At 70.7% G+C, this 55,859-nt stretch carries 56 protein-coding genes, 1 tRNA gene and 1 pseudogene (1 of these 58 running past the window's edge); 39 read left to right on the plus strand and 19 right to left on the minus strand.

Annotated features, from left to right (window positions below):
* Positions 1-478 (plus strand): integrase core domain-containing protein (locus ABD652_RS06495; RefSeq protein ID WP_344719455.1); only part of this gene is annotated, 478 nt, incomplete at its 5' end.
* Between the two features lie 446 nt (positions 479-924).
* Here ABD652_RS06495 and ABD652_RS06500 read toward each other — a convergent pair.
* Both ABD652_RS06500 and ABD652_RS06505 read right to left on the minus strand, forming a co-directional pair.
* Positions 925-2,248: pseudogene (locus ABD652_RS06500) on the minus strand (ISL3-like element ISPfr2 family transposase).
* Positions 2,249-2,842: 594 nt separating this feature from the next.
* The gene (locus tag ABD652_RS06505) at positions 2,843-3,154 is read right to left on the minus strand and encodes a putative quinol monooxygenase (protein ID WP_033107114.1); all 312 of its coding nucleotides are present in this window, start codon (positions 3,152-3,154) and stop codon (positions 2,843-2,845) included.
* A gap of 107 nt (positions 3,155-3,261) precedes the next feature.
* Between ABD652_RS06505 and ABD652_RS06510 the strand changes: the two genes are divergently transcribed.
* Both ABD652_RS06510 and rraA read left to right on the plus strand, forming a co-directional pair.
* The gene (locus ABD652_RS06510; RefSeq protein WP_344719458.1) at positions 3,262-4,203 is read left to right on the plus strand and encodes a GlxA family transcriptional regulator; all 942 of its coding nucleotides are present in this window, start codon (positions 3,262-3,264) and stop codon (positions 4,201-4,203) included.
* A gap of 469 nt (positions 4,204-4,672) precedes the next feature.
* Complete coding sequence (gene rraA / locus ABD652_RS06515; RefSeq protein WP_344719460.1) at positions 4,673-5,137, plus strand: ribonuclease E activity regulator RraA; 465 nt, start codon at positions 4,673-4,675, stop codon at positions 5,135-5,137.
* 11 nt (positions 5,138-5,148) lie between these two features.
* Here rraA and ABD652_RS06520 read toward each other — a convergent pair whose 3' ends face one another.
* A complete protein-coding gene (locus tag ABD652_RS06520; RefSeq protein ID WP_344719463.1) occupies positions 5,149-5,622 on the minus strand; it encodes a MarR family winged helix-turn-helix transcriptional regulator in 474 nt (157 codons plus the stop codon).
* Between the two features lie 87 nt (positions 5,623-5,709).
* On the opposite strand from ABD652_RS06520, the gene ABD652_RS06525 reads away from it, so the two are divergent.
* The 9 genes from ABD652_RS06525 to ABD652_RS06565 all read left to right on the plus strand — a co-directional run bounded on the left by ABD652_RS06525 (position 5,710) and on the right by ABD652_RS06565 (position 12,770).
* The gene (locus ABD652_RS06525; protein WP_344719465.1) at positions 5,710-6,588 is read left to right on the plus strand and encodes an NmrA/HSCARG family protein; all 879 of its coding nucleotides are present in this window, start codon (positions 5,710-5,712) and stop codon (positions 6,586-6,588) included.
* A 138-nt stretch (positions 6,589-6,726) separates the two neighbouring features.
* Entirely contained in the window at positions 6,727-7,491 is a 765-nt protein-coding gene (locus ABD652_RS06530) for a sirohydrochlorin chelatase (RefSeq protein ID WP_344719468.1), read from the plus strand.
* A 105-nt stretch (positions 7,492-7,596) separates the two neighbouring features.
* Positions 7,597-7,890, plus strand: coding sequence for a hypothetical protein (locus tag ABD652_RS06535; RefSeq protein ID WP_344719470.1), 294 nt, complete (start codon positions 7,597-7,599; stop codon positions 7,888-7,890).
* Positions 7,887-8,348: an FAS1-like dehydratase domain-containing protein gene (locus tag ABD652_RS06540; protein ID WP_344719472.1), complete on the plus strand. Its 462-nt coding sequence runs from the start codon at positions 7,887-7,889 to the stop codon at positions 8,346-8,348. The genes ABD652_RS06535 and ABD652_RS06540 overlap by 4 nt, the downstream gene beginning before the upstream one ends.
* Positions 8,345-8,797 (plus strand): MaoC family dehydratase, encoded by a 453-nt coding sequence (locus tag ABD652_RS06545; protein WP_344719475.1) that lies wholly within the window; start codon positions 8,345-8,347, stop codon positions 8,795-8,797. Before ABD652_RS06540 ends, ABD652_RS06545 begins: the two co-directional genes overlap by 4 nt.
* 169 nt (positions 8,798-8,966) lie before the next feature.
* The gene (locus tag ABD652_RS06550; protein WP_344719477.1) at positions 8,967-9,932 is read left to right on the plus strand and encodes an ABC transporter substrate-binding protein; all 966 of its coding nucleotides are present in this window, start codon (positions 8,967-8,969) and stop codon (positions 9,930-9,932) included.
* Between the two features lie 5 nt (positions 9,933-9,937).
* The gene (locus ABD652_RS06555; protein WP_344719480.1) at positions 9,938-10,726 is read left to right on the plus strand and encodes an amino acid ABC transporter permease; all 789 of its coding nucleotides are present in this window, start codon (positions 9,938-9,940) and stop codon (positions 10,724-10,726) included.
* A 10-nt stretch (positions 10,727-10,736) separates the two neighbouring features.
* Complete coding sequence (locus ABD652_RS06560; RefSeq protein WP_344719483.1) at positions 10,737-11,567, plus strand: amino acid ABC transporter ATP-binding protein; 831 nt, start codon at positions 10,737-10,739, stop codon at positions 11,565-11,567.
* A 24-nt stretch (positions 11,568-11,591) separates the two neighbouring features.
* Positions 11,592-12,770: a UDP-N-acetylmuramate dehydrogenase gene (locus ABD652_RS06565; RefSeq protein WP_344719485.1), complete on the plus strand. Its 1,179-nt coding sequence runs from the start codon at positions 11,592-11,594 to the stop codon at positions 12,768-12,770.
* Positions 12,771-12,871: 101 nt separating this feature from the next.
* Here the strand turns inward: ABD652_RS06565 and ABD652_RS06570 are convergent, their stop codons facing one another.
* The 9 genes from ABD652_RS06570 to ABD652_RS06610 all read right to left on the minus strand — a co-directional run bounded on the left by ABD652_RS06570 (position 12,872) and on the right by ABD652_RS06610 (position 21,758).
* Entirely contained in the window at positions 12,872-13,000 is a 129-nt protein-coding gene (locus ABD652_RS06570; RefSeq protein WP_010525303.1) for a putative transporter small subunit, read from the minus strand.
* Between the two features lie 2 nt (positions 13,001-13,002).
* A complete protein-coding gene (locus ABD652_RS06575) occupies positions 13,003-14,778 on the minus strand; it encodes a sodium:solute symporter family protein (RefSeq protein WP_344719489.1) in 1,776 nt (591 codons plus the stop codon).
* A 474-nt stretch (positions 14,779-15,252) separates the two neighbouring features.
* Positions 15,253-16,452 (minus strand): aspartate-semialdehyde dehydrogenase, encoded by a 1,200-nt coding sequence (gene asd, locus ABD652_RS06580; protein ID WP_425574554.1) that lies wholly within the window; start codon positions 16,450-16,452, stop codon positions 15,253-15,255.
* 127 nt (positions 16,453-16,579) lie between these two features.
* Positions 16,580-17,221, minus strand: a complete 642-nt coding sequence (locus tag ABD652_RS06585; RefSeq protein ID WP_344719492.1) for a dihydrofolate reductase — start codon at positions 17,219-17,221, stop codon at positions 16,580-16,582.
* Positions 17,218-18,027, minus strand: a complete 810-nt coding sequence (locus ABD652_RS06590) for a thymidylate synthase (protein ID WP_344719494.1) — start codon at positions 18,025-18,027, stop codon at positions 17,218-17,220. The genes ABD652_RS06585 and ABD652_RS06590 overlap by 4 nt, the downstream gene beginning before the upstream one ends.
* A gap of 100 nt (positions 18,028-18,127) precedes the next feature.
* Entirely contained in the window at positions 18,128-18,463 is a 336-nt protein-coding gene (locus tag ABD652_RS06595; RefSeq protein WP_153142818.1) for a GNAT family N-acetyltransferase, read from the minus strand.
* 76 nt (positions 18,464-18,539) lie between these two features.
* The gene (locus ABD652_RS06600) at positions 18,540-19,526 is read right to left on the minus strand and encodes an NUDIX hydrolase (protein ID WP_344720439.1); all 987 of its coding nucleotides are present in this window, start codon (positions 19,524-19,526) and stop codon (positions 18,540-18,542) included.
* Positions 19,527-19,802: 276 nt separating this feature from the next.
* Positions 19,803-20,921: a mycothiol synthase gene (gene mshD, locus ABD652_RS06605; protein WP_344719500.1), complete on the minus strand. Its 1,119-nt coding sequence runs from the start codon at positions 20,919-20,921 to the stop codon at positions 19,803-19,805.
* A gap of 126 nt (positions 20,922-21,047) precedes the next feature.
* Positions 21,048-21,758, minus strand: coding sequence for a response regulator transcription factor (locus ABD652_RS06610; protein ID WP_344719502.1), 711 nt, complete (start codon positions 21,756-21,758; stop codon positions 21,048-21,050).
* 155 nt (positions 21,759-21,913) lie between these two features.
* Between ABD652_RS06610 and ABD652_RS06615 the strand changes: the two genes are divergently transcribed.
* The 4 genes from ABD652_RS06615 to ygfZ all read left to right on the plus strand — a co-directional run bounded on the left by ABD652_RS06615 (position 21,914) and on the right by ygfZ (position 24,949).
* Entirely contained in the window at positions 21,914-22,753 is an 840-nt protein-coding gene (locus tag ABD652_RS06615; protein ID WP_344719504.1) for a hypothetical protein, read from the plus strand.
* A gap of 44 nt (positions 22,754-22,797) precedes the next feature.
* Entirely contained in the window at positions 22,798-22,932 is a 135-nt protein-coding gene (locus ABD652_RS06620) for a hypothetical protein (protein WP_255348835.1), read from the plus strand.
* A gap of 12 nt (positions 22,933-22,944) precedes the next feature.
* On the plus strand, positions 22,945-23,562 hold the full coding sequence (locus tag ABD652_RS06625) for a nitrobindin family protein (RefSeq protein ID WP_344719509.1): 618 nt from the start codon (positions 22,945-22,947) through the stop codon (positions 23,560-23,562).
* An 82-nt stretch (positions 23,563-23,644) separates the two neighbouring features.
* The gene (gene ygfZ / locus ABD652_RS06630) at positions 23,645-24,949 is read left to right on the plus strand and encodes a CAF17-like 4Fe-4S cluster assembly/insertion protein YgfZ (protein ID WP_486348161.1); all 1,305 of its coding nucleotides are present in this window, start codon (positions 23,645-23,647) and stop codon (positions 24,947-24,949) included.
* 142 nt (positions 24,950-25,091) lie between these two features.
* On the opposite strand, the gene ABD652_RS06635 is transcribed toward ygfZ, so the two are convergent.
* The 3 genes from ABD652_RS06635 to ABD652_RS06645 all read right to left on the minus strand — a co-directional run bounded on the left by ABD652_RS06635 (position 25,092) and on the right by ABD652_RS06645 (position 28,316).
* Entirely contained in the window at positions 25,092-25,811 is a 720-nt protein-coding gene (locus tag ABD652_RS06635; protein WP_344719511.1) for a GNAT family N-acetyltransferase, read from the minus strand.
* 109 nt (positions 25,812-25,920) lie between these two features.
* Positions 25,921-26,952: a 6-phosphofructokinase gene (locus ABD652_RS06640; RefSeq protein WP_344720443.1), complete on the minus strand. Its 1,032-nt coding sequence runs from the start codon at positions 26,950-26,952 to the stop codon at positions 25,921-25,923.
* A gap of 158 nt (positions 26,953-27,110) precedes the next feature.
* A complete protein-coding gene (locus ABD652_RS06645; RefSeq protein ID WP_344719514.1) occupies positions 27,111-28,316 on the minus strand; it encodes a pyridoxal phosphate-dependent aminotransferase in 1,206 nt (401 codons plus the stop codon).
* Between the two features lie 308 nt (positions 28,317-28,624).
* Between ABD652_RS06645 and ABD652_RS06650 the strand changes: the two genes are divergently transcribed.
* The 7 genes from ABD652_RS06650 (at position 28,625) to rplL (ending at position 32,979) form a co-directional block, all read left to right on the plus strand.
* A tRNA-Trp gene (locus ABD652_RS06650) sits at positions 28,625-28,697 on the plus strand.
* A gap of 71 nt (positions 28,698-28,768) precedes the next feature.
* The gene (secE, locus tag ABD652_RS06655; RefSeq protein ID WP_153142829.1) at positions 28,769-29,065 is read left to right on the plus strand and encodes a preprotein translocase subunit SecE; all 297 of its coding nucleotides are present in this window, start codon (positions 28,769-28,771) and stop codon (positions 29,063-29,065) included.
* A gap of 119 nt (positions 29,066-29,184) precedes the next feature.
* The gene (locus ABD652_RS06660; RefSeq protein ID WP_344719518.1) at positions 29,185-30,063 is read left to right on the plus strand and encodes a transcription termination/antitermination protein NusG; all 879 of its coding nucleotides are present in this window, start codon (positions 29,185-29,187) and stop codon (positions 30,061-30,063) included.
* A 173-nt stretch (positions 30,064-30,236) separates the two neighbouring features.
* Positions 30,237-30,668, plus strand: coding sequence for a 50S ribosomal protein L11 (rplK, locus tag ABD652_RS06665; RefSeq protein WP_153142832.1), 432 nt, complete (start codon positions 30,237-30,239; stop codon positions 30,666-30,668).
* Between the two features lie 81 nt (positions 30,669-30,749).
* On the plus strand, positions 30,750-31,457 hold the full coding sequence (rplA, locus tag ABD652_RS06670; protein ID WP_153142833.1) for a 50S ribosomal protein L1: 708 nt from the start codon (positions 30,750-30,752) through the stop codon (positions 31,455-31,457).
* A gap of 476 nt (positions 31,458-31,933) precedes the next feature.
* Complete coding sequence (rplJ, locus tag ABD652_RS06675; RefSeq protein WP_010524233.1) at positions 31,934-32,452, plus strand: 50S ribosomal protein L10; 519 nt, start codon at positions 31,934-31,936, stop codon at positions 32,450-32,452.
* A gap of 140 nt (positions 32,453-32,592) precedes the next feature.
* Entirely contained in the window at positions 32,593-32,979 is a 387-nt protein-coding gene (gene rplL, locus ABD652_RS06680) for a 50S ribosomal protein L7/L12 (protein WP_344719526.1), read from the plus strand.
* Between the two features lie 122 nt (positions 32,980-33,101).
* Here the strand turns inward: rplL and ABD652_RS06685 are convergent, their stop codons facing one another.
* From ABD652_RS06685 to ABD652_RS06700, 4 genes are all read right to left on the minus strand, one after another.
* Positions 33,102-33,623, minus strand: a complete 522-nt coding sequence (locus ABD652_RS06685) for an SRPBCC family protein (protein WP_344719529.1) — start codon at positions 33,621-33,623, stop codon at positions 33,102-33,104.
* A complete protein-coding gene (locus ABD652_RS06690; protein WP_344719533.1) occupies positions 33,620-34,306 on the minus strand; it encodes a DUF899 family protein in 687 nt (228 codons plus the stop codon). The genes ABD652_RS06685 and ABD652_RS06690 overlap by 4 nt, the downstream gene beginning before the upstream one ends.
* A gap of 184 nt (positions 34,307-34,490) precedes the next feature.
* Positions 34,491-34,997 carry a hypothetical protein gene (locus tag ABD652_RS06695; RefSeq protein WP_344719536.1) on the minus strand — a complete coding sequence of 169 codons (507 nt, stop codon included), beginning with the start codon at positions 34,995-34,997 and terminating at the stop codon, positions 34,491-34,493.
* A complete protein-coding gene (locus tag ABD652_RS06700) occupies positions 34,997-36,457 on the minus strand; it encodes a PspC domain-containing protein (protein ID WP_344719538.1) in 1,461 nt (486 codons plus the stop codon). The genes ABD652_RS06695 and ABD652_RS06700 overlap by 1 nt, the downstream gene beginning before the upstream one ends.
* Positions 36,458-36,591: 134 nt before the next feature.
* Between ABD652_RS06700 and ABD652_RS06705 the strand changes: the two genes are divergently transcribed.
* From ABD652_RS06705 to rpsC, 16 genes are all read left to right on the plus strand, one after another.
* Positions 36,592-38,004 carry an ATP-binding protein gene (locus ABD652_RS06705; RefSeq protein WP_344719540.1) on the plus strand — a complete coding sequence of 471 codons (1,413 nt, stop codon included), beginning with the start codon at positions 36,592-36,594 and terminating at the stop codon, positions 38,002-38,004.
* The gene (locus ABD652_RS06710) at positions 38,001-38,693 is read left to right on the plus strand and encodes a LuxR C-terminal-related transcriptional regulator (RefSeq protein ID WP_344719541.1); all 693 of its coding nucleotides are present in this window, start codon (positions 38,001-38,003) and stop codon (positions 38,691-38,693) included. The genes ABD652_RS06705 and ABD652_RS06710 overlap by 4 nt, the downstream gene beginning before the upstream one ends.
* A gap of 503 nt (positions 38,694-39,196) precedes the next feature.
* Positions 39,197-42,703: a DNA-directed RNA polymerase subunit beta gene (gene rpoB / locus ABD652_RS06715; protein ID WP_344719543.1), complete on the plus strand. Its 3,507-nt coding sequence runs from the start codon at positions 39,197-39,199 to the stop codon at positions 42,701-42,703.
* Positions 42,704-42,814: 111 nt separating this feature from the next.
* Positions 42,815-46,702, plus strand: a complete 3,888-nt coding sequence (locus ABD652_RS06720) for a DNA-directed RNA polymerase subunit beta' (protein WP_344719545.1) — start codon at positions 42,815-42,817, stop codon at positions 46,700-46,702.
* Between the two features lie 371 nt (positions 46,703-47,073).
* Positions 47,074-47,448 carry a 30S ribosomal protein S12 gene (rpsL, locus tag ABD652_RS06725; RefSeq protein WP_153142843.1) on the plus strand — a complete coding sequence of 125 codons (375 nt, stop codon included), beginning with the start codon at positions 47,074-47,076 and terminating at the stop codon, positions 47,446-47,448.
* Complete coding sequence (gene rpsG, locus ABD652_RS06730; RefSeq protein WP_153142844.1) at positions 47,448-47,918, plus strand: 30S ribosomal protein S7; 471 nt, start codon at positions 47,448-47,450, stop codon at positions 47,916-47,918. Before rpsL ends, rpsG begins: the two co-directional genes overlap by 1 nt.
* A 140-nt stretch (positions 47,919-48,058) precedes the next feature.
* Complete coding sequence (fusA, locus tag ABD652_RS06735; RefSeq protein WP_344719550.1) at positions 48,059-50,173, plus strand: elongation factor G; 2,115 nt, start codon at positions 48,059-48,061, stop codon at positions 50,171-50,173.
* Positions 50,174-50,439: 266 nt separating this feature from the next.
* The gene (tuf, locus tag ABD652_RS06740) at positions 50,440-51,630 is read left to right on the plus strand and encodes an elongation factor Tu (protein WP_344719551.1); all 1,191 of its coding nucleotides are present in this window, start codon (positions 50,440-50,442) and stop codon (positions 51,628-51,630) included.
* Between the two features lie 586 nt (positions 51,631-52,216).
* Positions 52,217-52,525 (plus strand): 30S ribosomal protein S10, encoded by a 309-nt coding sequence (gene rpsJ / locus ABD652_RS06745; protein WP_010524603.1) that lies wholly within the window; start codon positions 52,217-52,219, stop codon positions 52,523-52,525.
* A 23-nt stretch (positions 52,526-52,548) separates the two neighbouring features.
* A complete protein-coding gene (rplC, locus tag ABD652_RS06750; protein ID WP_344719554.1) occupies positions 52,549-53,211 on the plus strand; it encodes a 50S ribosomal protein L3 in 663 nt (220 codons plus the stop codon).
* A 5-nt stretch (positions 53,212-53,216) separates the two neighbouring features.
* Complete coding sequence (rplD, locus tag ABD652_RS06755; protein ID WP_344719556.1) at positions 53,217-53,834, plus strand: 50S ribosomal protein L4; 618 nt, start codon at positions 53,217-53,219, stop codon at positions 53,832-53,834.
* On the plus strand, positions 53,831-54,136 hold the full coding sequence (rplW, locus tag ABD652_RS06760; protein WP_010524600.1) for a 50S ribosomal protein L23: 306 nt from the start codon (positions 53,831-53,833) through the stop codon (positions 54,134-54,136). Before rplD ends, rplW begins: the two co-directional genes overlap by 4 nt.
* Positions 54,137-54,175: 39 nt before the next feature.
* Entirely contained in the window at positions 54,176-55,015 is an 840-nt protein-coding gene (rplB, locus tag ABD652_RS06765; protein ID WP_344719560.1) for a 50S ribosomal protein L2, read from the plus strand.
* 12 nt (positions 55,016-55,027) lie between these two features.
* Complete coding sequence (rpsS, locus tag ABD652_RS06770; RefSeq protein ID WP_153142850.1) at positions 55,028-55,309, plus strand: 30S ribosomal protein S19; 282 nt, start codon at positions 55,028-55,030, stop codon at positions 55,307-55,309.
* A gap of 56 nt (positions 55,310-55,365) precedes the next feature.
* On the plus strand, positions 55,366-55,731 hold the full coding sequence (rplV, locus tag ABD652_RS06775) for a 50S ribosomal protein L22 (RefSeq protein WP_010524597.1): 366 nt from the start codon (positions 55,366-55,368) through the stop codon (positions 55,729-55,731).
* On the plus strand, positions 55,731-55,859 hold the 5' end (the start) of the coding sequence (rpsC, locus tag ABD652_RS06780; RefSeq protein WP_344719565.1) for a 30S ribosomal protein S3. 699 nt of this gene lie beyond the right edge of the window; 129 of the gene's 828 nt are visible here — the first part of the coding sequence; the start codon lies at positions 55,731-55,733; its stop codon lies off the right edge, out of view. The genes rplV and rpsC overlap by 1 nt, the downstream gene beginning before the upstream one ends.

Here is a 55,859-nt window from a genome sequence, read left to right on the forward strand (position 1 = left end):
CGCATTCGTCACTGATGCCTGCAGCAGGCGGATCGTCGGCTGGGCGACACGGTCGTCGATGACGACCGAGGCGCTCTCGCTCGAGGCGCTGGAGCATGCGCTGAACACCGCCAGGGATCATGCCGGCCAAAACGTTGGTCATAGACTGGTTCATCACTCGGACCGTGGCTCTCAATATGTGGCCATCGCCTATACCGAGAAGCTTGCCGAACACGGGATCAGACCCTCCGTCGGCACAGTCGGCGATTCCTACGACAATGCGCTGGCCGAGGCGGTCAACGGGCTCTACAAGGCCGAGCTGATCTACTCCCAGCCGGCATGGGCCGGACTGGCCGAGGTGGAGTTCGCGACGATGAACTGGGTCCACTGGTGGAACACGCGCCGGCTTCATGAGCATCTCGGCTATCGCACTCCTGCCGAGGTCGAGGCCGAGTACTATGACCACCACCAGCGAGAGGCTGCTCTCGCTGCCGTCTGACGGAACGAAACCCAGGACGGTTCATACGCCCTCGGCGACGGGCTGCAACCTGGGGATGTGGTGCTCGCACACTTCACCCCGGGGCTGTCCGACGACCTGGAGGCCGTCCGGGAAGCCGCCGACGACGCCGGGTTGGAGATCGCCCGACTGGAGGACCACCTGCCGTCGGGCTGACGCCGCCGCACGCGCCGATCCGCCCGCGGGCAGAAGAGGACCCCCGGGCCGGGCGGCGTGAGGGGGACGCATCAGAATGCCCGACCCGAGGGTCCTCGGATCACTCGCACCTCGATGAGGTGTCTCCGACACTACGGACCACCTCTGGTGATGGGCCTGACAGGGGCTGGACATCTGCTGTGGATTTCGGCGCGCTCTGCCGACGCCCCTCGGACGCCCCTGTGGGCGGCGACGACATGCGCCGCGCACGACCGGCTGCGCCGGATAGTGGCTCATCCCAATCGGGGGTGTAGGAGTTGGGGTCTGAAGCCGCCGGTCTCGAGCAGGCTTCGGGCGATGTAGTTGGTCAGGTTGCGGAACCCGAGTGCGGAGCCGCGCAGGTGTTCGAGCCGTCCGTTGAGCGCCTCGGTCGGCCCGTTGCTGGTGCCGGGTCGTTCGAAGTAGGCGAGCACGTCAGCGGCTCGCTTCTTCAGGGTCCGGCCCAGGGTGGTGAGCTCGGTGAGCACCTTGGGGACGCCGGCGCTGAGGTCGGTGATCAGCTTCTCCATGAGCTCGCGGCCACGTTGCCGGTCCTCGTGGCGATAGGCGGCGATCATGCGCTGGTAGACACCCCAGGTCGCCTCGACCTCGATGTGAGCGTCATCAACGAACAGTGCGCGTAGCCTGTCGCTCTGCTTGTCGGTGAGCAGGTCCGCGCCGGTGTGCAGCGTGCGCCGCGACTTGTAGAGCGGGTCGTCCCTGAACCCACGGTGCCCGTGGATCGCGAGTTGGACCCGGCGCCGGCACCTGTCGAGGGCGTCACCGGCCAAGCGCACGACGTGGAAGGGATCCATCACCGTGACCGCGTCCGGGATCTCCTCTGCAGCGGCGGTCTTGAACCCGGTGAAGCCGTCCATCGCGACCACCTCGACCGCGTCACGGAAGGCGTCGTCGCGGTCGGCGAGCCAGGTCTTGAACGCCGCCTTCGACCGGCCCTCGACCATGTCCAGCAGCCTTGCTGGGCCGGCGCCATCGCGGACCGGGGTGAGGTCGATGATCACGGTGACGTACTTGTCGCCACGCCTGGTGTGGCGCCAGACGTGCTCATCGACGCCAATGACCTACACGCCCTCGAACCGCGTGGGGTCGTTGATCAGCAGCCGCTTGCCTTCGGCCAGGACCGCGTTGTTGGCGGTGTCCCACGCGACCCCGAGTCCCTCGGCGACACGGGCGACGGTGAGGTGTGCGACCACGATCCCTTCCAGCGCCCACCGCAGCCCGGCGCGAGAGCTTCGCGCGTGGCTCCGCCGCGGCGCTGGTGTCTTGGCGCCACACGTGTCCGCAGTCGGCACAGCGGTAGCGGCGCACTACAACTTCCAGCACGGTCGGTCGCCAGCCCAGCGGCTCGTGGGCCAACCGCCGGATCACGGTGTCACGAGCAGCGCCTTCGCTGCCGCACCGTCGGCACCACTGATCTGGTTCCACCACGCGGCACGCGAGGACCGCACGATCCGGTTCAAGTCGTTGCCCGGTCACGCTCAGACCGAGGCCGTCGAGTCGAGCGAAGGCGGTCAGGTCAGGGCGGCCGAAGCCGGCCGGCGGGGTAGCGTCGGTCACGTCGAGGTCTTTCGGATGGATGGCGTAGGAACCTCCGTCGTCGGGAGACCTCGACGTCTATCTGCGGACCGACGCGCCCGGCCGACCTACACCGTCATCTGAGAAGACCCCTGAAACGTCTTCGCCGACGACGGGACCGGCGAGGAGGAGGGCGCGGTGAGCTAAAAGAATGGAGCTTGCTCGGCTTCGACGCCGCCGCAAGCTCCGGTGAAACGGTCGGTACTGGTCGGTCGTCGTCGGTCACCACCGGATGGCGGCGCCCCCCACGCTCGGCGTTTGCGCAGGTCAGCGGCTCGTTCGCCCAGTGGGCGCATCAAGCGATAGACGCAAAGCCGACGTGATTAGGTCGTCCGTTCGATTCCGACAGGCGGCTCCGGCGAACCGTTCTGGTGGTCGCGCGATGCGCTGGCCTCACGGCTCTGCCCGACACCGACGTCGCTCTCCTCTGCGACGGACCCCTCGCCGGCTGAGCGCTCGCGGCCGGCATCCTGTCCGTGTGCCGATAGGCCTCGCACCGCTCGGCAACGCAGCGTGGCGTTGCGTCGCGACCTGGCGACGGCTCGGCGGGGCGCGATCGTCTCGTGCGTTGGCGGACTACGGGAGCTTGGACGCGAGGACGTCGGCCGCCAGGATCTCGGGTGCTGCGCCGAGGAGGTGCTGGTTGGCCATCAGGGCTGCGACGATGGCGCCGTTGGCGTGGGCGTCGCGAGCGGCCTCGTCGGGGAATGCATCGAAGATCCAAAAGGTGTCGGCGTGGGTCCTGACCGCGAACCAGACAATCGTTCCTACTTCTTCGTTGGCGAGTGCGACAGCGCCGGCGAGCAGATCGGCGACCGCGTCGTGCTGTCCATCGGCCGCGACGATCTTGGCGACGAAGGCATACGGAAGTGATGCGGGTGTGGACATGAGGGACTCTCCTTGACGTCGGGGTTCTTCGTGGGACGAGTTCAGCGTATGACGAGCGAGGGCCGATGGGGAGTGGCGTATACGACAGTATTGCTATTGTTTACGTCATGCGTATCGGACTGATCGCGATCGACGGCTGCTTCGGTTCGGCTATCGCGTCGATCATCGACATCGTGCGGGTGGCCGACGGAGCCCGCGGCGATATCGACCCGCGGATCGACCCGATCGAACTCGCCATCCTCGGACCGAAACGGCGAGTGACCACGACGGCATCGATGACCCTGTCGGTGGACCACCCGCTGTCGGAGTCCGGAGAGTTCGACGTGGTCGTCGTCCCTGCGCTTGGAACCCTCACGGCCGCCGCTACCAACGACGCCCTCCAGAGCCGAGATGCTCGTTCGGTCATCGCCTCGCTCGGGCGCCTCGACGAGGCGACCACCCGGATCGCCGCGGCGTGCACCGGCGTGTTCGCCGTCGCCGAGACCGGACGGATGCATCATCGGAGGGCGACGACCAGCTGGTTCCTGGGGCCGGAGTTCCTGAAGCGCTATCCGACCGTCGCCCTCGATCTCGACACCATGGTCGTGGTCGACGGGAACCTCGTCACCGCCGGCGCCGCGTTCGCCCACATCGACCTCGCGCTCTCACTCGTGCGATCGATCAGCCCCGACCTGGCCCAACATGTCGCCAAGCTCCTCATCATCGACGAGCGTCCGTCGCAGGCGGCCTTCGTCGCCTACGAACATCTCCGGCACGAGGACCCGATCGTCGTCGAGTTCGAACGCTTCGTGCGCGCCCGCCTGGACGAACCGTTCAACGTCGCCTTCGTCGCGCAGTCGCTCGGCACCAGCCGGCGCACCCTCGAACGACGAGTCCGTGCGGCGCTCAACCTCACTCCGCTCGGCTTCGTCCAACGGCTTCGCATCGAACAAGCTCGGCACCTCTCAGCAACCACGGACCTCACCTCCGCCGAGATCGCGCTACGGGTCGGCTACGCGAACGCCGAGACTCTGCGCTCCCTCCTGCGCAGGGAGCGACGCCGTTCCTGACCTATCGCCATGCCTGTAGCCGGTGTCCTAGCGCCCGGTTGGAACCACCTCTCAGCACGTCGCGTCGACGCTCCTGCGTCGCCCCTGGACGACCCACTCGACACGCCCGCAACACAGGTCATGTGACGTGTCCCGGCTTCCCGGACGGTCGGGGTTGGGTGGCTGTGATGTCGCTGCGTTCTCGTCGAGGGGGTCAGCAGACCCGATCAGGGTCGACTGGGATGAGACGCGAAGGCGGTCAGGTCAGGGCGGCCGAAGCCGGCCGGCGGGGTAGCGTCGGTCACGTCGAGGTCTTTCGGACGGATGGCGTAGGAACCTCCATCGTCGGGAGACCTCGACGTCTATCTGCGGACCGACGCTCCCGGCCGACCTACACCCTCATCTGGGAAGAGCCCGGATAGTCTGCGACGCGGGGGCCCGCCGAGCTCATGGCGGGCCCTGGTCCGCTGGCCGACCCTGAGGAGGGACGATGACGTCCACTGCTGATCTCTACGACGAGCACGGAGAGGCCCTGCAGTCGCTGGCCCTGCCGCTGCGCGACTACGGCGGCGCGGCGGCGTTCGCCGGGCCGATCCGCACGGTGAAGTGCTATGAGGACAACGCTCTGCTCAAGCAGGTGCTCTCCGAGCCGGGCGAGGGCGCGGTCCTCGTCGTCGACGCGGCCGGTTCCCTCGACCGCGCGGTGCTGGGCGACATGATCGCGGCGATGGCCGCTGAGAACGACTGGTCCGGGGTAGTCGTCCACGGCGCAGTCCGCGACGTCGCCGTGCTCCGGACGGTGGACCTGGGGATCAAGGCCCTGGGGTCGAATCCGCGCAAGTCCACCAAGACCGCCCAGGGCGTCGTCGACGACGTCGTCGACTTCGGGGGCGTGACCTTCCGCCCCGGCCGGCGCCTCGTCGCCGACGAGGACGGCGTCCTCGTGGAGCGCTGAGGTCCGGCGTCTCAGGACGGCCGGCGGTCCTCGTCGAGGCCGTCCCGGACGCGACTCAGCAGCCGGGCGAGCTCCTGCTGCTCGGCATCGCTCAGCGCCTCCACAGTCCGTCGCTCCAGCTCGGCCCAGGCCGCGCCGACCTGGTCCTCGAGTGCTCGCCCCTTCGCCGTGAGGGCGACCAGCACCTGCCGACGATCTTCGGCGGAGCGTTCGCGCGTCACCATGCCGGCGGCCTCGAGCCGCGCCAGCGTCTTGGCCATCGTGGGCGGCTCGACGGCGAGCTCCCGCGTCAGCTCGGCCTGGCTGCGTGGTTCGTGGTGCCACAGCTGCATCAGCACGAGCTCCTGCCCCGGGGCGAGGTCCAGGTCGCGGAGCAGGCGGGCGGCCTCGGCCCGATGGATCCTCGCGACGGCGGGGATGAGAGCGCTGACTGGCCCGCGATCTGCGGGGTGCGCCTCCGCGGCGCCGTGTTCCTGCGGGTCCATCCGCACCTCCCGGAATAATCGTTAGCCGGCTAATGTTCTTGGTGGCGGTCGCAGCACGTGACCGACATCGACACGGGGGATTCAACCATGAGCACCAGCACTCAGCGCACCATCGCCGTCTTCGGCGCCACCGGGACCCAGGGCGGTGCCGTCGTCGACGCGCTCCTGGCCCGCGACGTCCGCGTCCGAGCTCTGGTCCGCAGCCCAGAGTCCGACCGCTCCCGCGCGCTCGCCGACCGCGGCGTCGAGCTGGCGCGGTCCGACGTCGACGCGCCCGGGACTCTCGTCGAGGCCCTGTCCGGCGTCGACGGGCTGTTCTTCATGACCACCCCGCCCGGCGGCGTCCAGACCGGCGACGTCGAGGGGGAGACCCGCCAGGGCATCGCCCTCGGCGACGCCGCGGCGGCCGCCGAGGTGCCGCAGGTGGTCTTCAGCTCGGTCGGCGGCGCCGAGCGGCGCAGCGGGGTCCCGCACTTCGAGTCCAAGCGCCGCGTCGAGGAACACCTGCAGGGCACGGGGCGGCCGGTGACGATCATCCGCCCGGCCTTCTTCATGGAGAACTTCCTCGGCATGCGCCCGACCGTCGAGGGAGGCGAGCTCGTGGTCCGCCTGCCGCTGCCCGACGACGTGCCGCTGCAGATGGTGGCCGTCCGGGACATCGGCGTCGTCGCCGCGCGGGCGCTGCTGGAGACCGACGCGGTGCCCGCAGAGATGGAGATCGCCGGGGACGAGCGGACCGGCGGTGAGATGGCCGCGGCCTTCGCGGCGCACACCGGTCTGCCGGGGCGGTACGAGCCGCTGCCGCTGCAGGTCCTGGACGGCAGCGACGACCTGCAGGCGATGTTCCGCTGGTTCGCCGAGACGCCGGCCTACCGGGCCGACATCGACCAGGTCCGCTCGATCGTCGGCGACCTCCGGGACCTGCCCGCCTGGCTGCAGGACGCGGACTTCCGCACCGAGGGCTGAGGAGTCGAGCGTCGTCGCGCCGCGGGCGGGGCCGGTGCGCCCGCCCGGGCGCCGCCGGCGTTCACACCGCCGTGACCTCTCAGGTCTAGGCTGGAGGGCAGCACCGTCCCCGGCATCCGGCGAGAGAGGACCCACCCGATGAGCCGAGCAGCGCTGGCCGCGATCTCCCACGGCACCTCGGACCCGGCCGGCCAGGCCGTCGTCGCCCGCCTGGCCGCCGACGTCGCCGCCGAGGCCGCCCGCCGCGGCCACCCCGAGGAGGTCCGCCTCGGCCACGTCGATGTGCAGGATCCCGACGTCGCCGCCACGCTCGCCGCGCTGCCCGAGGGGACCCCCGCCGTCGTCGTGCCGGTGCTGCTCTCCGCCGGCTACCACGTCAACGTCGACCTCGCCCGGGAGACCGCCGACGTCGGCCGCGAGGTCACGATCAGCGGCGCCCTGGGGCCCGACGACCGGCTCGTCGAGCTGCTGGTCGAGCGGCTGGAGGCCGCCGGCGCCGATCCGCGGACCGACACCATCCTCCTCGGCGCCGCCGGCTCCTCCGACCCCGCCGCCGTCGACGACTGCCGCGACATGGGCCGCCGGCTCGCCGCGCGGCTGGACGCCGACGTCGAGATCGGCTTCCTCTCGGCCGCCGAGCCGCGGGTGCGCGACGCCGTCGCCGCCGCCCGTCGGGAGCGGCCGCAGCGCCGCGTCGTCGTCGCCAGCTACCTGCTCGCGCCGGGCTACTTCCAGGACCTGCTCGTCGCCGCCGGCGCCGATGTCACCGCCGCGCCGCTGCTTCCCGCGCCCGAGGGCCCGGGCGGAGCCCCGGACTCGCCGCGGCAGCTGATCGAAGTCATGCTCGACCGCTTCGCCGCGGGGGAGCGGGCGCTCACCGCCCGCGCCGACGACTGCGTCTGAGCGGCGTCCGAGCGGCACGCGCGCCGCGGCCTGCGGTACCGTGGACTCCGGTCGCGCCGCCGCCGGCGCCCCGCCCGTCCGCACCGACGACATCCAGGAGCGCCCATGAGCAGCCCCTCGCGCCCGCCGGGCTCCGCCCCGGATCCCTGGGCCGGCGGGTCCACCGCCTACCGGGCGACGCTGGTGGCCGGGATGCTGCTGCTCGCCGCCGGCGTGGTCGCCGCGATCCTGACGGCCTCCGGCGCGGCGGACGCCGTCGCCCCGGCGACGGTGCTGCTGGGGCTGGGCATCCTGCTGCACCTGATCAGCATCGGCGTGCGGATGCGCGACGTCCGCGTCGCGCTCGCCGCCGAGCGCACCCCATCGTCGACGCAGAACGCGAAGGACACCGACACGTGAGCATCAACCCCGCCCTCGAGGGTCGCGAGTACCCGCCCGCCGAGCCCTTCCAGGTCAGCCGCGAGGCGGTCCGCGAGTTCGCGACCGCCGTGCAGGCCTCCCACCCCGCCCACCACGACGTCGACGCCGCCCGTGCGCTGGGCCGCGGCGACCTCGTCGCCCCGCCGACCTTCGCGGTGATCGTCGCCCAGCGCGCCGAGGCCGCCGTCGTCTCCGACGACGAGGTCGGCATCGACTTCTCCCGGGTGGTGCACGCCGACGAGCGCTTCACCCACCACAGCCCCATCCTGGCCGGCGACACGCTGCACGCGACCGTCCGGCTGGAGCGCATCCGCGTGATGGGCGCCGGCGCGATGGTCACCACTGTCGTCGAGGTCGCCGCCGAGGACGGGACCGCGCGCAGCACGGTGGCCTCCTCGCTGCTGGTCCGCGCCGACGACGCCGAGGAGGACGCATGAGTACTGCACAGACCCCCGACATCGCGACCGTGGAGAAGGGCCAGGAGATCGGCCGCCGCACTGTCGCGCTCTCCCGGGCTGATCTGATCCGCTATGCCGCCGCCTCCGGCGACCACAATCCGATCCACTGGAACGAGCGCTTCGCCCGCGAGGTCGGACTCGACGGCGTCATCGCCCACGGCATGCTCACCATGGGTGCGGCGGTGGACCTGATCACCGAGTGGGTCGGCGACCCCGGCCGGGTCGTCGACTACCAGGCCCGCTTCACCAAGCCGGTGCCGGTGCCCGACGTCGCCTCCGGCGCCCCGGACGCGCCGACGGCGGAACTGCGCATCGTCGGCACCGTCGGGACGGTCGACGCCGAGGCGGCCACCGTCCGCGTGGACCTGGCCGTCACCCTCGACGAGGCCAAGGTCCTGGCGAAGTCCCAGGTCATCGTCCAGCTCTGAGCCGTCGTCGGCCTCCGGCGGCCCGCCTGCGGACTGTCTGCGGGTGCGATCCCGGGGCCGGATCCACGGACGACGCCGCCGCCACACCCCGCTCGCCGGGCGGGGTGTGGCGGCCGTCGCCGTATAATCGCCTGCACACGGATCACCGCCCATCGTCAGAGGAAGCATCATGCCCAGCACCACGATCGAGACCTTCCGGGAGCCCCGCTTCCGCATCCCGCGCCGTGCCGCCGCCCTCGGCACGCTGACCGTCGCCGCACTGGCGCTGTCGGCCTGCGGCGACGACGGCTCCTCGGAGTCCGGCGGCTCCGGCGGGGACACCGCGGCGAGCACCGACATCCAGACCGAGCTGGACATCAGCATCGACGACGTCGAGCTCGCCTCCGAGGGGACGCTCTCGGTCTGCTCCGACGTGCCCTACCCGCCCTTCGAGTACCACGACGACGCGGGGAACGTGGTCGGCTTCGACATGGACATCGCCCAGGGCCTCGCCGACGCCTTCGGCGCGGAGCTGGAGGTCGTGCAGACCGGCTTCGAGGGCATCCAGTCCGGCGTCGCGCTCAACGCCGACAGCTGCGACCTGGCGATCTCGGGGATGAGCATCACTGAGGAGCGGGCCGGCAACATGCTCTTCTCCGAGCCCTACCTGAACGACAACCTGGGCCTGCTGGCCTCCGAGGAGAGCGGCGTCGAGTCCGTCGACGACCTCGACGACTCGATCACCGTGGGCGTGCAGGCCGACACCACCGGCGCGACCTACGCGACCGACCAGGGGTACTCCACTCGCGACTACCCGGACTCCGGGCTGCTCATCCAGGGGCTGGAGTCCGGCCAGGTCGAGGCGGCGATGGGCAACATCTCCATCCTCGGCTACCAGGCCGGCGAGGACTCCAGCGTGACCTTCGTCGAGGAGATCGACACCGGCGAGCAGCTGGGCATCGCCGCCCAGGAGGGTGACCAGCAGCTCATCGACGCCGTGGACGAGGTGCTGGCCGAGATGGAGTCCTCCGGCTACATGGACGAGGTGAAGACCAAGTGGTTCGAGAGCGGCGAGACGCCCGAGGAGGGCTCCGAGGGGTCCGCGGACGAGTCGGAGGAGTCGACGGAGGACTCCTCGACCGAGGGTGACGGCTGAACCGCATGGCGATGACCACTCGTGAGCGCGCCCGGCTGAGCCTGGGGATCCAGGCCGGCCTGTTCGTCGTCGTCGCCGCCGTGCTCGTCGTCGTCATGGACTGGCAGGCGATCGCCACCAGCTTCTTCGACGTCGAGCGGATCGGCCCGATGTTCCCGGACATCCTCCTCGTCGGGCTGAAGAACACCCTGGCCTATACCGCCGTGGGCTTCCTGCTCGGCCTGCTCGGCGGGCTGGTGCTGGCGCTGATGAAGCTCTCCAGCTTCCCGGTCTACCGCTGGCTGGCCACCGGCTACATCGAGTTCTTCCGCGGCATCCCGGCGATCCTGGTCTTCCTGGCGCTGGGCTTCGGCGTCTCCATCGCCTTCGGCTGGAACCTCGACTCGCTGCAGATCGCCGGCGTCTCGCTGGGGCTCGTCGGCGCGGCCTACATCGCCGAGACGCTGCGCGCCGGGCTGCAGGCGGTGCCCAAGGGCCAGATCGAGGCCGCCCGCGCGCTGGGCATGCCGGCCTGGCGGGCGATGGTCTCGATCCAGATCCCGCAGGCGGTGCGCATCGTGATGCCCCCGCTGACCAACGAGGCGATCCTGCTGACCAAGGACTCCTCGCTGATCTTCGTGGTCGGACTGACCGCCGGCGCGGCGGAGCTGACCAAGTTCGGCCGCGACGGCATCAACATCTACCAGGCGGGACTGACCCCGCTGGTCGCCGCCGGCGTCTGCTATCTGCTGATCACCGTGCCGCTGTCCATCCTCGCCCGCCGCATGGAGCGGCGGACGTCGACGAAGAAGTAGGAGGCCCGGCATGGCCGAGTCCACCCCCGCATCCGACGCCGCACCCGATGCCGCACCCGACGCCGCCGTCGTCGGCGAGCAGGCGCCGGCCGGCGTCGCGATCTCCGCGCTGCACAAGGCCTACGGCAGCAACGAGGTGCTCAAGGGCATCTCGATGACCGTCGATCCCGGCGAGGTGGTCTGCCTGGTCGGCGCCTCCGGCTCCGGCAAGTCGACGCTGCTGCGCTGCGTGAACCGCCTGGAGGAGCCCAACGCCGGCACGATCACCGTCGCCGACCACGTCGCCTCGGACCCCGACGTCGACCTCGACGCGATGCGTCGCGAGATCGGCATGGTCTTCCAGCAGTTCAACCTCTTCCCCCATCTGAGCGTGCTGGAGAACTGCACGATCACCCCGCGCCGGGTGCTCAAGCAGTCCAAGGCCGACGCCGACGGCGAGGCGATGGCCCAGCTGCGGCGCGTCGGCCTCGAGGAGCTCGCCGACCGCCGCCCCGACCAGCTCTCCGGCGGCCAGCAGCAGCGCGTGGCGATCGCCCGGGCGCTGACCATGCGCCCGCGGCTGATGCTCTTCGACGAGCCGACCTCGGCGCTGGATCCGGAGACCGTCGGCGACGTGCTGGCGATCATGCGTCAGCTGGCCGAGGCCGGGATGACGATGATCGTGGTCACCCATGAGATGACCTTCGCCCGCGAAGTCGCCGACCGCGTGGTCTTCATGGACCAGGGCCATGTGGTCGAGGCCGGTCCGGCCGCGCAGGTCATCGGGAACCCGCAGCAGCCGCGCACCCAGGACTTCCTGCGCCGGGTGCTCGACCCGACCCATGTCGACCTCGACGTCTGAGCCGCGCCGGGTAGGGTGAGCCGCGTGAACTCTCTGCAGACCTCCTCCGCACCGTCCGTCGCCGTCTCCGACGGGCCCCGTCATCTGGCCGAGCACACCACCGCCCGGGTCGGCGGCCCGGCCGGGGACTGGATCGTCGCCGAGACCGAGGGCCAGGCGCTGGAGGTGCTCGCCGCGCATCCGCTGCCCGACGACGAGACCCGCGCCGCGGGCGAGGACAGCCTGCTGGTGCTCGGCGGGGGATCGAACCTGCTGGTCGCCGACGCCGGCTTCGGCGGCACGGTGCTGCAGCTCGCCTTCGAGGGCATCGCCGAGGAGACCGACGGGACGAGCAGCGACGACGCCGGCTCGCGCCTCGTCCGGATCGCCGCCGGCCACCGCTGGGACGACGTCGTCGCCTGGACCGTCCGGCACCGGCTGGCAGGTCTGGAGGCGCTCTCCGGGATCCCCGGCGCGGCCGGGGCGACGCCGGTGCAGAACGTCGGGGCCTACGGCGCGGAGATCGCCCAGACGCTGGTGGACCTGCGCGCCTGGGACCGGGAGGCCGGCGAGCTCGTCACCCTCGACGCGGAGGCGCTGGCCTTCGGCTACCGGGAGTCGGTGCTCAAGCGCACCACGCTGCACGGATCGCCGCGCTACGTGGTGCTCTCGCTGCGTCTGCGGCTCGCCCACGACGGCGAGGACACCCTCTCCGCACCGATCCGCTATGCCGAGCTGGCTCGCACGCTGGGGCTGGACCCCGCGCTGGAGGAGGAGCGGCGGCGCGCGCCGCTGGACCAGGTGCGCGAGCAGGTGCTGGCGCTGCGCGCGGGCAAGGGCATGGTGCTCGACGCCGACGACCACGACACCTGGTCCACCGGGTCCTTCTTCACCAACCCGATCGTGCCGGCGGACATGGCCGCCGGCCTGCCGGAGGAGGCCCCGCGCTTCCCCCTGGACGACTGGCGGGTCAAGCTCTCGGCGGCCTGGCTGATCGACCACGCCGGCTGCGGCCGCGGCTTCGGGGCCGAGCTGACCGACGGCCGAGCCTCGCTGTCGACGAAGCACACGCTGGCGATCACCAACCGCGGGCCGGCCGGCACCGGCGACCTGCTCGCCGTCGCCGGCGCCGTCCGCGAGAAGGTCCACGCGCGCTTCGGCCTCGACCTGCATCCCGAACCGGTGATCATCGGCGCCGAGGTGGCCGCTCCCGGCTCGCGCTGAGCGACTCGGGCCGGCGACGCCGCCTGCGGCAGAGGACGAGCCCTGCGGATCCGTCGGGTGATGGATCGGCAGGGCTCGTCCGTCGTCGCAGGGGCCGGGCGTCAGATCATCGGACGACCCTCGTCGCGGGCACGGCGCGCGTCGCGGGCGAAGCCGCCGGCGATGACCACCAGCACGCCCAGCACGAGGGCGGGCCACATCAGGACGTAGACGCTGAGCAGCAGGTCCATGATCACTCCTTCGGTCCGGTGGGGGCGGTCTCGGCGGGGCGCGAGCCGGCGTCGTCGGGACGGGCCGCGTCGGTCGAGTCGGCCGGCGCGTCCGGACCGCCCGACGCGCGGCCGGCGTCGTCCGTGGTCTCGGCGCTGTCGAAGTTGCCGACGCGGGCATGGATGGTGCTGAAGTCGAACTCCTGTCCGCTGCGCATCGACATCAGCACGCAGACCAGGGTGCTGACCGAGTAGGCGACCAGGGACCCCGAGAGCACCGTGTAGTCGTGGAGCGTGCCCAGAGCCCAGGGGGAGGCGCCGACGACGGCCAGCACGGCGGCGACGCAGCCGACGCGGAGGCCGAAGAATCCGAAGGCCATCAGCCCGATGATCACACCGATCCCCAGCACGCCGAGCACGTCGACGGCCACGCCCAGCAGGGCCCCGAGGGCCCCGTCGACGGGCAGCCACTCGAAGCGCACCGGCAGGAAGACCGCCAGGGCGGCGAGCACGGCGGTGACGAAGGCCCGATTGGTGACCCGGCCCCAGTAGAAGCTGGAGATCACCGGGAAGACGAGGGCGCCCCAGAGCGCGCCGACGAAGACGAGCATGTCCAGGATGTCCAGTCGGAAGCTCGCGATGAGCACGCCGGCGGTCGTCGCCAGGACCATCGTCACCCGGCCGACCAGGAGCATGCGCTTCGGGTCGACGGTGCCGCGGCGCGCGACGTTCTGGCCGTAGATGTCGGCCATCATGATCGAGGACAGCGCCGAGAGGTCGGAGTCGGCGGTCGAGGAGAGCGCGCCGACGATGACCACCAGGAAGAGCCCCAGCGCCACGGTGGGCAGGTGCTCGGCGGCCATCTGCGGGACGATGTTGTTGGCGTCGCCCTCATAGGGCGTGAGGCCGAGGTACAGCGCCAGCACGCCGAGCATCCCGATGCCGATGACCATGGCCCCGTAGCCGATCGTGGCGGTCACGAAGGTGCGCTTGATGAGGTCCTCGCGCACGGCGAAGAGGCGCTGGGCGATGGTCTGGTTGCCGATGGCGTAGGCGAGCACGGCCGCGATGTAGGGCGCGCCCTGGCTGAGGAAGGCCTCCGAGGAGAAGAAGTTCGACTGCTCGGCGGACAGGTTCTCCGCGCCCGTCTGGAAGCTGGAGGGGAAGTCGGCGGCGAAGAAGATGATCGGGATGATCACGCCGATCAGGGCGAACATCGCCACCAGCTGCATGAAGTCGGTCAGCGACGAGGCGCGGAATCCCGACCACAGGGTGTAGATCAGCACGCCGCCTGCGACGAAGAGCACGCCCTGGGCGAAGGTGAAGGGGGAGAACAGCGAGATGATCGCCCCGCCGGCGACGAAGTTCGTCGTCAGGCTGATGATGCTGCCGATCACATTGGAGCTCGCCAGCAGCAGCTGGCTGGAGCTGCCGTGGCGTGCCCGCATGATCTCGGCGAGCGTGTGGGCATTCGGGGCGATGCTGCGGATGCGCCGTCCGAACGGGTAGATGAACAGGATCATCAGGGCGCCCCAGAGTCCGTAATGGATCGGCCCGGAGATCCCGTAGGTGTATCCGGACGTGGCGGAGGCGTAGAGCGAGGAGGCCCAGATCCAGGTGGAGGTCATGCTGGCCGCCGCGATGCCGAAGCCGACGTTGTTGCCGGCCGTCATGTACGCGTCGGCGTTCTCCTTCTTCCGGCGGATCTTCAGGGCCATGTAGAGCGTGGCCCCGTAGAACGCGGCGAGGATCACCAGCACGGTGGTCGAGCTGAGGAATGTCGATCCCGGTTCCCCCATAGGGTCCTTCCTGTCGGCGGCAGAGGGTCGGCGCACAGCGCGCGGACCTCCCTCGCGGACGAAGGACGGCGTGCGGCGCGGCTGCGCGCATACCGGATCAGGCTACAGAGGTTCCGGAGGGGCGATTCCGCGGGGCCCCGCCGTCGCGGGCTCCGGATCGATGCCTCGCAGGGCGCGGCGGCGGCGGTCGGCGACCGGACGCGCGCAGGACGCTGCTTCGGCCTGACGAGCGCGGTCGGGCGTGCGGCGTGCGCCGTCGGCGAGGGCTTCCGAGCCGGTATGGAGAGGGCGTCCAGCCGGCCGTCAGTCGGCATCGGGAAGCTCCGGACGGAGTGATGATGATCACGCCGATCTGTGAGGAGGATCACCGGATCGTCGTCGGGCCTGCCGCGCACGACGAGGCCCCGACGTCGATCCTGCGACGTCGGGGCCTCGTCGGAGAGCCGGCGGACCGGCCGGGATGCGGCGGTCGGCTCAGAGCTTGCCGACGGCGATGAGCAGCATGCGGCGCAGCGGCTCGGCCGCGCCCCAGAGCAGCTGGTCGCCGACGGTGAAGGCCGAGATGTACTCGCCTCCCATGGCCATCGGGCGGATGCGGCCCACCGGGATCGTGAGGTCGCCGGTGGCGGCCACCGGGGTCAGCTCCCGCATGGTGGCGTCCTTCTCGTTCGGGACGACCTTCGCCCAGTCGGTGCCGGAGGCGATGATCGACTCGATCTCGGAGACCGGCAGCTCCTCGCGGAGCTTCAGCGTCAGCGCCTGCGAGTGCGAGCGCAGCGCGCCGACGCGCACGCACAGCGAGTCGAAGGGGATCGCCTCGCCGCGCCGCTCGACGCCGGGGGCCAGGTCGTCGCCGCGGCCGAGGACCTTGTTGGTCTCGGCGCCGGCCTTCCACTCCTCCTTGGAGACGCCGTTCCCGAGGTCGGCGTCGATCCAGGGGATCAGCGAGCCGGCCAGCGGGACGCCGAACTGGGCGGCGTCGAGACCCTCGCGCTGGGTCTCGAGGACCTTGCGGTCGATGTCCAGGATGGCCGAGGCTGGGTCGGCCAGCTCCGTGGAGACGGCGCCGTGGATGTCGCCGAACTGGGTCACCAGCTCGCGCATATGCTTCGCGCCGCCGCCGGAGGCCGCCTGGTAGGTCATGGCAGTGCCCCACTCGACCAGGCCCTCGGTGAAGAGGCCGCCGAGGCCCATCAGCATGCAGGAGACGGTGCAGTTGCCGCCGATGAACTCCTTCACCCCGGCCTCGAGGCCGGCGTCGATGACGTCGCGGTTGATCGGGTCCAGCGCGATGATCGAGCTGTCGGCCATGCGCAGCGTCGACGCCGCGTCGATCCAGATGCCGTCCCAGCCGGCCTCGCGGAGCTTCGGGTAGACCGCCTTGGTGTAGTCGCCGCCCTGGGCGGTGACGATGATCGGCAGCTTCTTCAGCGTCTCGATGTCGTGGGCGTCCTGCAGCGTGGGCTCGGACGGGGAGACGCCGTCGAAGGACGGGGCGTCGCCGCCGGCGTTGGAGGTGGAGAAGAACACCGGATCGAGGTGCTCGAAGTCCCCCTCGTCGAGCATGCGACGGACCAGCACGGAGCCGACCATGCCGCGCCAGCCGACGAGACCGATCGACGGGGTCTCGGCGGTGGAGAGGGCGGAGACTGCGGACGATGTCATAGAAGCCATATGTCCCAGGATAACGAACTGCCGTGTGCCGGGACATGCCGCACGTCACGGAGGCCGCCGTCGCCGCGGGGCGTCGGGCGGCGTCCCGCGGGGCTCGGCCGCCGTCAGAGCGGGGACTCAGCGGGGCTCAGCGGCGGCGCGCATGCCTCTCGAAGCGGTGCCGCAGACCGTTCTCCGCGACATGCCAGCCGCCGTCGGCCGGATCCGAGGACTCCAGCCGCCAGTCCTCCTCCGACAGCCGCGGGGCCCGGGTGTCGCCGTCGACGTCGAGGTCGATGACGGTGACCACGGCGGCGTCGGCCAGGCCGCGCTCGACCGCCTCGGCGTAGATCGCCCCGCCGCCGAGGATCCAGATCCGCTCCGGGGCTCCGGAGGAGTCGCGGACGGCGGAGGCCGCCGAGGAGGCGTCCGACGCCGACGACGGCGCCGCGGCGACCTGCAGCCCGGTCGCCAGCGAGTCGACCGCCTCGGCGCCGGCTCCCTCGATCTCCGCGGCGCGGGAGGAATCGCCGGTGACGACGATGTTCCGCCGGCCGGGCAGCGGGCGGGCGGCCTCGGGCAGCGACTCCCAGGTGCGCCGGCCCATCACCACCGGGCAGCCGCGGGTCATCGCCCGGAAATGGGCGAAGTCCTCGGGCAGATGCCAGGGCATGTCGCCGCCGTCGCCGATGACTCGGTCCCGGGCCTGGGCCCAGATCATCCCGACCCACGGGTGCTCGCGCTCAGTGTGCGTCGGCACGGCCTCCGGCTGCTCGCTCCTCGGGCTCATACCGCCACCGGGGCCTTGATGGCCGGATGGTGCTGGTAGTCGACCACCTCGAAGTCCTCGTAGGCGTAGTCGAAGATCGACTCCGGGGTGCGGGCGAACTCCAGCCGCGGGGAGGGCAGCGGGTCGCGGCTGAGCTGCTCGGTCACCTGCTCGAGGTGGTTGTCATAGATGTGGCAGTCGCCGCCGGTCCAGATGAACTCACCGGGCTCCAGGCCGACCTGCTGGGCGACCATCCGGGTGAGCAGCGCGTAGGAGGCGATGTTGAACGGGACGCCGAGGAACAGATCGGCGCTGCGCTGGTAGAGCTGGCAGGAGAGCCGCCCGTCGGCGACGTGGAACTGGAACATCACGTGGCAGGGCGGCAGCGCCATGTCCTCGACGTCGGCCGGGTTCCAGGCGGTGACCAGGTGGCGGCGCGAGTCGGGGTTCGTGCGCAGCGACTCGACGACCTGGGCGATCTGGTCGATCTGGCCGCCGTCGGGCGTGGGCCAGCTGCGCCACTGCACGCCGTAGACCGGGCCGAGCTCGCCGTCGGCGTCGGCCCACTCGTTCCAGATGCGCACGCCGTGCTCCTGCAGCCAGCGCACGTTGGAGTCGCCGCGGAGGAACCACAGCAGCTCGTGCGCGACGGACTTGAAGTGCACCCGCTTGGTGGTGATCAGCGGGAACGACTCGCTCAGGTCGAAGCGCAGCTGGCGGCCGAAGACGCTGCGCGTGCCGGTGCCGGTGCGGTCGGACTTGGCGGTGCCGTGCTCCAGCACCTCGGCCAGCAGGTCCTCGTACGGGGTGGGGATCGTCTCGCTCACGCCACCAGCGTACCGGTCCGGGAGCCGCAGGCGACGAGGGCGACGGCGGGGACGGCGGCGACGCCGGCCGCGCCGCGTCTGCACGCTCGCGCCCCGCGGCTCAGCTCACCGGCGCCTGGAAGCGTCGGTACTCGGGATGTCGATGCAGGTAGTCGTCGATGTAGCTGCACTCGGAGAGGAAGCGGGCGTCCTGCGCGGCCAGGTGGTCCAGCAGCAGCGTGACCAGGCTGCGCGCGTAGCCCTTCCGGCCGTGGGCGGGGCTGATGATCGTGTGCTGCAGCCGGGTGACCTGCTGGCCGCCGATCGTCTCCTCGGCGAAGCCGACGAACCCGATGAAGGTGTCGACGCCGTCGAGCGTGTCCCAGAGCTCGGCCCGGCCGCGGTCGGCGTCGAGATGCATCCGCGCCGTCGGGTGGACGTTCTTCTTCTGCTCCATGACCAGGAGACTACCGTCACAGTCGGCGGCTGTCAGCGGTCGACGTCGCAGGTCTGCGCGTCGCGGAGGCCGCGGCTCAGTCGTCGAACGGGTCGTGGACCTCGACCGCGACGATCGTGCCCGAGCGGTCCACCGCCTGCTGGGCGACGAGCAGCGCGCCCGGGCGCAGATACGGGTCCTCGGCGGGAAGCGCCTCGAGCAGCTCGGGGTCGCGGATCCAGTCCCGCAGCTCCTCGAGCACCGTCGGCAGCACGGGCCGGTGGGTGCACATCAGCAGCGGCTGCAGCGCCTCCAGCGACTTGCGGGTGCGGTTCCGCGGCTTCTGCGGCTTCTCCTGCGCCCGCTTCTCGGTGAGCGAGTCGCGGTACTTCAGCCGGTGGCGGTGTCGCTTCACGTAGGGGGCGACGGTCTCCACACAGCGCTTCCACGGGCTGGACTCCAGCATCCGGGGCCGCCAGGCGGTCAGCAGCCGCTCGACGGCCTTGGCCTGGCGCTTGCCGGTGGCCGCCAGCGGGCGCTTGCCCTCGGCCTTGGACCAGGAGGCGCGCGGCTTGGCCTTGGCGTGGCGCAGCACGATGAACGGGGAGGTGCGCAGCCGCATCTCCTCGTGGAGCCGCTCCAGCTCGTCCAGCGGCTGGCGGTCGGTGTCGTTGCTCAGCATCTCGCGGGCCTGCGGGACGGCGACCCAGCGGACCTCGTCGGTCTCCTCGGCGTCGGGCTTGGGCTTGCCCTCGGTGACCTGGGCCGCCCAGTACCAGACCTCCTTGGACTTCATCCTGCCGCTCTTGCCGACCTGGTAGCGGGTGATCGGCAGCGGCATGCCCAGGCGCACCTTCAGCCCGATCTCCTCGTGGACCTCGCGCACCGCGCACTCCGGCAGCGTCTCGCCGGGGTCGAGCTTGCCCTTGGGGAAGGACCAGTCGTCGTAGCGCGGCCGGTGGATCAGCAGCACTTCCAGCGCGTCGCGGTTCAGCCGCCAGCACAGGGCCCCGGCGGCGAGCACCGCGGCGTCGTGGCCGTCGTCGGCGCAGGTCGTGGTGCGTCGGCGCGGCACGCGGGTCATCGGCTCTGCCGGCTGGGACGGCTCCGCTGACTCTGTCGAAGCTGTCGACGCTGTCGGCTCGGCCGGCGTCGCCCCGGTGCCGTTCGCCGAGGGGGCGGCGACGGCGGCGTCCGGCACGGAGCGCGCCGAGGCGCCCGCGCGCGCCTCGTCGGCGGTGTCGGGAACGGCGTCGTCGAGGCTGCGGTCTGTGGTGTTCACGTCGGTGATGATCCTCGGGAGCTGCTCGGCGGTGCGGCGTTCAGGCGGGGTCTGGGCCCCTGGGAGACCCGGCGAGGGTCAGGAGGAGACGGCGCCGTCGGCGTCGTCTGCGGGGGCGTACATGGTGTCGACGTCCCAGCGGGCGAAGCCCAGCGCGGTGTAGAGCTGCACCGCCGGGGTGTTGTCGGCGTCGGTGTAGAGCATGATCGCCCCCAGCCCGCGCGAGCGCAGATGCTCGATGCCGGCCAGCGTCAGCACGCGGCCCAGCCCGTGGCCGCGGGCCTCGGGGACCACGCCGACGACGTAGACCTCGCCGACGGGCTCGTGGCGGCCCTCGGAGGGATCGGCGGGGTGGACCTTGGTCCAGTGGAAGCCCAGCAGCCGCCCGTCCTCCTCGGCGAGCAGGAAGCCGGCGGGATCGAACCAGTCCTCGGCCATCCGGGCCTCGAGGTCCTCGCGGGTCAGCCGCCCCTGCTCGGGGTGGTCGGCGAAGGCCGCCGCATTGGCGCGGAGCCAGGCCTCCTCGTCGCGGCCGGGCTCGAAGGGACGGATCTGCACGCCCGCCGGAGCGTCCGGCACGGTGATCTCCTGCGGGGCGGTCAGCCGCATCCGCCACAGTTCGCGCACCGGGCGCCAGGCGAAGCGGGAGGCCAGCCGCACGGCGGCCTCGTGCTCGCCGTGCGCCCAGGCTCGGCGCGTCCGTCCCGCGGCCGGGGCGAGGGCGTCGGCGGCGAGGGTGTCGGCCAGCCGGCCGCCGACGCCGTGCTGGCGGCAGTTCGGCCGGACCACCATCTCCAGCACATCGGGGGACTCCGCGTCGCCGCGGACGACGACGCCGGCGCCGGCGAGCAGCGGCCCCGCGCTCGCGTCCTCGGACCCCTCACCTGTCGCCTCGTCAGCCGTCTGCTCTGCGGTCTCGGGCCCGCCCGCGCCGGCCGGCCAGGCCCAGGCGACGGCGAGGCGCAGCGGGGAGCCGTCCGCGGCGGCCGCGCCGGCCTTCTCCAGCTCGATCAGCGTCTGCTCCGAGAAGGGCGGATTGCCGTCGGCCTCCTCGGCGGTGCGCGCCAGCTCCTCCAGCGCGCGGACCAGGTCGGGGCCCGGGGCGGCGGAGCGGGGCTCCACCGTGATCTCGGCCGGGGCGCTCCCTGCGGGGGATCCCGTCGGGGCGGGGGTGCTCGTCGTGTCCTCGGAGCTCATGGCTCCACTGTATCGGAGCGGAACCGCCCGTGGGGCCCGCCTCCGGCGTGGCCGAGCCCGGAGCATCCCCGGGGACGAGCCGGCGTCGGACCAGGCGTCGGAGCAGGCGCCGGACCAGGCGTCAGGTCAGGCCTGCGGCTCGTCCTCGCTCGCGGCGACCTCACCGTCCTCCGGCTCCTGGTCGGCGCGGGAGACCACCAGGCGGTAGCCGACGTTGCGGACGGTGCCGATCAGCGACTCGTGGTCGGGCCCCAGCTTCGCGCGCAGCCGACGGATGTGGACGTCGACGGTGCGGGTGCCGCCGAAGTAGTCGTAGCCCCAGACCTCGTGCAGCAGCCGGTCCCGGGTGAAGACGTGGCCGGGGTGCAGCGCCAGGTGCTTGAGCAGCTCGAACTCCTTGTAGGTGAGATTGAGCAGTCGGCCGTCGATGGTGGCCATATAGGTGGTCTCGTCGATGGTGATCCCGCCGGCGCGGATCTCGTCGGCGTGGCCCTCCTCGGCGGCCTCGACGGCGCCCATCCGGATGCGCGCGTCGATCTCTCCGGGGCCGGCCTCGGCGAGCACGAAGTCGTCGACCTGCCAGCTCTCGTTCAGCGTGGGGAGCCCCGCTTCGGTGACGACGGCGACCACCGGGGCGGCCGTCGACTGCCGCACCAGCTGGCAGAGCGAGCGGGCGTGGGCGAGCTGGGTGCGCGCGTCGACCAGGGTGATGTCCGCGCGGGGAGCGCGCACGATGCTCGAGGCCTCGGCGGGGAAGACCCGGACCCGGTGGGTGAGCAGCTCCAGCGACGGCAGGGCGTCCTCGGGGGTGTCGGTGAGCAGCAGCACCTGGGCCATCCGTGGTCTCCCCTGTCCTCGCGTCGTCTCCTCGGCCGGAGGGCGGCGACATCACGGGCCGGCGGGCCTGGCGCCGTCGTGCCGCACGGATCGAGTATAGCCGCGCCGTCGCCGGACCGAGCCGCGTCGCGTCGGCTCTGGCAGGATGGTCTGCTGTGAAACACCTCCCCGTGGCCCTCTCCGGCCTGCTCTCCGCGGCGGCGCTGCTGGCCTCCTCCTTCGCCGGCGCGCCGGTGCTCGCGGCGGTGGTCTGCCTGATGTGCCTGGTCGTCTCGCTGGGCTGGCCGCAGCTGATGGGCGTGGCCGCGCGCCGCTCGCTCGCGGCGGTCATCCTGGGCGCCGGCGTCGTCGCCGCGCTCGGCGCGGCCGTCGTCTCGGCGGTCGAGTCGCTGTTCTTCTGGTCCTCGGTGGCGCTGGCCTTCGGGGTGATGGCCATCTTCGTCATCCAGGTCGTCCGCGGCACCGGACGGCCCCACCGGATCGAGTCGACGATCGGCGCCTCCTCCGGCGTGGTGGTGACGACGACGGCGGCCGGCTGGGTGGCCGGGCTGCGGTATCCCGCCGAGCTGGTCGGCGTCGGCGGCGACCGCACCGGACTGGTGCTCATCCGCAGCCCGCTGCCCTACGAGGACTGGGGCGTGCTCGGCGTCACCGGCGCCTCCGGCGAGCTGACCGTCGTCGGCCTGGCCGCGCTGGCGCTCTGCGTCGCGGTGCTGCTGGCCTGCCTGCCGCTGCGCGATCTCCTCGCAGTGCCGCTGATCATCCTGGGCACGCCGGCCGCCGCTCTCGGAGTCGGCCTGGCCTGGGGCGAACTGACCACGCTCTTCTCCGTGGTGCTCGGACTGGCGGCCGGACTGCTGGTCTCGGCGATGCGGCGGCTGCTGCTGCACCGCGGCGCGCCCGCCGGGCGGATGGCCGCGCTCGCCGTCGGCACCGCCCCGGTGGCGGTGATGGGCGCGCTGGTCTTCTTCGCCGAGCGCCTGCTGCTGGTCTGACGCACGTCTGACGACGGCGCAGCCGACCCGGTAGACTCGCGGACATGGACATCGCACTGCAGAACGTCTCGCTGCTGGGACTGGAGATCTTCTTCATCGGCCTGCTCGTGCTGGTGGCTCTGGTCATCGCCGGCATCTCGCTGACCGTGATCACCCGCCTGTACAAGGGACAGCGCTGACCCGTGGCACCGATGGAGCTCCCCACCGACATCACCCCTGAGCTGGCGCCGCTGTACTGGCTGCTCGGACGCTGGGAGGGGCAGGGGCGCCTCGGCGCCGGCGAGGAGTCGGACCCGATCTTCACCCAGCGGGTCACCTTCCGCGACTCCGGGCTGGAGTTCGTCGAGTACCGCGCGCAGAGCTGGCTCTCCGACGCGGACGGCACGCGGCTGCGCCCGCTGAGCGTGGAGACCGGCTTCTGGTCGCTGCATCGCCCGCGCGCCGACGCCGACGTCGGCCCCGGGCTGGATCCCGCCGACGTGGTCCCGGCCTATAAGACCGCCTCCGAGGTCGAGGAGCTGGCCGTCGACGACAGCACCTACCCGATCACGGCGACGATCGCGCATCCGGGAAGCCTCACCGAGCTCTACACCGGGCGCATCAAGGGCCCGCAGCTGCAGCTGGCCACCGACGGCGTGATGCGCGGCGAGCACGCGGCGGAATACAGCGGGGCCACCCGCATGTTCGGGCTGGTGAACGGCCAGCTCTTCTGGCGCTGGGATCTGCAGACCGTCGACGGCGAGGCCGTCCCGCACGCCTCGGCGGTGCTGGACCGCATCGCCTCCGCCTCCGAGGTCGACGGCGTCTGATCCCGACGCCGCGCGTCGGCGTCCCGTAAGGATGCCCGGCGCCGGATCCGCTGGCGACGAGCCCACGATGTCAGGAGCGCTGGTGACCGACACCGAGACCCCGCCGACCGACCCCGCCGGAGAGCATGCCGAGGAGCACGCCGGCGACCGTCCCGGCCAGGAGCGCTCGCCGCTGCTGGACCGCCGCGGCGCCGTCGCCGCCGAGGCCGAGGACGCCGCCGTCGCGGCCCACTACGGTGATCCGGTGCGCGAGCAGCGTCGGCTGGAGGCCGGTCAGGCCGTCGTCGACCTCTCCCACCGCTCGGTGGTGACCGTCTCCGGCCCGGACCGGCTGTCCTGGCTGACCACGCTCTCCTCGCAGCAGGTCTCCTCGCTGGCCCCCGGCGAGTCCACCGAGCTGCTGCTGCTCGACCTCTCCGGACGCATCGAGCACGACGCCGCCGTCGTCGACGACGGCGCCACGACCTGGCTGATCACCGAGAACACCCACGGCGGCGTGCTCGCCGCGTGGCTGGAGTCGATGAAGTTCATGCTCCAGGTCGAGATCGTCGACCGCACCGGCGACTGCGCGGTGCTCGGCTCCGTGGCCGCGCCGCCCGAGGAGCTGCCCGGCGAGGTCGTCCGCTGGCAGGACCCGTGGCCGCGGCTGGGGCCGGGAGCGGCCAGCTATGCCGCCGTCGAGGAGGCCGAGCACCCCGGGGCGGACTGGTCCTGGCACCTGACGGTCGTCGCCCGCGAGCAGCTCGCCGCCGCCGTCGAGGCCCTGGAGACCGGAGCCGCCTGGAGTGTGGCCGGCGTCCACGCCGCCGAGGCGCTGCGCGTGGCCGCCTGGCGTCCGCGGCTGGCCCGCGAGGTCGACGAGAAGGCCATCCCGCACGAGCTGGACCTCATCCGCACGGCGGTGCATCTGGCCAAGGGCTGCTACCGCGGCCAGGAGACCGTCGCCCGCGTGCACAACCTGGGCCATCCGCCGCGCCGGCTGGTCTTCCTGCAGCTCGACGGCAGCGAGCACACGCTGCCGGCGGTCGGCTCGGACGTGCTCGCCCCGCGCGGGGCGACGGATCCGGAGACGCTGGCCGGCGAACGGGCCGTGGGCCGGGTGACCTCCACGGCGCGGCACCACGAGATGGGGCCGATCGCGCTGGCGCTGGTCAAGCGCCGGGTCGACCCCGAGGCGCAGCTGGTCGTCCGCGATCCGAACCGCTCGTCCGCGACGGAGCAGGGCGACGAGGCGTCGGAGCGTGCCGAGACGGCCGAGGGCGCGGAGGCCGGGGAAGCTCCTGCGCCGAGCTTCTACGCCGCCGCCCAGGAGATGATCGTGAAGCCCGACGCCGGCCAGGTGGTGGGCCGCCCGAAGGGCGACTTCGTGCGCCCGCCGCGCCGCTGAGCGGGCCCCGCCCCGAGCGCCCCGCCGCCTGCGGCGATGACTCCGCGGCGATGACCCGGCGGCGATGACTCCGTGGGAGGTGTGGGAATGTGCGCGCATTCCCACACCTCCCACGGAGTCATCCTGTCGGTGGGCGCGGCTGTCAGGTCAGCGTGACCGTGGTGCGGGCGCCGATGTCGACGAAGCCCAGCGCGTGGGCCAGCCGACGGGAGGCCGGGGCCTCCACTGCGGCCCGCCATTGCGGGACCAGTCCGTCGACGAAGGCCTCCTCCACGGCGACGGCGCCGACGTGGGCGGCCAGCCCCCGGCCGCGATGCGCCGGGGCGGTGAGCACCCCCAGCTCGCCGAGCAGCATCTGCTGCACGCGGCGTCCGGCAGCGGTCAGCGGGGTCCCGTCGGACTCGTCGACCAGCGTCGCGGCCCACTCGGCCGCGGGCAGCCCGGAGGCGGCGACGTCGTCGGCCGGGGAGGCCTCCAGGAGTGCGTGCACCGGCTCCGGCTCGAAGGAGATCGCGCCGGAGGCCACCGGCGAGGGCGGCACCTCGGGCGGCTCCTCGCTGCACAGCAGGAAGGTCTCGCCGGCGATGCGCGCGCCGGGGTGCTCGGCGGCGGCCAGCGCCAGCAGGCGGGTCTCGTCGGCCAGCTGCTCGTCGGGCACGGAGCGGGCGCGGTCGAGCAGCGGTTCCGGTCCGGAGAGCACGGCCCGGTCGAAGAGCCGCGTGAAGGAGAGCGACGCGGCGTCGTCGTCGACGACTTCGAGGCGCAGCCCCGGGTCGCCGCGCTCGAGGTCGAAGTCGTCGAGCTGCAGGGTGCGCGCCCAGGCCAGGCGGATGATCTGGCGGGTGTGCTCGGTCAGCGGCATGACCTCCACCCTACGCGTCCGATGCACGCAGAATGACCCCGTGGGAGGTGCGGGAACGCGCGCGCATTCCCACACGACCCACGGAGTCATCACGGCGGGGGAGCGGGCCTCAGCGGCCGAAGAGGATCTGAGCCTCCTCGTAGCGCTCGGCCGGAACCTCCTTGAGCCCGTCCAGGGCCTCGGCGAGGTCGACCTTGACGATCTCGGTGCCGCGCAGCGACGCCATGTGGCCCCAGGCCTCCTCGTGCACCAGATCCAGCGCGCGCATGCCGAAGCGCGTCGCCAGCACCCGGTCGTAGCCGGTGGGGTTGCCGCCGCGCTGGATGTGGCCCAGCGTCGTGCTGCGGGTCTCGATGCCGGTGCGCTCCTCGATGCCTCCGGCCAGCCACTGGCCGATGCCGCCCAGCCGGGGCCGGCCGTCGGCCTCGCGGCCCTTGTCGGCGACCGCCTCCTCGGTGCCCTCCGGGATGAAGCCCTCGGCCACGACGACGAGCGGCGAGCGGCCGCGGGAGTGGACCTGCTCGACCCACTCGGTGACCTGTTCCATGCCGACGCTCTGCTCCGGGATGAGGATGGCGTGGGCGCCGGCGGCCATCCCCGAGTGCAGGGCGATCCAGCCGACGTGGCGGCCCATGACCTCGGCGACCATGCAGCGATGGTGGGACTCGCCGGTGGTGCGCAGCCGGTCCATCGCATCGGTGGCGATGGAGATCGCGGTGTCGAAGCCGAAGGTGTAGTCGGTGGCCTTGAGATCGTTGTCGATGGTCTTCGGCACCCCGACCACCGGCAGGCCGTCGGCGGCGAGCCGGCGTGCCCCGGCGAGCGTGCCCTCGCCGCCGATGGCGATGACCGCGTCGATGGCGTGCTCGCGCATGGTCGCGGCGATGTTCTCCGCGCCGCCCTGCGGGTGCTTGTACGGGTGCGTGCGGGAGGTGCCGAGGATCGTGCCGCCGTCGCGGGAGAGGCCGCGGACGTCCTGGCGCTCCAGCGCCATGTAGTCGCCCTCGATGAGTCCGCGCCAGCCGCCGCGGAACCCGACGAACTCGTCGCCGAAGCTCTTGATGCCGTGCAGCACGGCGGACCGGATGACGGCATTGAGTCCGGGGCAGTCGCCCCCGGAGGTGAGCAGGCCGATGCGCATGATGCAGCTCATCCTTCCTGTGTGTCGCGGGATGGGGAGCCTGACGCCGTCGGCAGGTGCGGATCCAGTCTAGGCGGTGCTGCTCACACTTCTCACCGTTCCCGCCGTCGGACGCGCATCCGGCGAGGTATCCGGGCGCCCGGCGGCCCGACGGCGGCTCAGGCTGCGCCGAGCAGCTCGCGGATGCGCTCCAGCCCGCGGACGAGGTCCTCGTCGCCGAGCGCGTAGGACAGCCGCAGGAAGCCGCCGGGCCCGAAGGCCTCGCCCGGGACGACGGCGACCTTGGCCTGCTCGAGGATGACCTCGGCCAGCTCCGCGGAGGTCTGCGGCGTGGTGCCGCCGATCTCGCGGCCCAGCGCCCCGCGGACGTCCACGTAGACGTAGAAGGCGCCCTGCGGAGTGGGGCAGGAGAATCCGGCGATCGCGTTCAGTCCGTCGACCATCGTCCGACGTCGCCGGTCGAAGGCGGCCTTCATCTCCTCCACGGAGTCCAGCGGGCCGGTGACCGCTGCCAGCGCGGCCATCTGCGAGACGTTGGCGACGTTCGACGTCGCGTGCGACTGCAGGTTGGAGGCGGCCTTGATGACGTCGGCGGGGCCGACCATCCAGCCGACTCGCCAGCCGGTCATCGCGTAGGTCTTGGCCACGCCGTTGAGGATCACCACCTGGTCGGCGAGCTCGTCCACCGAGGCGATCGAGGCGAAGTCGACGTCGTCGTAGGTCAGGTGCTCGTAGATCTCGTCGGTGACCACCCACAGGCCCTTCTCCGCGGCCCATCGTCCGATCTCCGCAGTGGCCTGAGGCGACTGCACCGCGCCGGTAGGGTTCGACGGCGAGACGAAGACCAGCACCTTGGTGCGTGCGGTGACGGCGGCCTCGAGCTGCTCGACGGTGACCTGGTAGCCCTGCTCCGGGCCGGCGAAGACCTCCACCGGCACGCCGTCGGCGAGCTTGATCGCCTCCGGGTAGGTCGTCCAGTAGGGGGCGGGCACCAGGACCTCGTCGCCGGGGTCGAGCAGCGTCGCGAAGGTGTTGTACACCGCCTGCTTGCCGCCGTTGGTGATCAGCACGTTCTGCGCCTCGACGGACAGGCCGGAGTCGCGGGTGGTCTTCTCGGCCACCGCCTCGCGCAGCTCGGGGAGGCCGGCGGCCGGCGAGTAGCGGTGGAAGCGCGGGGTCCGGGCGGCGTCGACGGCGGCCTCGACGATGTAGTCCGGCGTCGGGAAGTCGGGCTCTCCGGCGCCGAACCCGACCACATCCTCTCCGGCGGCCTTCATGGCCTTGGCCTTGGCGTCGACGGCGAGCGTCGCGGACTCGGCGATGGAGCCGATCCGGCGGGAGACGCGGGAGGTCGGTGCGGTCATGGAGAGGTTCCTTCCCTGGCCTTCGTGCGGCCTGCTGTCCGGGCCTTCTTCGGGGTCATGCGGCGGCGTCGTGCAGCGGGGACGTGCGTCGCGGCGCGGCCGCCGACGATGGTCAGCCTAGCGTCGGAGCGCGGCGGACTCGACCGTCGACGGGGCTGGTTTGCCGAGTTTCATCGCCGGAGCGTAGACTTGCCCATCGGTATCACGTGGGCTGGCACGGCCGTGCCGCGTTCGAGACCTGATCTGCGCCGTCTTTGCGCCGGTGAGGTTCGATGCGAGAATGGTCGGTGCGGGTCCGTGGGATCCCTAGGGCAGTGGCGCAATTGGTAGCGCAACGGTCTCCAAAACCGTAGGTTGCAGGTTCGAGTCCTGTCTGCCCTGCGCTGAGCGTCGTCGTGACCCGGTCACGGCGATCAGCATCGCACCGAGTTCTTCGACCAGATGGAGCCCCCGTGTCCCAGACGCCGTCCACCGAAGTCCAGGGGTCCTCCCCGGACGGAGGAGGCCCCCGGGGTCCGTTCGGCAGGATGTGGCTGTTCCTCCGCCAGGTCGTCGACGAGCTCAAGAAGGTGGTCGTCCCCACCCGGCGCGAGCTGACCAACTACACGCTGGTCGTGCTGGTGTTCGTGATCGTGGTGATCCTCATCGTCACGGGGCTGGACTGGCTGTTCGGCACCGGCGCCGACTGGCTGTTCGGCGGCGGCGACGCCTCCGCCGCGGCGGCCGGGGAGGGCGCAGTCGGCGAGTGATCCGCACGGGTCGCCCGTCGGCCGGACGACGGATGACCGCAGTGACATGACGAAGCGGCCGACGGATCCCCTGCAGCGCAGCGGGCCTGAGGCACGCACCACGCAGAGCAGGAGACGCAGTGTCTGATCAGGAACGTTCGCAGCAGGCCGAGGCCGAGGCCCCGGAGGCCGGCGTCGAGGAGACGACCGAGTTCGCCCCGGAGGACGCGGCCGACTCCGCCGAGGTCGAGGCCCCTGCCGCGGAGGACGCCGGCGACGAGGCCGACGCCGATCAGCAGGACGCCGCCTCCGCGCAGGACGGCGAGCAGGCGGGCGACCAGGCCGACGACTCGGCGGAGGAGCCGGCCGAGGAGGAGAAGACCTGGGAGCAGCGCGCCGAGGAGCTGCGCGGCAAGCTGCGCCGCCAGCTCGGCGACTGGTACGTCGTGCACACCTACTCCGGCTATGAGAAGCGCGTGAAGTCCAATCTGGAGACGCGCATCCAGACTCAGGACATGGAGGAGCTGATCTTCGAGATCGACGTCCCCATAGAAGAGGCCGTGGAGATCAAGGGCACCCAGCGCAAGGTCGTCAATCGCGTGCGGATCCCCGGCTACGTGGTCGTGCGCATGGAGCTCACCGACGCCTCCTGGGGCGTGGTGCGCCACACCCCAGGAGTCACCGGATTCGTCGGCAACGCCTACGACCCGCACCCGCTGACCCTCGACGAGGTCTTCGACATGCTCGCCGAGCACCGGCTGGGCCGTCCGGACGCCCCGAAGGCGGCGGAGTCCGGCGCGGGCGAGTCCGGCGGCGCCGCCCCGACCGCCCCCGAGGGCGTCACCGTGGACTTCGAGATCGGCGAGTCCGTCACCGTCAACGACGGCCCGTTCGCCACGCTGCCGGCCACGGTCTCCGAGATCCACCCGGACAGCCGCCAGCTGGTCGTGCTGGTCTCGATCTTCGAGCGCGAGACTCCGGTGACGCTGAACTTCAGCCAGGTGGACAAGGTCTACTGATCCCCCGCCCCGTCGCCGACGCCGGGGACGGACGGACACATCCGAATACAAGCTTCGACGACGCCGATGGCTTTGGTCGGCGTCGTCGTGCGGTCATCACGCCAGGGTGGCCACCCCCTCTGCTCACGCTCCTGTGGCAGCAGGGACACCGAACGAACGAAGGACGCTGAGACATGGCCCCGAAGAAGAAAGTCGCCGGCCTGATCAAGCTGCAGATCGAGGCGGGTGCCGCCAACCCGGCACCGCCCATCGGTCCCGCGCTGGGTCAGCACGGTGTCAACATCATGGAGTTCTGCAAGGCTTACAACGCCGCGACTGAGTCGCAGCGCGGCAATGTGATCCCTGTGGAGATCACGGTCTACGAGGACCGCTCCTTCACCTTCATCACCAAGACTCCGCCGGCCGCCGAGCTGATCAAGAAGGCCGCGGGCGTGAAGAAGGGATCCGGCGAGCCGCACATGCAGAAGGTCGGCTCCGTCAACCTCTCCCAGGTCGAGGAGATCGCTCAGACCAAGATGGAGGACCTGAACGCGAACGACCTCGAGTCCGCCACGAAGATCGTGGCCGGCACCGCCCGCTCCATGGGCATCACGGTCGAGAGCTGATCCAGCCTCCGACCGGCGAACAACTGTGGGAAGGATCGCGCGCGGTCCGTCACACCACACCTGCTAAGGAGAACACCGCAGATGGCAAAGCGCAGCAAAGCATACCGGGCAGCCGCTGAGAAGGTCAGCGAGGACGCCCTCTACACCCCGGTCGAGGCCGTGAAGCTGGCCAAGGAGACCAACCCGTCCAGCAAGGATGCCACCGTCGAGGTCGCGTTCCGGCTGAGCGTCGACCCGCGGAAGGCCGACCAGATGGTCCGCGGCACGGTGAACCTGCCGCACGGCACCGGCAAGACCGCCCGCGTGGTGGTCTTCACCCAGGGTGACAACGCGGCCAAGGCCGAGGAGGCCGGCGCCGACTTCGTGGGCGGCGACGAGCTCATCGCCCAGGTCGCCGACGGCTGGACCGACTTCGACGCCGCCGTGGCCTCGCCCGACATGATGGGCAAGGTCGGCCGGCTCGGCAAGGTCCTCGGCCCGCGCAACCTGATGCCGAACCCGAAGACCGGCACGGTGACCCCCGACGTCGCCAAGGCCGTGGGCGACATCAAGGGCGGCAAGATCGACTTCCGCGTCGACAAGCAGGCGAACCTGCACTTCATCATCGGGCGCACCAGCTTCGACGACCAGCAGCTGGCGGAGAACTACGCCGCCGCGCTGGACGAGGTGCTGCGGCTGAAGCCGTCGTCGTCGAAGGGCCGCTACATCCAGCGCGCCGCGATGACCACGACCTTCGGCCCGGGCATCCAGGTCGACCCGAACGTCACCAAGGTCGTCGCCGAGGCCTGATCCTCGCCCGACCCGCCGGCTCCGCCGACGTCCGCGCTGAGGCCCGATTCCCCGACAGGGGGCCGGGCCTCAGTCGTCTGCGGGGCCGGCGTCGCTCCCGCTCAGCAGGCTCGCCGACGTCCCGCTCCCGGGACGCTTCGAGGGTGACTTGAGGGTGATTTGAGGGTCCGGGGGCGGTCCTGTAGAGTATCCACTGACCAAAGACCGCCGGTCGTTGTCGCCAGGGGAGCCAGTGGCACTGGATCCCCGAGGTCGCTGGGAGTGATCCCGGAGCATGGCGCAACTGTAAAGACCCGTTCGGGCGACCTGCGCAGGTGCATTCCAGCCATTCCTGACCCGTGGGGGTCGTGCGTCTCCAGGACGTGCCGCGCCCCGGGCGGAGGAGTGAGCCCCGTGCGCTTGCGCGCCGGGGCTTTTTTCATGCCCTCAGGTTCCTCGGACGACCTTGGCCGGCTCCAGTGATCGGAAGGAGTGCCATGGCGACCCCTGAGAAGGCTGCCGCCGTCGAGGAGCTGAAGGATCTCTTCTCCTCCTCGAACGCCGCAGTGCTCACGGAATACCGCGGCCTCTCCGTGGACCAGCTGCAGACGCTGCGCCGGTCCGTGCGGGAGAACGCGCACTACGCCGTGGTGAAGAACACGCTGACCGAGATCGCGGCCGAAGAGACCGGCATCGACTCCTTCAAGGGGCAGATGGCCGGTCCGTCCGCGATCGCCTTCGTCCACGGCGACCCCGTGGACGTCGCGAAGTCGCTGCGTGACTTTGCCAAGAAGAACCCTCAGCTGATCGTCAAGGGCGGCTACATGGATGGCGCCACCCTCGACGCTGAGGACGTCCAGAAGCTCGCGGATCTTGAATCCCGTGAGGTTCTGCTCAGCAAGCTGGCAGGCGCCCTCGTGGGCGTCCAGTCCAAGGCCGCCTCGCTGTTCGAGGCTCCGCTGTCGAAGGCCGCACGCACGGTCGAGGCGCTGCGGGCCGACCAGGCCGGCGAGTGAGCTGAGTACGACTGGTCGCAGGACCCCGGCGGCGTACCGGGAAGCGACCGCGGCCGTGACCCACGGCTGAGACCACCGAGATCCGCAGGCGTCGGAGCCGTCGAGGCTCGACGCGAATGAAGACGAGAAGGAGCGCCACCATGGCGAAGCTGAGCAACGAAGAGCTGATCGCGCAGTTCAAGGAGATGACCCTGATCGAGCTCTCCGAGTTCGTGAAGGAGTTCGAGGAGACCTTCGACGTGTCGGCCGCCGCCCCGGTCGCCGCCGTCGGTGCTGCCCCGGCCGGCGGCGAGGCCGCCGAGGAGGAAGAGGAGCAGACCGCGTTCGACGTCATCCTGGACGACGCCGGCGACAAGAAGATCGGCGTCATCAAGGAGGTCCGCGGCCTGACTTCGCTCGGCCTGAAGGAGGCCAAGGAGCTGGTCGACGGCGCGCCGAAGCCGGTGCTCGAGGGCGTCGACAAGGAGGCCGCCGAGAAGGCGAAGGAGACCCTGGAGGGCGCAGGCGCCTCGATCTCCCTCAAGTGATCACCGCCGCGTGATCCCGGGACGGCGTCCGCGTCGTCCCGCGCGTCGGCCGGACACGGCTGATGGACGGGCCCCCGCTGGAGCAGATGCTCCGGCGGGGGCCCGTCTGCGTCTCGGGGCGTTCAGCGGCCGCGATCGGCCACCCGGGACGCCAGGGCGGCCAGCGAGTCGTCGAGGAACTCGGGGCCGAAGGGCGGCAGCCCGAGCGTCTCGCGCAGCGGCTCCGGGACCGCCGACCAGTCGTAGGTCAGCGTCACCGCGGTGCCGGCCCCGGCGCCGTCGTCGTCGACGGGGGCCAGATCATAGCGCCAGGTCCAGCCGCCGGTGTCCAGCCGCCCGGCGTCGTCGTACTGACCGGGCTCCCAGGCGAGGACCCGGTCCTGGTCGAAGGCGATCACCCGATTGTCCATCCGGTAGTCGCCGCCGGCGTTCACATGGAACATATGCATGCCGAAGATCTGGCCGACGCCGGTGAGCGGCGCGGCGTCATGCGCCTCGCGCACCCAGTCGGTCGGTTCGGTGTGCTGGTGCTCGGCCGGATCGGCCAGCACGGCGAAGACCGCCGCGGGCGGCGCCTTGAGGGTCCTGCTGCGACGCATCCGAGCGGCCTCGGCGGCCGAAGCGTGCGGGGAACCGGTGGTCATCGGGACTGTCCTCCGTAGGTCGCGGCGAGGGTCTGCGCATCGGGCCACCGGCTGTAGGCGGGCGACTGCGGCCAGCCGGCGGGGGAGTCCTGCCACTCCTCCTGGCGGCCGTAGGGCAGAGTGTCGATCAGCCCGAAGGTGTGCGACAGCTGCTCCAGACCGCGGTCGGTGGTGTGCCAGGTGCGGTACACGGTGTCGCCGTCGCGCAGGAACACGTTGATCGCGAACTGGCCGCCGGGCGGGGCGCCGACGTCGGCGCCGAAGCTGCTGCCGGCGGTGGAGTACCAGGGCATCCTGTTGCCGACCTTCTCCCGGTAGGCCAGCGCGGCGTCGATCTCTCCCTGGGTCACCACCACGAAGCGCGCGTCGTAGGCGGCGCGGAACTCCAGCCGGGTGAACTGGGAGCTGAACCAGGTGCACCCGGGACACTGCCATTCCTCGTCGGGGAACCACATGTGGTGGTAGGTGATCAGCTGCGCGGCGCCGTCGAAGATCTCGGCCAGCGGAACCGGTCCGTCGGGCCCGGTCAGCGTGTACGGCGGCATCTCCACCATGGGCAGCCGGCGGCGCTGCGCGGCGATCGCGTCGAGCTCGCGGGTGGCCGCCTTCTCCCGGGCGCGGAGCGTCTCGAGCTCCCGGCGCCAGGTCTTCTCGTCCACCGCACGAGGCACGGACGGACTCATCGGTCTCACTCCCTCGGGTCGCCCGGCACGGGTGCGCCGGCGGATCTGCAGAGTAGGCCTCGGCGGCGCGCCGGAGTCAAGGGTCCGCGGCGAGCGCCGGACATGAGGCCCGGCGGAGGAGCGCGGCGGAGGAGCGGGACGGTGCGGAGCGGGATTCTCAGGAGCGCGGCTGTGCGGAGCGCGGTCAGAGCCGCCGACGTCGGCGCGGTCGCAGCCCGGTGACCACCAGCGCCAGCCCGCCGAGCGTGCACAGCCCGAGCGCCATCAGCAGCGGGTCGAACACGACGCCGAACACCAGGGCGGCGAGGCACCACAGCGCCAGCATCAGGCAGACCGCGCCCAGGAGGAGCTGGCCGATGCGCGGCCCGCCGCTCGAGGACGCGGCCGACGAGCCGATCGGAGCCGGCGCCGCGGAGCTCGTCGGCGAGACGGTCCGGCTCGCCGACGCCGCCGCGGGGCTCTGCTGCTCCACGCGCTCGAACCACCGCGGCTTCCGCTCCGGCTCCTTCCAGGTGAAGTGCTCCTCGCTCTCGGCGCGCAGCGTCTCGGCGAGCAGCGAGTCGACGTCCTCGGGCTCGCGGGGCGGCGGCGTCGTGGTCCGCGGGTCGCCGGAGCGGCTCGAGCTGCCAGCGCCGCCGGAGCCGCTCGAGCCGCCGGAGCCCGTCGTCTCGTGCTGCGGATTCGTCGTCATCAGAGGGTCACCTCTCCATCGGGGCGGGGCGCCGCGGCCGCCTCGGGGTCCGCGGCGGCATAGCTGGAGGCGTCATAGAGCGTGGTCGAGCCGAAGGCCGACTGCACCGTCAGCCGGATCTCCAGCGACGCGTCGGCCGGGCCGAAGCGATGCTCGCCGGCGTCGAGCCCCGCGATGCGGCGCTCGTCGTCCTCCATCTCCACGGCCAGCGAGCCCAGAGCCTGCCGGGACTCCAGGACGACGGCGGCTCCGTCCGGGACGACGACGTCGTTGCTGGCGAAGGCGGTGTTCAGCGAGGCCTCCACAGTGCCCTCCTCGCCCTGCAGATGCCGCAGATCCATCGTGGAGTTCGAGAAGGCCGCGTTGAGCGCGTCCTCCTCGGTGATGCTGTTGCTGAAGGCCCGGTAGGCGCCGTCGGAGCGCGGGGCGTCCGCCGCGCCCTGGTGGACGGCGAAGACCAGCAGCATCGCCGCCGTCGCGAGGACCAGCAGGCCCCCGCGGCCGCGGCGGCCGCGCAGCGCGGCGACCAGGTGGCCGACGGCCAGCAGCGCCACGATGCCGATCAGGCCGGCGAGCACCAGGGCGGATCCGGGGAAGCCCAGGGCGTCCCCGGCCAGGCCCAGCAGGATCAGCCCGGGCACCACCAGCAGCACCAGACCGAGGGTCACCCGGAGACGGCGCCGCTCGGCCTCGCGCTCACGCAGGGCGCGCGCCGAGGGCGCCGCCGCCTCGTGACAGCCTCCGGGCCGGCGCGCGTCGTCGGTCGCCGGGGCGGGCGCAGCCGCTCCGGTCGACGCCGTCTGCGCCGGGTCGCCCGGACCGGCCGCGTCGGCCGAGGGTGCGGAGTCCTTCGGGAACCACGCCGGGCGGCCGTCCTCACGGGCGGGGGACGAGCGCCCGGCCCGGGCTTTTCCCGCGGCGTCGCCGCCCTGGGGATCCGCCGCGTCCCCGGCGTCGTCGCTCCGGCGGCTCCGGCGTCCGCGGTGTCCGCGACGTCCGCGCGTCGTCGCGACCACGAGAGCGACGACCACGGCGATGATCACCACGTTGGCCAGCACGGCGAAGGGTCCGGCCAGATTCAGCGGGGTGATGACGTTCAGCGCGCCGAGCACCGCCAGCAGCGCGCCGACGACGAATCCGCCGGTGACGTCGCCGCGGATCGCCCGCTGGGCCGGGATCCGCTCCCGGTGGTCCGGCAGCAGGATCCAGGCGAGGCCGTAGAGCAGGAGCATCGGCGAGAAGAAGAGCAGCGCGGCGAGGACGCCGAGGCCGCGCACCAGCGTCGGATCCCAGCGCAGCCGGCGGGCGACCAGAGCCATCACGCCGCCGATCCAGCCCTCCTCGGGGCGCTGCAGGCCGGTGGCGCGGAGCCGGTCGAAGAGCCGCCGTCCTGCTTCGGGCTCGGACGTCCGGCCCGGCTCCCGCCGGGCGTCGTCATCAGGTCGAGTGGTCGAATCCATGGCTCCAGCATCCTCCGGCGCCGCGCCGCGCGCTATCGGGGATCGCCCTGAGCCGACCCTGAATCGCCTCCGGGACTCCCGGAATTCCGGGGATCGGCGGAGTCGGGGACGGGCCTGCGTGACAGGATGGAACCATGACCGACCCTGCACCCCGCCCGCCGCTGCGCCGGGCGGCCGGCACTCCCGTGGCCGGGGTCTGCCTCGGCGTCGCGCGGCACCTGCAGGTCTCGGCTCCGGTGGTCCGCGCGGTGATGATCGGGCTGGCCATCGCCGGCGGACTGGGCGTGCTCCTCTACTGCTGGCTGTGGATCTTCGTCCCGGCCGAGGACGAGCCGGCCGGCACGGCCGGCGTGCGCGGCCTCAGCGGTCCGGCCGTCGACGCCGCCGCACCGGACGCCGCACCGGACGCCGCCGCGGCGGGGACGGCCGACTCGGACGAGCCCGACGAGGATCGCGGAGACTCGGCCTCCCGCGGTCCGGAGAGCCCCGCCGATCGGGTGCGCGCGGCGCTGGACAGCCTGACCAGCTCGCCGGAGGTGCTGGCCGGCGGACTGCTGCTCGGCGCCGCCGGTCTGCTGGCGCTGACACTGGTCGGGGTGCCGCTGAACTGGCGGCTCGTCGGCCCGCCGGCGGTCATCGTCGTCGGCGTGCTGCTGGCCTGGTCGCAGGTGGACCGCACCGGACGCGACGGCGGACGGCGCGGCGCGCTCTGGCAGGTCGCCGCCGGCGCCGGCCTGGTCGTCGTCGCGCTGCTGGTCCTCGCCGGCGGCTTCGTGCCCGCCGGCGATCTGCTCGTGGGCCTGGTGGTGGCCCTGATGCTGCTGGCCGGCGTCGTGCTGGTCGCCGCGCCCTGGCTGCTGCGGATGTACCGGACGATGACCGCCGAACGCGCCCGGGCCGCCGCCGAGGCCGAGCGCGCCGACATCGCCGCCCATCTGCACGACTCGGTGCTGCAGACGCTGGCGGTGATCCAGAAGCAGCGCGGCGACCCGGCGGCGGTCGAACATCTCGCCCGGCGCCAGGAGCGGCAGCTGCGCGGATGGCTCTATCGGCGCGACGCCGCCGATCCCGGCACGCTGAAGGATCAGCTCCTCGCCGTCGGCGCGGAGCTGGAGGAGCTGCACGGAGCGGCCGTCGACGTCGTCGCCGTGGGGGAGTCGCAGGCCCGCGACCACCGGGTGCTGGTCGCCGCGGCGCGCGAGGCGATGGCCAACGCGCTCACGCACGCCGGGCCGGCGTCGGTCTATGTCGAGTCCGACGCCGCGGCCGACGCGGTGTTCATCCGCGACCGGGGGCCGGGCTTCGACGTCGACGCCGTCGGCGCCGACCGGATGGGCCTGCGGGAGTCGATCATCGGCCGGATGCGCCGCGGCGGCGGCGAGGCGAGGATCCGCTCGGGGGAGCGGGGCACCGAGGTCGAGCTGACCATGCCCGTCGAGCGCGGCGTCGAGGAGCGGGAGGAAGGCCCCGCCGAGCAGGATGCCGGCGGCGGCGAGGAGCATCCCGGGGACTCCCGGGAGCACATGCGGGGAGGAGATCCGTCATGAGCGAGGAGACGACGAGGGCGGCCGAGACCGCGTCCGCGGACCGGCCGCGGCGCGTGGTGATCGTCGACGACCACGCCATCTTCCGGGCCGGCCTGCGCGCCGAGCTGGAGGGACGCGTGGAGGTGCTCGGCGAGGCCCACGACGTCGAGTCGGCGATCGCCGTCGTGCGCGAGCAGCGGCCCGAGGTGGTGCTGCTCGACGTCCACCTGCCCGGCGGCTCCGGAGGCGGCGGGGCCGAGGTCGCCCTCGCCTGCCGGGATCTGCTCGAGGAGGTGCGCGTCCTGGCGATCAGCGTCTCCGACCAGGCCGAGGACGTCGTCTCGGTCATCCGCGCCGGCGCCCGGGGATACGTGACCAAGACGATCAGCGCCGACGACCTGATCGCGGCGGTGGCCACAGTCTCTGCCGGGGACGCGGTGTTCTCCCCGCGGCTGGCCGGCTTCGTGCTGGACGCCTTCGGCACCGCGGCGGCCGCCGGCGTCCGGGACGAGGAGCTGGATCTGCTCTCCGCCCGCGAAGTCGAGGTCATGCGGCTGATCGCCCGCGGGCACACCTACCGGGAGATCGCCTCGGACCTGTTCCTGTCGATCAAGACGGTGGAGACCCACGTGTCCAACGTGCTGCGCAAGCTCCAGCTCTCCTCCCGCCATGAGCTGACCCGCTGGGCCGAGCAGCGCCGGATCGTCTGAGCGGCCCGGCGGGGCGGCCCGACGGGACGGTCCGGCGGGTCGGACCGACGACGCCGGACGTCGCCGACCTCGGCGCGCCGTCGCCGGCGGTGCGTGACCCCGATCTCCGGTGCTACACTCTTGCGCGGGTTCCGCCGCGGACACCCCGGCCGAGGGCCGGCGGCGGCGTCGGGGCCCCGGCGTCCGCCGGATCGCTCCGGGCCGGACGACGACGCCCGGTCGAGGCCGGGCGGACGCACATCCTCCATGACCGGCGACCCGCGGGATCTCCGCGGGCGGCTGTTGCGCCCATGCGTCGCCGTCGTTTATGCTGTACTTTTGCGCCTCCCCTCTACGCGCGTGCCTTCAAATAGCGGTGGGCACCGTCTCTTGCTCCTCATCCATGACCGGGTCGTCGCGGCCTGACGACGTCGGCACAGCCGCCGGCGCCGACCGCGGGCGCTCCCGGCGGGAGCGGGGGAAGCGTGCCAAGGAAGCTACGAAGGTCTGTGGAAGGATCCCTCTTGGTCGCCTCGAGCACCTCAAACTCTCAAACCGCTGCCTCGGCCCGCACCGCTGAATACGCCGGCCGACTCTCATTCGCCAAGATCTCCGAGCCCCTCGACGTCCCCGAGCTGCTGGCTCTGCAGGTCGAGTCCTTCGACCGCCTCGTCGGCAACGACGCCTGGGCCGCCCGGGTGGAGGAGGCCCGCCAGAAGGGCATCAAGGGCGTCTCCGACACCTCCGGGCTGTCCGACATCTTCGAGGAGATGTCGCCGATCGAGGACTTCCAGGGCACCATGTCCCTGAGCTTCTCGGACCCGGAGTTCTCCGATCCGAAGATGCCGGTCGCCGAGTGCAAGGAGCGCGACACCACCTACTCCGCCCCGCTGTACGTCAAGGCGGAGTTCATGAACCACAGCACCGGCGAGATCAAGCAGCAGACGGTCTTCATGGGCGACTTCCCGCTGATGACCGGCCACGGCACGTTCATCATCAACGGCACCGAGCGCGTCGTCGTCTCGCAGCTGGTCCGCTCGCCGGGCGCCTACTTCGAGCGCAGCCCGGACAAGACCAGCGACAAGGACATCTACACCGCCAAGGTCATCCCGTCCCGCGGCGCCTGGTTCGAGCTGGAGATCGACAAGCGCGACCAGGTCGGCGTGCGGCTCGACCGCAAGCGCAAGCAGCCGGTGACGGCGCTGCTGAAGGCCCTGGGCTGGACCGAGTCGCGGATCGTCGAGGAGTTCGGCGAGTACGACTCGGTGCGCGCGACCCTGGAGAAGGACACCTTCGAGACCCAGGACGAGGCGCTGCTGGACATCTACCGGAAGCTGCGTCCGGGCGAGCCGCCGACGGTCGAGGCCGCCGAGGGCCTGCTCAAGGGGCTGTACTTCACCCCGAAGCGCTACGACCTGGCGAAGGTGGGCCGTTACAAGCTCAACCGCAAGCTGGGCGTGGACAAGGACTTCACCGACGCGGACTCCTCGGTGCTCACCGAGGAGGACATCGTCGCGATGATCCACTACCTCTGCGCGCTGCACGCCGGCCGCGAGACGCTCAAGGGCGTCGCGGACGGCGAGGAGATCGAGGTCCCGGTGTCCGTCGACGACATCGACCACTTCGGCAACCGGCGCATCCGGGCGGTCGGCGAGCTGATCGAGAACCAGATCCGCACCGGTCTCTCCCGCATGGAGCGCGTCGTCCGCGAGCGGATGACCACCCAGGACGTCGAGGCGATCACGCCGCAGACGCTGATCAACATCCGGCCGGTCGTGGCCTCCATCAAGGAGTTCTTCGGCACCTCGCAGCTGTCGCAGTTCATGGACCAGAACAACCCGCTGGCCGGACTGACGCATAAGCGGCGTCTCTCCGCGCTGGGTCCGGGCGGTCTGTCCCGCGACCGCGCCGGCATGGAGGTCCGCGACGTCCACCCCTCGCACTACGGCCGCATGTGCCCGATCGAGACCCCCGAGGGTCCGAACATCGGTCTGATCGGCTCGCTGGCGACCTACGGCCGGATCAACAGCTTCGGCTTCATCGAGACGCCGTACCGCAAGGTCGTCGACGGCAAGGTCACCGACCAGGTCGACTACCTGACCGCCGACGACGAGCTGGCCGCGCAGATCGCCCAGGCCAACGCGCCGCTGAACGAGGACGGCTCGTTCACGGAGGAGCACGTGCTCTGCCGTCAGCGCGGCGGCGAGGGCGAGCCGGTGGTGGTCACGGCCGACGACATCGACTACATGGACGTCTCGCCGCGGCAGATGGTCTCCGTCGCGACCGCGATGATCCCGTTCCTCGAGCACGACGACGCCAACCGCGCGCTGATGGGCGCGAACATGCAGCGCCAGGCCGTGCCGATGCTCGAGTCGGAGTCCCCGCTGGTCGGCACCGGCATGGAGAAGTACGCCGCAGTCGACGCCGGCGACTCGGTCACCGCCGAGCAGCCGGGCGTGGTCACCAAGGTCGCCGCCGACCTGGTCACCGTGATGAACGACGACGGGACCACGACCAACTACCCGATCATGAAGTTCGAGCGCTCGAACCAGGGCAACGCGTACAACCAGCGGGTCCGGGTCGCCGAGGGCGAGCGGGTGGAGCGTCAGTCGATCATCGCCGACGGCCCCTCCACCGAGGCCGGCGAGCTGGCGATCGGCAAGAACCTCCTGGTGGCGTTCATGTCCTGGGAGGGCCACAACTTCGAGGACGCGATCATCCTCTCGCAGCGTCTGGTGCAGGACGACGTGATGACCTCGATCCACGTCGAGGAGCACGAGGTCGACGCCCGCGACACCAAGCTGGGCGCCGAGGAGGTCACCCGGGACATCCCGAACGTCTCCGACGAGATGCTCTCCCAGCTCGACGAGCGGGGCATCATCCACATCGGCGCCGAGGTCGAGGCCGGCGACATCCTGGTCGGCCGCGTCACGCCGAAGGGCGAGACCGAGCTGACTCCGGAGGAGCGCCTGCTGCGCGCGATCTTCGGCGAGAAGTCCCGCGAGGTCCGCGACACCTCGCTGAAGGTGCCGCACGGCGAGTCCGGCACGGTGATCGGCGTGCGCATCTTCGACGCCGAGAACGGCGACGAGCTGCCCCCGGGCGTGAACCAGCTGGTCCGCGTCTACGTGGCCCAGAAGCGCAAGATCACCGACGGCGACAAGCTCGCCGGCCGCCACGGCAACAAGGGTGTGATCTCGAGGGTCCTGCCGGTCGAGGACATGCCCTTCATGGCCGACGGCACCCCGGTCGACGTCGTGCTCAACCCGATGGGCGTCCCCGGGCGCATGAACATCGGCCAGGTCATGGAGCTGCACCTGGGCTGGGCGGCCAAGCAGGGCTGGAAGATCGAGGGCGAGCCCGAGTGGGTCCAGAAGCTGCCGAACCTGCCGCGCGAGACCGGCCCGACCAAGGTCGCGACCCCGGTGTTCGACGGCGCCGAGCCCGACGAGCTCACCGGTGTGCTGGAGTCCACCAACCCGACCCGCGACGGCGAGCGTCTGGTCGGCGGCGACGGCAAGGCCAAGCTGTACGACGGCCGCTCCGGCGAGCCGTTCCCGGACGGCGTCTCGGTCGGCTACATGTACATCCTGAAGCTGCACCACCTGGTGGACGACAAGATCCACGCCCGCTCCACCGGGCCGTACTCGATGATCACCCAGCAGCCGCTCGGTGGTAAGGCGCAGTTCGGCGGTCAGCGCTTCGGCGAGATGGAGGTCTGGGCCCTGGAGGCGTACGGCTCGGCCTACACGCTGCAGGAGCTGCTGACCATCAAGTCGGACGACATCCACGGTCGAGTGCAGGTGTACGAGGCCATCGTGAAGGGCGAGAACATCCCGGAGCCCGGCGTTCCGGAGTCGTTCAAGGTCCTCATCAAGGAGATGCAGTCGCTCTGCCTGAACGTGGAGGTCCTCTCCTCGGACGGCAGCGCGATCGAGATGCGTGACGCGGAGGAGTCCGGGTTCAGCGCCGCAGAGGAGCTGGGCATCGACCTGTCCCGCGCGGAGCCGAACTCGGTCGAAGAGGTCTGAGTCCCTCGCCGCCCCGCGTCGGCTCGGCGAGCCGACGCGGGGAGGTCGACGGACTACGCATGCATCGCCAGACGTCACGAATCTTGAGAGAGAAAAGAGAGACACCGGACTATGTCCACTGAATCCTCATTCGGCACCATGCGCATCGGGCTGGCCACCGGAGACGACATCCGCAGCTGGTCGCACGGCGAGGTCAAGAAGCCTGAGACCATCAACTACCGCACTCTGAAGCCGGAGAAGGACGGGCTCTTCTGCGAGAAGATCTTCGGCCCCTCCCGGGACTGGGAGTGCTACTGCGGCAAGTACAAGCGCGTGCGCTTCAAGGGCATCATCTGCGAGCGCTGCGGCGTCGAGGTGACCCGTGCCAAGGTCCGCCGCGAGCGGATGGGGCACATCCAGCTCGCCGCCCCGGTGACCCACATCTGGTACTTCAAGGGCGTGCCCTCCCGGCTGGGCTACCTGCTGGACCTCGCCCCGAAGGACCTCGAGAAGGTCATCTACTTCGCCGCCTACATGATCACCTGGGTCGACGAGGACCGCCGCCACGACGACCTGCAGAACCTGCAGGCCGAGTACGACCAGGAGATCAAGCACCTGGCCGACCAGCGGGACTCCGACATCGCCGCCGTCGCCAAGGACCTCGAGGACGACCTGGAGCGTCTGGAGTCCGAGGGGGCGAAGGCCGCGGAGAAGAAGAAAGCCCGCGAGACCGCCGACAAGCAGATGGCGCAGATCCGCAAGCGCGCCGACGGCGAGATCGAGCAGCTCGAGCAGGTCTGGGAGCGGTTCAAGAACCTCAAGGTCTCCGACCTCGAGGGCGACGAGGCGCTCTTCCGCGAGCTGCGCGCCCGCTACGGCCAGTACTTCGAGGGCTACATGGGCGCCGAGTCCATCCAGAAGCGCCTGGAGACCTTCGACATGGACGCCGAGGCCGAGCGGCTGCGCGAGATCATCGCCACCGGCAAGGGCCAGCGGAAGACCCGTGCGCTGAAGCGCCTGAAGGTGCTCAACGCCTTCCTGGCCACCGGCACCTCGCCGCAGGGCATGGTCATCGACGCCGTCCCGGTGATCCCGCCGGAGATCCGTCCGATGGTCCAGCTGGACGGCGGCCGCTTCGCGACCTCCGACCTGAACGACCTGTACCGGCGCGTGATCAACCGCAACAACCGGCTGAAGCGTCTGCTGGACCTGGGCGCCCCGGAGATCATCGTCAACAACGAGAAGCGGATGCTGCAGGAGGCCGTCGACTCGCTGTTCGACAACGGCCGCCGCGGTCGTCCGGTCACCGGGCCGGGCAACCGTCCGCTGAAGTCGCTGTCCGACATGCTCAAGGGCAAGCAGGGCCGCTTCCGGCAGAACCTGCTGGGCAAGCGCGTCGACTACTCGGGCCGTTCGGTCATCGTCGTCGGCCCGCAGCTGCAGCTGCACGAGTGCGGTCTGCCGAAGCAGATGGCGCTGGAGCTCTTCAAGCCCTTCGTCATGAAGCGGCTGGTGGACCTCAACCACGCGCAGAACATCAAGTCGGCCAAGCGGATGGTGGAGCGCCAGCGTTCCCAGGTCTGGGACGTGCTCGAGGAGATCATCGTCGAGCACCCGGTCCTGCTGAACCGTGCGCCCACGCTCCACCGCCTGGGCATCCAGGGCTTCGAGCCGAAGCTGGTGGAGGGCAAGGCGCTGCAGTTGCACCCGCTGGTCTGCTCCGCCTTCAACGCCGACTTCGACGGCGACCAGATGGCGGTGCACCTGCCGCTGAGCCCCGAGGCTCAGGCTGAGGCGCGGGTCCTGATGCTGTCCTCGAACAACATCCTGAAGCCCTCGGACGGCCGTCCGGTGGCCCTGCCCTCGCAGGACATGATCATCGGTCTGCACCACCTGACCACCGTCCGCGAGGACGAGGTCGGCGCCGGCCGCGCCTTCGCCTCCGTCGGCGAGGCCCAGATGGCCTTCGACCTGAACGAGCTGCACCTCAACGCTCCGGCCAAGATCCGCGTCGAGGGCTTCGTGCCCTCCGAGGCGGTCTCCGCGCCGGAGGGCTGGACCGAGGGCGAGCCGGCCACGATCGAGACCACGCTGGGCAAGGTCAAGTTCAACGAGCTGCTGCCGGCGGACTACCCGTGGCAGGACTCGGTGGCCGACAAGGGCCAGCTGTCCTCGCTGATCAACGACCTCGCCGAGCGGTACCCCACGGTGGCCACCGCCCAGACCCTGGACAACCTGAAGGACGCCGGCTTCTACTGGTCGACGCGTTCGGGCGTCACCGTGGCCATCTCGGACATCACCTCCGACATGGACAAGCAGGGCCTGATGGACGCCTACGAGGATCAGGCCACGAAGGTCCAGTCGCAGTTCGACATGGGTCTGATCGGCGACGACGAACGTCACGCCGAGCTCGCCGAGATCTGGTCCAAGGCGACCGAGGAGGTCGCCGGGGCGATGAAGGACGGCATGGACCGGCTGAACACCATCAACCGCATGGTGACCTCCGGGGCGCGAGGCAACTGGCTGCAGGTCCGGCAGATCGCCGGCATCCGCGGTCTGGTGACCAACCCGAAGGGTGAGATCATCCCGCGTCCGATCAAGTCCTCCTACCGGGAGGGCCTGTCGGTCCTGGAGTACTTCATCGCGACCCACGGCGCCCGCAAGGGTCTGGCCGACACCGCGCTGAAGACCGCGAACTCCGGCTACCTGACGCGTCGTCTGGTCGACGTCTCGCAGGACGTCATCGTCCGCGAGGCCGACTGCGGCACCTCGCGCGGGCTGACGGTGCCGATCGCGGTCGCCGACGAGAACGGCGAACTGCGGATGCACGAGGCCGTGGAGAACTCCGCCTACGCCCGCACGCTGGCCGTCGACGTCGTCGACGCCGAGGGCACCGTGCTGGCCGCGGCCAGCTCCGACGTCGGCGACGTGCTCATCCAGCGGCTCTTCGAGGCCGGCATCACCGAGGTCAAGATCCGCTCGGTGCTGACCTGCGAGTCGGCGGTGGGCACCTGCTCGCAGTGCTACGGCCGCTCGCTGGCCACCGGCAAGACGGTGGACATCGGCGAGGCCGTCGGCATCATCGCCGCCCAGTCCATCGGCGAGCCCGGCACGCAGCTGACCATGCGGACGTTCCACACCGGCGGCATCGCCTCGGCGGACGACATCACGCAGGGTCTGCCGCGAATCCAGGAGCTCTTCGAGGCCCGCACCCCGAAGGGTGTGGCCCCGATCGCCGAATCCTCGGGCCGCGTGCGGCTGGAGGACTCGGACAAGCAGCTGCGCCTGGTGCTGACCCCCGACGACGGCTCGGAGGAGCAGGCCTACCCGGTGCTGCGCCGGTCGCGTCTGCTGGTCTCCGACGGCGAGCACGTCGAGGTCGGCACCCAGCTGGTCGGCGGTGCGGTGGATCCGAAGCAGGTGCTCCGTGTGCTCGGCCCCCGGGCGGCGCAGAAGTTCCTGGTCTCCGAGGTCCAGGACGTCTACCAGTCCCAGGGCGTGGGCATCCACGACAAGCACGTGGAGGTCATCGTCCGGCAGATGCTGCGCCGGATCACCGTCATCGACTCCGGCGGGACGGCCCTGCTGCCCGGCGAGCTCACCGACCGGTTCCGCTTCATCGCGGAGAACCGGAAGGCCGTGGCCGTCGGCAGCCAGCCGGCGTCGGGCCGTGACGAGCTGATGGGCATCACCAAGGCCTCGCTGGCCACCGACTCCTGGCTCTCGGCGGCCTCCTTCCAGGAGACCACCCGGGTGCTGACCCAGGCGGCGATGGAGGGCAAGTCCGACCCGCTGCTGGGCCTGAAGGAGAACGTGATCATCGGCAAGCTGATCCCGGCCGGCACCGGTCTGGACCGCTACACCCAGTCGACGGTCGAGCCCACCGAGGAGGCCAAGGCCAGCCTGTTCAGCGGCCCGAGCCTCTACGGCACGAGCTTCGACTACGCCGGCGCGGAGGGCGAGGGCGAGTTCCACGCCATCCCGCTGGACGACTACAACACCGAGGTCGACTTCCGCTGACCGGTCGTCGCACCGCGGGGGAGACCCCGTGACCCGGCCGGGGCCCGGGGCGAGCGTCCTGCTCGCTCCGGGCCCCGGCCGTGTCCGCGGACCCGCCGACGGCGAGCAGGCGAGGTGCCGGATGCCGGGGATTGGGCGGAACGCTGCGGCTCCTGCTATCGTTGACTCGATTGTTTCTGTGTGGCAGAGGGACTCGGTCCGGGTCGCGGGGTCGTTGCGCGACGAATGCCACATTTTTGCACGCCCAGGGGCCCCTCCCGCGGACTGTGCGAAGAACTGATCGCCCGCGGGATGGTGAGCATCCCTCAGCCTGACCGGACGGCGGCCCGCCGTGGTCCGTCACGCCCGAAACCACGTATGGAGAGCGCATAGTGCCTACTATTCAGCAGCTGGTCCGCAAGGGGCGCGCCCCCAAGCCGACCAAGAACACCACCCCTGCGCTGCAGGGCAGCCCGATGCGTCGCGGTGTCTGCACCCGCGTGTACACCACGACGCCCAAGAAGCCGAACTCCGCCCTCCGCAAGGTCGCCCGTGTGCGGCTGAACGGCGGCGTGGAGGTCTCCGCCTACATCCCCGGCGAGGGGCACAACCTGCAGGAGCACTCGATCGTGCTCGTGCGCGGCGGCCGGGTGAAGGACCTCCCCGGCGTCCGGTACAAGATCGTCCGCGGCGCCCTCGACACCCAGGGCGTCAAGGGCCGCGGCCAGGCCCGCAGCCGCTACGGTGCGAAGAAGGAGAAGAAGTAATGCCGCGCAAGGGACCGGCGCCGAAGCGCCCCATCACTCAGGACCCCGTCCACGGCTCCCCGCTGGTCACGCAGCTGATCAACAAGGTGCTGACCGACGGCAAGAAGTCCACCGCCGAGCGGATCGTCTACGGCGCCCTCTCCGGCGTCGCGACCAAGACCGGCGAGGACGCCGTCACCGTGCTGAAGAAGGCCATGGACAACATCCGTCCGGCCCTCGAGGTCCGCTCCCGCCGCGTCGGCGGCGCCACCTACCAGGTGCCCGTCGAGGTCAAGGCCGGCCGTGCGACCGCTCTGGCGCTGCGCTGGCTGGTCGGCTACTCCAAGGACCGTCGTGAGAAGACGATGACCGACCGGCTGATGAACGAGATCCTGGACGCCTCCAACGGCCTGGGTGCCGCGGTCAAGCGCCGTGAGGACACCCACAAGATGGCCGAGTCCAACAAGGCCTTCGCCCACTACCGCTGGTGATCGACGGCCCGCGCGGCGCCGCGGCGGCCTCCGTCGGGAGGCTTCTCGCCCGCATCCGCGCCGCGTAGGCTTGTCGGCGGCGGGTCACCGCTTCACCGGCAGCATCCATCGAGAGACCTGAGAGGACAAGGGGATCAACCGTGGCACAAGACGTGCTCAGTGACCTGAAGAAGGTCCGCAACATCGGCATCATGGCGCACATCGATGCCGGTAAGACCACCACGACCGAACGTGTGCTGTTCTACACGGGCCTCAACCACAAGCTGGGGGAGACCCACGACGGTGCGTCCACGACGGACTGGATGTCTCAGGAGAAGGAGCGCGGCATCACGATCACGTCCGCCGCGGTGACCTGCTTCTGGGAGAACAACCAGATCAACATCATCGACACCCCGGGCCACGTCGACTTCACCGTCGAGGTGGAGCGTGCGCTGCGCGTGCTCGACGGCGCGGTGGCGGTGTTCGACGCCAAGGAGGGTGTGGAGCCGCAGTCGGAGACGGTGTGGCGCCAGGCCGACAAGTACAACGTGCCGCGCATCTGCTTCGTCAACAAGATGGACAAGCTCGGCGCCGACTTCTACTTCACCGTCGACACCATCAAGTCCCGCCTGGGCGCCAAGCCGCTGGTGATGCAGCTGCCGATCGGCTCCGAGTCCGACTTCGTCGGCGTGGTGGACCTGGTCCACATGAAAGCGCTGGTGTGGCCCGGCGACGCCAAGGGTGACGTGACCCTGGGCGCCGAGTACGAGACCCGGGAGATCCCGGAGGAGCTCAAGGAGCGGGCCCAGCAGTACCGCGACGAGCTCGTCGAGTCGGTCGCCGAGGCCGACGAGGACCTCATGGAGAAGTACTTCGCCGGCGAGGAGCTCACCCTCGAGGAGCTCACCAAGGGCATCCGCAAGCTCACCGTCAGCGGCGAGGCCTACCCGGTCTTCTGCGGCTCGGCCTTCAAGAACCGCGGCGTGCAGCCGATGCTGGACGCCGTCGTCGACTACCTGCCGAGCCCGCTGGACATCTCGGCGATGGAGGGCCACGCGCCGAACGACGAGGACAAGGTCCTGACCCGCAAGCCCAGCAAGGACGAGCCGTTCTCCGCGCTGGCCTTCAAGGTCGCCGCGCACCCGTTCTTCGGCCAGCTGACCTACATCCGCGTGTACTCCGGCCGGCTGACCAACGGCGCGCAGGTGATCAACACCACCCGCGGCAAGAAGGAGCGCATCGGCAAGCTGTTCCAGATGCACTCCAACAAGGAGAACCCGGTCGAGGAGGTCACCGCGGGCAACATCTACGCCGTGGTCGGCCTGAAGGACACCACCACCGGCGACACGCTGGCGGACCCGGGCGAGCCGATCGTGCTCGAGTCGATGTCCTTCCCGGAGCCGGTCATCACGCTGGCCATCGAGCCGAAGTCGAAGAATGACCAGGAGAAGCTCTCCACGGCCATCCAGAAGCTGGCGGCCGAGGACCCGACCTTCACGGTGAACCGCAACGAGGACACCGGCCAGACCGAGATCGGCGGCATGGGCGAGCTGCAGCTCGACGTGCTGGTCGACCGCATGAAGCGCGAGTTCAAGGTCGAGGCCAACGTCGGCAAGCCGCAGGTGGCCTACCGCGAGACCATCCGCAAGAAGGCCGAGGGTGTGGAGTACACCCACAAGAAGCAGACCGGCGGCTCCGGCCAGTTCGCCAAGGTCATCCTCGACTTCGAGCCGCTGGACACCTCCGACGGCGAGATGTACGAGTTCGCCAACGCCGTGACCGGCGGTCGCATCCCGCGCGAGTACATCCCGTCGGTCGACGCCGGCATCCAGGACGCGATGGGCCTGGGCGTGCTCGCGGGCTACCCGATGGTCGGCGTGAAGGCCACGCTGAACGACGGCCAGTACCACGACGTCGACTCCTCGGAGATGGCGTTCAAGATCGCCGGCTCCCAGGCCTTCAAGGAGGGCGTCACCCGCGCGAAGCCGGTGCTGCTCGAGCCGACGATGGCCGTCGAGGTCCGCACTCCCGAGGAGTACATGGGCGACGTCATCGGCGACCTGAACTCCCGGCGCGGCCAGATCGGCCAGATGGACGACGCCGCGGGCGTGAAGGTCATCCAGGCCACCGTCCCGCTGTCGGAGATGTTCGGCTACATCGGCGAGCTCCGCTCGCGCACTCAGGGCCGGGCCGTCTTCACCATGACCTTCGAGGCCTACGCCGAGGTCCCGAAGGCCGTGGCCGAGGAGATCATCGAGAAGAACCGCGGCGAGTGACGGTCTGACCGATCGTCCTCGGCGCAGCTCGAGGCCCCGTTCCCCCGTCGGCCGTCCGGCGGGCGGGGGAGCGGGCTCCCGGCGGGGCCGGATCCGGAGCGGTCCCCGCCGATCAGCCGCCTGACGGGGCAGGCGCGACCGGCCCGTGAGGTCTCCGGAAATTTCACTGAATACCATGCGCCCCAGTAGACTTGCGAGAGTTTCAGCCTTGCACCAGTGCGGCTGATAGCACGTCTTCTGACTGAACACGTTCTTAGGAGGAACCTGTGGCCAAGGCAAAGTTCGAGCGGAGCAAGCCGCACCTGAACATCGGCACCATCGGTCACGTCGACCATGGTAAGACGACCCTGACCGCCGCCATCTCCAAGGTGCTCGCCGACAAGTACCCGGAGCTGAACGACGCGAAGGACTTCGCCGGCATCGACAACGCTCCCGAGGAGCGCGAGCGCGGCATCACCATCAACGTGTCCCACGTGGAGTACCAGACGGAGAAGCGCCACTACGCGCACGTCGACGCTCCGGGCCACGCTGACTACGTGAAGAACATGATCACCGGTGCCGCCCAGATGGACGGCTCCATCCTGGTGGTCGCCGCCACCGACGGCCCGATGGCCCAGACCCGCGAGCACGTCCTCCTGGCCCGCCAGGTCGGCGTCCCGGCGCTGATCGTCGCCCTCAACAAGGCCGACATGGTCGAGGACGCCGAGCTGCTGGACCTGGTCGAGATGGAGGTCCGCGAGCTGCTGTCCGAGCAGGACTTCGACGGCGACGAGACCCCGATCATCCGCACCTCGGCGCTGAAGGCCCTCGAGGGCGACGCCGAGTGGGTCAAGACCGTCGAGGACCTCATGGAGCAGGTCGACGAGTACATCCCGGAGCCGGAGCGCGACAAGGACAAGCCGTTCCTGATGCCGATCGAGGACGTCTTCACGATCACCGGCCGCGGCACCGTCGTGACCGGCCGCGCCGAGCGCGGCACGCTGAAGATCAGCTCCGACGTCGAGATCCTCGGCATCCGCCCGAAGCAGAAGACCACGGTCACGGGCATCGAGATGTTCCACAAGCAGCTCGACGAGGCCTGGGCCGGCGAGAACTGCGGCCTGCTGCTGCGCGGTGTGAAGCGTGACGACGTCGAGCGCGGCCAGGTCGTGGCCGCCCCGGGCTCGATCACCCCGCACACCAACTTCGAGGCGAACGTCTACATCCTGTCCAAGGACGAGGGCGGCCGTCACAACCCCTTCTACACCAACTACCGTCCGCAGTTCTACTTCCGGACCACCGACGTCACCGGCGTCATCGAGCTGCCGGAGGGCACCGAGATGGTCATGCCGGGCGACAACACCGAGATGACCGTCGAGCTCATCCAGGAGATCGCCATGGAGGAGGGCCTCGGCTTCGCCATCCGCGAGGGTGGCCGCACCGTGGGCTCCGGCCGTGTGACCAAGGTCCTGAAGTGAGCCTTCGGATCTGCTGATCTCGGGGAAGGCCCCGGCCCGCCCCTGACGGGCGAGGTCGGATAACTCCCCGGAGTCGACGAGAGCCCCCGACGTCCCTGCGACGTCGGGGGCTCTCGTGCTGTCCGGGCCGGCGCCGGCCGCCCGCCGAGCGGTTTGCAATCCGTGGGGGCATCTGTCAGGATAGACAAGTTGCTCACGGACGATCCCGTCCCGGCGTGCCCATTCTCGGGTGCGCTGCAGTGGGCGAAAGGCCATTCGAGATCGAGACCGACCCTCGTGGTGTGTCTCGCTGTGCGCAGATGTTCTGCTCATCAAAGCGACACGCCCGACCGCGGGGGTCGGATATCCGACAGGGCGAGCAGCCGTGGCGGCGCGCGGAGAGCGCGGCCGATGCGGTTCGGCCTGATCGGGATGTGCGCCACCTCCTCGAGGGGAGGCGGCGCGCAGTCCGCAACTGCAGAAGGGGAGTGCCGCGGGACGTCCCTGTCCGGCGCGTGGCCAGGCCTTCTCACCGACGCGCGCGTCGGGCCGCTGCGGGCTGTGAGAGACCACATGACGAAGCAGTGACCAGAAAGAGGCAGATGCCATGGCGGGACAGAAAATCCGCATCCGGCTGAAGTCGTACGACCACGAGGTCATCGACAGCTCGGCTCGGAAGATCGTCGACACCGTGACGCGCGCCGGCGCGACGGTCGTCGGCCCGGTGCCGCTGCCGACCGAGAAGAACGTGTACGCCGTGATCCGGTCGCCGCACAAGTACAAGGACAGCCGCGAGCACTTCGAGATGCGCACTCATAAGCGCCTCATCGACATCGTCGACCCGACCCCCAAGGCGGTCGACTCGTTGATGCGTCTCGACCTGCCTGCAGACGTCAATATCGAGATCAAGCTCTGAAGCAGGGAGGTGCTGAGAGAACTATGACCAACATTTCCCGCGTCGAACTGAACGTCAAGGGACTGCTGGGCACGAAGCTCGGCATGACCCAGGTCTGGGACGAGGCCAACAACCTCGTGCCGGTCACTGTCGTCCAGGCCGACTCCAATGTCATCACCCAGATCCGCACTGCGGAGAACGACGGCTACTCGGCCGTCCAGATCGGCTACGGCCAGATCGATCCGCGCAAGGTGACCAAGCCGCTGGCCGGTCACTTCGAGAAGGCCGGCGTGACGCCGCGCCGTCACCTCGTCGAGATCCGCACCGGCGACGCCTCCGAGTACGAGGCCGGCCAGGATCTCTCCGTCGAGTCCTTCGAGACCGGCCAGAAGGTCGACGTCGTCGGCCGCACCAAGGGCAAGGGCTTCGCAGGCGTCATGAAGCGTCACGGCTTCGGCGGCGTCGGCGCCTCCCACGGTCAGCACAAGAACCACCGGAAGCCCGGCGCCATCGGCGGCGCCGCGACTCCGGGCCGCGTGTTCAAGGGCGTGCGCATGGCCGGCCGGATGGGCAACAACCGCCACACCACGCACAACCTCACCGTCCACGCCGTGGACGCCGAGAAGAACCTGCTGCTCATCAAGGGCGCCGTCCCCGGTGCTCGCGGCCAGGTCGTCCTGGTCCGCACTGCAGTGAAGGGAGCATGATCCTCATGGCCAACAAGGTTTCCGTCGATCTCCCCGCCGAGGTCTTCGACGCCAAGACCAACGTCGCACTGATCCATCAGGTCGTCGTCGCGCAGCAGGCCGCAGCTCGCCAGGGCACCCACAAGGTGAAGACCCGCTCCGAGGTCTCCGGCACCGGCACCAAGCCGTTCCGGCAGAAGGGCACCGGTCGGGCGCGCCAGGGTTCGATGATCGCCCCGCACATGATCGGCGGCGGCGTCGTGCACGGCCCGACCCCCCGGGACTACAGCAAGAAGGTCCCGAAGAAGATGAAGGCCGCCGCGCTGCGCGGGGTCCTCTCCGACCGTGCTCGCGCCGGCCGCGTCCACGTGGTCGACGCCCTGGTGGAGTCCACCTCCACCAAGGCTGCGAAGCAGGCCCTGGAGGGTCTGGGCGGCCGGAACCGCAACTGGCTGGTCGTGATCGACCGCGGCGACGACGCCGCCGCGCTGTCGACCCGCAACCTGCCGTCCGTCCACACGCTGTACGCCGACCAGCTGAACACCTACGACGTCGTCGTCTCCGACGACCTGGTGTTCACCCAGGCCGGCTACGACGCGTTCCTGGCCCACGCCCAGGGTGCGAACAAGGAGGAGGCCAAGTGAGCGTCCCGACCGTCAAGGATCCGCGCGACGTCATCATCGCGCCGGTCGTCTCGGAGAAGTCCTACGGCCTGATCGACGAGGGCAAGTACACCTTCCTCGTCGAGGTGAAGGCCACCAAGTCGGAGATCAAGTACGCCGTGGAGAAGATCTTCGGCGTCACCGTCGACAAGGTGAACACCAACAACCGCCCGGGCAAGCGGAAGCGCACTCGCTTCGGCTGGGGCTCGCGCAACGACACCAAGCGTGCCGTGGTGAGCCTCCGCGAGGGCAACATTGACATCTTCGGAGGTCCGCTGTCCTGACCAGGGCAGGCGGAGACCACTTAATCGAGGAAGAAGAACATGGCTATCCGTAACCTCAAGCCGTCCACCCCGGGCCAGCGTGGCTCGTCGGTGGCCGACTTCGCAGAGATCACCCGGGACACCCCGGAGAAGTCCCTGCTGCGCCCGCTGAGCAAGACCGGCGGACGCAACAGCTCGGGCAAGATCACCACTCGCCACAAGGGCGGCGGGCACAAGCGCCAGTACCGGCTGATCGACTTCCGTCGGTCGGACAAGGACGGCGTGCCGGCGAAGGTCGCTCACATCGAGTACGACCCGAACCGCACCGCCCGCATCGCGCTGCTGCACTTCGCCGACGGCGAGAAGCGCTACATCCTGGCTCCGGGCCGGCTGGCCCAGGGCGCGGCCGTCGAGTCGGGCCCGAACGCCGACATCAAGCCGGGCAACAACCTGCCGCTGCGCAACATCCCGCTGGGCACCGTCGTGCACGGCGTGGAGCTGCGTCCGGGCGGCGGGGCCAAGCTCGGCCGCTCGGCCGGCGCCTCCATCCAGCTGGTGGCCCGCGAGGGCAAGCACGCCCAGCTGAAGCTGCCCTCCGGCGAGGTCCGCAACGTCGACGTGCGCTGCCGCGCCACCGTCGGCCAGGTGGGCAACGCCGAGCAGTCCAACATCAGCTGGGGCAAGGCCGGCCGCAGTCGCTGGAAGGGCGTCCGTCCGACCGTCCGCGGCGTCGTGATGAACCCGATCGACCACCCGCACGGCGGTGGCGAGGGCAAGTCCTCCGGCGGCCGCCACCCGGTCAACCCGAACGGCATGCCCGAGGGTCGCACGCGGCGCCCGAAGAAGGAGAGCGACAAGCTCATCGTGCGTCGCCGTCGTACCAAGAAGAACAAGCGATAGGAGCCTGGAGCCATGCCACGCAGCTTGAAGAAGGGCCCCTTCGTTGATCAGCACCTGTACCTGAAGGTGCAGGCTGAGAACGAAAAGGGCACCAAGAATGTCATCAAGACCTGGTCCCGCCGTTCGATGATCGTCCCGGACATGCTCGGCCACACCATCGCCGTGCACGACGGCCGGAAGCACATCCCGGTGTTCATCACCGAGTCGATGGTCGGGCACAAGCTCGGCGAGTTCGCTACGACGCGCACGTTCCGCGGCCATGTGAAGGACGACAAGAAGGGCAAGCGCCGCTGATCCCCGAGGGGATGAGCACGCTGCCTCTTCGATCCAGAGACGAGAGAAGGAAAGCAATGGAAGCCAAGGCAATTGCGCGCTATCTGCGTGTGTCGCCTATGAAGGCCCGGCGCGTCGTCGACCTTGTCCGCGGCAAGCAGGCCAACGAGGCGCTGGCGATCCTGCAGTTCGCCCCGCAGGGAGCCTCCGAGCCGGTCTACAAGGTTCTGGCCTCGGCGATGGCGAACGCTCGCCAGCACGCCGACCAGGCCGGCGTCGCGTTCAACGAGGACGACTACGTCGTGACCGAGGCCCGGGTCGACGAGGGTCCGACCATGAAGCGGTTCCGTCCGCGCGCCCAGGGTCGGGCCTACCGCATCAACAAGCGCACCAGCCACGTGACCGTCGTGGTCGGTGCGGACGAGAAAGGTGGGGATCAGTAGTGGGTAACAAGATCAACCCCAATGGTTTCCGTCTGGGCGTCACGACGGACCACGTCTCCCACTGGTACGCCGACTCCAACGCCGCGGGTCAGCGCTACAAGGACTTCGTGAAGGAAGACGTCCAGATC

Source organism: Nesterenkonia halobia (assembly GCF_039536005.1).
GTDB lineage: Bacteria > Actinomycetota > Actinomycetes > Actinomycetales > Micrococcaceae > Nesterenkonia > Nesterenkonia halobia.

Excerpts from the sequence above, each read along its gene's own strand:
- ABD652_RS06505 (WP_033107114.1), bottom strand. The coding sequence starts at position 3,154 with ATGTCCACACCCGCATCACTTCCGTATGCCTTCGTCGCCAAGATCGTC.
- ABD652_RS06510 (WP_344719458.1), top strand. The coding sequence starts at position 3,262 with ATGCGTATCGGACTGATCGCGATCGACGGCTGCTTCGGTTCGGCTATC.
- rraA (WP_344719460.1), top strand. The coding sequence starts at position 4,673 with ATGACGTCCACTGCTGATCTCTACGACGAGCACGGAGAGGCCCTGCAG.
- ABD652_RS06520 (WP_344719463.1), bottom strand. The coding sequence starts at position 5,622 with ATGGACCCGCAGGAACACGGCGCCGCGGAGGCGCACCCCGCAGATCGC.
- ABD652_RS06525 (WP_344719465.1), top strand. The coding sequence starts at position 5,710 with ATGAGCACCAGCACTCAGCGCACCATCGCCGTCTTCGGCGCCACCGGG.
- ABD652_RS06530 (WP_344719468.1), top strand. The coding sequence starts at position 6,727 with ATGAGCCGAGCAGCGCTGGCCGCGATCTCCCACGGCACCTCGGACCCG.
- ABD652_RS06535 (WP_344719470.1), top strand. The coding sequence starts at position 7,597 with ATGAGCAGCCCCTCGCGCCCGCCGGGCTCCGCCCCGGATCCCTGGGCC.
- ABD652_RS06545 (WP_344719475.1), top strand. The coding sequence starts at position 8,345 with ATGAGTACTGCACAGACCCCCGACATCGCGACCGTGGAGAAGGGCCAG.
- ABD652_RS06550 (WP_344719477.1), top strand. The coding sequence starts at position 8,967 with ATGCCCAGCACCACGATCGAGACCTTCCGGGAGCCCCGCTTCCGCATC.
- ABD652_RS06555 (WP_344719480.1), top strand. The coding sequence starts at position 9,938 with ATGGCGATGACCACTCGTGAGCGCGCCCGGCTGAGCCTGGGGATCCAG.
- ABD652_RS06560 (WP_344719483.1), top strand. The coding sequence starts at position 10,737 with ATGGCCGAGTCCACCCCCGCATCCGACGCCGCACCCGATGCCGCACCC.
- ABD652_RS06570 (WP_010525303.1), bottom strand. The coding sequence starts at position 13,000 with ATGGACCTGCTGCTCAGCGTCTACGTCCTGATGTGGCCCGCCCTCGTG.
- ABD652_RS06575 (WP_344719489.1), bottom strand. The coding sequence starts at position 14,778 with ATGGGGGAACCGGGATCGACATTCCTCAGCTCGACCACCGTGCTGGTG.
- asd (WP_425574554.1), bottom strand. The coding sequence starts at position 16,452 with ATGGCTTCTATGACATCGTCCGCAGTCTCCGCCCTCTCCACCGCCGAG.
- ABD652_RS06585 (WP_344719492.1), bottom strand. The coding sequence starts at position 17,221 with ATGAGCCCGAGGAGCGAGCAGCCGGAGGCCGTGCCGACGCACACTGAG.
- ABD652_RS06595 (WP_153142818.1), bottom strand. The coding sequence starts at position 18,463 with ATGGAGCAGAAGAAGAACGTCCACCCGACGGCGCGGATGCATCTCGAC.
- ABD652_RS06600 (WP_344720439.1), bottom strand. The coding sequence starts at position 19,526 with ATGACCCGCGTGCCGCGCCGACGCACCACGACCTGCGCCGACGACGGC.
- mshD (WP_344719500.1), bottom strand. The coding sequence starts at position 20,921 with ATGAGCTCCGAGGACACGACGAGCACCCCCGCCCCGACGGGATCCCCC.
- ABD652_RS06610 (WP_344719502.1), bottom strand. The coding sequence starts at position 21,758 with ATGGCCCAGGTGCTGCTGCTCACCGACACCCCCGAGGACGCCCTGCCG.
- ABD652_RS06620 (WP_255348835.1), top strand. The coding sequence starts at position 22,798 with ATGGACATCGCACTGCAGAACGTCTCGCTGCTGGGACTGGAGATCTTC.
- ABD652_RS06625 (WP_344719509.1), top strand. The coding sequence starts at position 22,945 with ATGGAGCTCCCCACCGACATCACCCCTGAGCTGGCGCCGCTGTACTGG.
- ABD652_RS06635 (WP_344719511.1), bottom strand. The coding sequence starts at position 25,811 with ATGCCGCTGACCGAGCACACCCGCCAGATCATCCGCCTGGCCTGGGCG.
- ABD652_RS06640 (WP_344720443.1), bottom strand. The coding sequence starts at position 26,952 with ATGCGCATCGGCCTGCTCACCTCCGGGGGCGACTGCCCCGGACTCAAT.
- ABD652_RS06645 (WP_344719514.1), bottom strand. The coding sequence starts at position 28,316 with ATGACCGCACCGACCTCCCGCGTCTCCCGCCGGATCGGCTCCATCGCC.
- rplK (WP_153142832.1), top strand. The coding sequence starts at position 30,237 with ATGGCCCCGAAGAAGAAAGTCGCCGGCCTGATCAAGCTGCAGATCGAG.
- rplA (WP_153142833.1), top strand. The coding sequence starts at position 30,750 with ATGGCAAAGCGCAGCAAAGCATACCGGGCAGCCGCTGAGAAGGTCAGC.
- rplJ (WP_010524233.1), top strand. The coding sequence starts at position 31,934 with ATGGCGACCCCTGAGAAGGCTGCCGCCGTCGAGGAGCTGAAGGATCTC.
- rplL (WP_344719526.1), top strand. The coding sequence starts at position 32,593 with ATGGCGAAGCTGAGCAACGAAGAGCTGATCGCGCAGTTCAAGGAGATG.
- ABD652_RS06685 (WP_344719529.1), bottom strand. The coding sequence starts at position 33,623 with ATGACCACCGGTTCCCCGCACGCTTCGGCCGCCGAGGCCGCTCGGATG.
- ABD652_RS06690 (WP_344719533.1), bottom strand. The coding sequence starts at position 34,306 with ATGAGTCCGTCCGTGCCTCGTGCGGTGGACGAGAAGACCTGGCGCCGG.
- ABD652_RS06695 (WP_344719536.1), bottom strand. The coding sequence starts at position 34,997 with ATGACGACGAATCCGCAGCACGAGACGACGGGCTCCGGCGGCTCGAGC.
- ABD652_RS06700 (WP_344719538.1), bottom strand. The coding sequence starts at position 36,457 with ATGGATTCGACCACTCGACCTGATGACGACGCCCGGCGGGAGCCGGGC.
- ABD652_RS06705 (WP_344719540.1), top strand. The coding sequence starts at position 36,592 with ATGACCGACCCTGCACCCCGCCCGCCGCTGCGCCGGGCGGCCGGCACT.
- ABD652_RS06710 (WP_344719541.1), top strand. The coding sequence starts at position 38,001 with ATGAGCGAGGAGACGACGAGGGCGGCCGAGACCGCGTCCGCGGACCGG.
- ABD652_RS06720 (WP_344719545.1), top strand. The coding sequence starts at position 42,815 with ATGTCCACTGAATCCTCATTCGGCACCATGCGCATCGGGCTGGCCACC.
- rpsG (WP_153142844.1), top strand. The coding sequence starts at position 47,448 with ATGCCGCGCAAGGGACCGGCGCCGAAGCGCCCCATCACTCAGGACCCC.
- rpsJ (WP_010524603.1), top strand. The coding sequence starts at position 52,217 with ATGGCGGGACAGAAAATCCGCATCCGGCTGAAGTCGTACGACCACGAG.
- rplC (WP_344719554.1), top strand. The coding sequence starts at position 52,549 with ATGACCAACATTTCCCGCGTCGAACTGAACGTCAAGGGACTGCTGGGC.
- rplD (WP_344719556.1), top strand. The coding sequence starts at position 53,217 with ATGGCCAACAAGGTTTCCGTCGATCTCCCCGCCGAGGTCTTCGACGCC.
- rplB (WP_344719560.1), top strand. The coding sequence starts at position 54,176 with ATGGCTATCCGTAACCTCAAGCCGTCCACCCCGGGCCAGCGTGGCTCG.
- rpsS (WP_153142850.1), top strand. The coding sequence starts at position 55,028 with ATGCCACGCAGCTTGAAGAAGGGCCCCTTCGTTGATCAGCACCTGTAC.
- rplV (WP_010524597.1), top strand. The coding sequence starts at position 55,366 with ATGGAAGCCAAGGCAATTGCGCGCTATCTGCGTGTGTCGCCTATGAAG.